Source organism: Lysinibacillus sp. fls2-241-R2A-57 (assembly GCF_030209535.1).
GTDB lineage: Bacteria > Bacillota > Bacilli > Bacillales_A > Planococcaceae > Lysinibacillus.
This window is the reverse complement of record NZ_JARVRU010000032.1, coordinates 57,672-108,160: the sequence shown is the minus strand read 5'-3', so window position 1 is coordinate 108,160 and position 50,489 is coordinate 57,672. Positions and strand designations below refer to the sequence as shown.

At 38.0% G+C, this 50,489-nt stretch carries 53 protein-coding genes, 1 tRNA gene, 1 pseudogene, 2 riboswitches and 1 other annotated feature; of the genes and pseudogenes, 48 read left to right on the top strand and 7 right to left on the bottom strand.

The genetic code is table 11. From position 1 onward, the window contains the following. The 12 genes from QRN68_RS06905 to QRN68_RS06850 form a co-directional block, all read left to right on the top strand. Window positions 1-833: IS3 family transposase (locus QRN68_RS06905; RefSeq protein WP_285396025.1), on the top strand; the 833-nt coding region annotated here is incomplete at its 5' end. Window positions 834-1,553: 720 nt separating this feature from the next. Continuing rightward, entirely contained in the window at window positions 1,554-2,504 is a 951-nt protein-coding gene (locus QRN68_RS06900) for a nuclease-related domain-containing protein (RefSeq protein ID WP_285396024.1), read from the top strand. Between the two features lie 695 nt (window positions 2,505-3,199). Beyond that, window positions 3,200-4,891, top strand: coding sequence for an AMP-binding protein (locus QRN68_RS06895; protein ID WP_285396023.1), 1,692 nt, complete (start codon window positions 3,200-3,202; stop codon window positions 4,889-4,891). Window positions 4,892-5,125: 234 nt separating this feature from the next. After that, window positions 5,126-5,707: a TetR/AcrR family transcriptional regulator gene (locus QRN68_RS06890; protein WP_285396022.1), complete on the top strand. Its 582-nt coding sequence runs from the start codon at window positions 5,126-5,128 to the stop codon at window positions 5,705-5,707. Window positions 5,708-5,721: 14 nt separating this feature from the next. Further along, a complete protein-coding gene (locus QRN68_RS06885; RefSeq protein WP_285396021.1) occupies window positions 5,722-6,495 on the top strand; it encodes an enoyl-CoA hydratase in 774 nt (257 codons plus the stop codon). Window positions 6,496-6,614: 119 nt separating this feature from the next. Beyond that, window positions 6,615-7,388, top strand: coding sequence for an electron transfer flavoprotein subunit beta/FixA family protein (locus QRN68_RS06880; protein WP_285396020.1), 774 nt, complete (start codon window positions 6,615-6,617; stop codon window positions 7,386-7,388). 51 nt (window positions 7,389-7,439) lie between these two features. Next, complete coding sequence (locus QRN68_RS06875) at window positions 7,440-8,417, top strand: electron transfer flavoprotein subunit alpha/FixB family protein (protein WP_285396019.1); 978 nt, start codon at window positions 7,440-7,442, stop codon at window positions 8,415-8,417. Window positions 8,418-8,728: 311 nt separating this feature from the next. Next, window positions 8,729-8,962: a binding site (T-box leader), on the top strand. A gap of 132 nt (window positions 8,963-9,094) precedes the next feature. Next, entirely contained in the window at window positions 9,095-10,444 is a 1,350-nt protein-coding gene (locus QRN68_RS06870) for an amino acid permease (protein WP_285396018.1), read from the top strand. 132 nt (window positions 10,445-10,576) lie between these two features. Further along, the gene (trxA, locus tag QRN68_RS06865; protein ID WP_134026666.1) at window positions 10,577-10,888 is read left to right on the top strand and encodes a thioredoxin; all 312 of its coding nucleotides are present in this window, start codon (window positions 10,577-10,579) and stop codon (window positions 10,886-10,888) included. A 112-nt stretch (window positions 10,889-11,000) separates the two neighbouring features. Then, window positions 11,001-12,791: an excinuclease ABC subunit UvrC gene (gene uvrC, locus QRN68_RS06860; RefSeq protein WP_285396017.1), complete on the top strand. Its 1,791-nt coding sequence runs from the start codon at window positions 11,001-11,003 to the stop codon at window positions 12,789-12,791. Between the two features lie 215 nt (window positions 12,792-13,006). After that, a riboswitch (Lysine riboswitch) is annotated at window positions 13,007-13,185 on the top strand. Between the two features lie 298 nt (window positions 13,186-13,483). Further along, window positions 13,484-14,710: an aspartate kinase gene (locus QRN68_RS06855; protein WP_285396016.1), complete on the top strand. Its 1,227-nt coding sequence runs from the start codon at window positions 13,484-13,486 to the stop codon at window positions 14,708-14,710. A gap of 131 nt (window positions 14,711-14,841) precedes the next feature. After that, a complete protein-coding gene (locus QRN68_RS06850; protein ID WP_285396015.1) occupies window positions 14,842-16,101 on the top strand; it encodes a methyl-accepting chemotaxis protein in 1,260 nt (419 codons plus the stop codon). A 51-nt stretch (window positions 16,102-16,152) separates the two neighbouring features. Here QRN68_RS06850 and QRN68_RS06845 read toward each other — a convergent pair whose 3' ends face one another. Further along, window positions 16,153-16,587, bottom strand: coding sequence for a YslB family protein (locus tag QRN68_RS06845; protein ID WP_285396014.1), 435 nt, complete (start codon window positions 16,585-16,587; stop codon window positions 16,153-16,155). A gap of 272 nt (window positions 16,588-16,859) precedes the next feature. On the opposite strand from QRN68_RS06845, the gene QRN68_RS06840 reads away from it, so the two are divergent. The 14 genes from QRN68_RS06840 (at window position 16,860) to QRN68_RS06775 (ending at window position 27,671) form a co-directional block, all read left to right on the top strand. Further along, window positions 16,860-17,474 carry a succinate dehydrogenase cytochrome b558 subunit gene (locus tag QRN68_RS06840; RefSeq protein WP_285396013.1) on the top strand — a complete coding sequence of 205 codons (615 nt, stop codon included), beginning with the start codon at window positions 16,860-16,862 and terminating at the stop codon, window positions 17,472-17,474. Between the two features lie 67 nt (window positions 17,475-17,541). Further along, window positions 17,542-19,296 carry a succinate dehydrogenase flavoprotein subunit gene (gene sdhA / locus QRN68_RS06835; protein ID WP_285396012.1) on the top strand — a complete coding sequence of 585 codons (1,755 nt, stop codon included), beginning with the start codon at window positions 17,542-17,544 and terminating at the stop codon, window positions 19,294-19,296. 5 nt (window positions 19,297-19,301) lie between these two features. Next, the gene (gene sdhB, locus QRN68_RS06830; protein WP_285396011.1) at window positions 19,302-20,081 is read left to right on the top strand and encodes a succinate dehydrogenase iron-sulfur subunit; all 780 of its coding nucleotides are present in this window, start codon (window positions 19,302-19,304) and stop codon (window positions 20,079-20,081) included. 449 nt (window positions 20,082-20,530) lie between these two features. Continuing rightward, on the top strand, window positions 20,531-20,989 hold the full coding sequence (locus QRN68_RS06825; protein ID WP_285396010.1) for an acyl-CoA thioesterase: 459 nt from the start codon (window positions 20,531-20,533) through the stop codon (window positions 20,987-20,989). Between the two features lie 145 nt (window positions 20,990-21,134). Continuing rightward, on the top strand, window positions 21,135-21,296 hold the full coding sequence (locus QRN68_RS06820; RefSeq protein WP_285396009.1) for a hypothetical protein: 162 nt from the start codon (window positions 21,135-21,137) through the stop codon (window positions 21,294-21,296). A gap of 196 nt (window positions 21,297-21,492) precedes the next feature. Beyond that, complete coding sequence (locus tag QRN68_RS06815; protein WP_004226437.1) at window positions 21,493-21,714, top strand: helix-turn-helix domain-containing protein; 222 nt, start codon at window positions 21,493-21,495, stop codon at window positions 21,712-21,714. Window positions 21,715-21,789: 75 nt separating this feature from the next. After that, window positions 21,790-22,242: a MarR family winged helix-turn-helix transcriptional regulator gene (locus QRN68_RS06810; protein ID WP_285396007.1), complete on the top strand. Its 453-nt coding sequence runs from the start codon at window positions 21,790-21,792 to the stop codon at window positions 22,240-22,242. A 10-nt stretch (window positions 22,243-22,252) separates the two neighbouring features. Beyond that, window positions 22,253-23,050: a glutamate racemase gene (gene racE / locus QRN68_RS06805; protein ID WP_285396006.1), complete on the top strand. Its 798-nt coding sequence runs from the start codon at window positions 22,253-22,255 to the stop codon at window positions 23,048-23,050. 131 nt (window positions 23,051-23,181) lie between these two features. Further along, window positions 23,182-23,931: a ribonuclease PH gene (gene rph, locus QRN68_RS06800; RefSeq protein ID WP_285396005.1), complete on the top strand. Its 750-nt coding sequence runs from the start codon at window positions 23,182-23,184 to the stop codon at window positions 23,929-23,931. 1 nt (window position 23,932) lies between these two features. Then, window positions 23,933-24,526: an XTP/dITP diphosphatase gene (locus QRN68_RS06795; protein WP_285396004.1), complete on the top strand. Its 594-nt coding sequence runs from the start codon at window positions 23,933-23,935 to the stop codon at window positions 24,524-24,526. 12 nt (window positions 24,527-24,538) lie between these two features. Continuing rightward, window positions 24,539-25,042, top strand: coding sequence for a metallophosphoesterase (locus QRN68_RS06790; RefSeq protein ID WP_285396003.1), 504 nt, complete (start codon window positions 24,539-24,541; stop codon window positions 25,040-25,042). A gap of 130 nt (window positions 25,043-25,172) precedes the next feature. After that, window positions 25,173-26,633 carry a protein adenylyltransferase SelO gene (locus QRN68_RS06785; RefSeq protein ID WP_285396002.1) on the top strand — a complete coding sequence of 487 codons (1,461 nt, stop codon included), beginning with the start codon at window positions 25,173-25,175 and terminating at the stop codon, window positions 26,631-26,633. 101 nt (window positions 26,634-26,734) lie between these two features. Next, entirely contained in the window at window positions 26,735-26,908 is a 174-nt protein-coding gene (locus QRN68_RS06780; RefSeq protein WP_285396001.1) for a DUF2639 domain-containing protein, read from the top strand. An 82-nt stretch (window positions 26,909-26,990) separates the two neighbouring features. Next, on the top strand, window positions 26,991-27,671 hold the full coding sequence (locus QRN68_RS06775) for a YqjF family protein (RefSeq protein WP_285396000.1): 681 nt from the start codon (window positions 26,991-26,993) through the stop codon (window positions 27,669-27,671). Window positions 27,672-27,711: 40 nt separating this feature from the next. On the opposite strand, the gene QRN68_RS06770 is transcribed toward QRN68_RS06775, so the two are convergent. Both QRN68_RS06770 and QRN68_RS06765 read right to left on the bottom strand, forming a co-directional pair. Beyond that, a complete protein-coding gene (locus QRN68_RS06770) occupies window positions 27,712-28,377 on the bottom strand; it encodes a hypothetical protein (RefSeq protein WP_285395999.1) in 666 nt (221 codons plus the stop codon). Between the two features lie 78 nt (window positions 28,378-28,455). Further along, window positions 28,456-29,092 (bottom strand): annotated as a pseudogene (locus QRN68_RS06765) (SDR family NAD(P)-dependent oxidoreductase). Between the two features lie 221 nt (window positions 29,093-29,313). On the opposite strand from QRN68_RS06765, the gene QRN68_RS06755 reads away from it, so the two are divergent. Together QRN68_RS06755 and QRN68_RS06750 are read left to right on the top strand one after the other, a co-directional pair. Further along, window positions 29,314-29,387 (top strand) — tRNA-Arg (locus QRN68_RS06755). Window positions 29,388-29,510: 123 nt separating this feature from the next. Continuing rightward, window positions 29,511-30,503, top strand: a complete 993-nt coding sequence (locus QRN68_RS06750; RefSeq protein WP_285395997.1) for a tyrosine-type recombinase/integrase — start codon at window positions 29,511-29,513, stop codon at window positions 30,501-30,503. 633 nt (window positions 30,504-31,136) lie between these two features. Here QRN68_RS06750 and QRN68_RS06745 read toward each other — a convergent pair. After that, window positions 31,137-31,367, bottom strand: a complete 231-nt coding sequence (locus QRN68_RS06745) for a hypothetical protein (RefSeq protein WP_285395996.1) — start codon at window positions 31,365-31,367, stop codon at window positions 31,137-31,139. A gap of 76 nt (window positions 31,368-31,443) precedes the next feature. Between QRN68_RS06745 and QRN68_RS06740 the strand changes: the two genes are divergently transcribed. Beyond that, window positions 31,444-31,917 (top strand): hypothetical protein, encoded by a 474-nt coding sequence (locus QRN68_RS06740; protein WP_285395995.1) that lies wholly within the window; start codon window positions 31,444-31,446, stop codon window positions 31,915-31,917. Between the two features lie 354 nt (window positions 31,918-32,271). Continuing rightward, a riboswitch (cobalamin riboswitch) is annotated at window positions 32,272-32,450 on the top strand. Window positions 32,451-32,755: 305 nt separating this feature from the next. On the opposite strand, the gene QRN68_RS06735 is transcribed toward QRN68_RS06740, so the two are convergent. Then, complete coding sequence (locus QRN68_RS06735; protein ID WP_285395994.1) at window positions 32,756-32,986, bottom strand: DUF6471 domain-containing protein; 231 nt, start codon at window positions 32,984-32,986, stop codon at window positions 32,756-32,758. 132 nt (window positions 32,987-33,118) lie between these two features. Between QRN68_RS06735 and QRN68_RS06730 the strand changes: the two genes are divergently transcribed. Beyond that, window positions 33,119-33,367, top strand: coding sequence for a hypothetical protein (locus QRN68_RS06730; RefSeq protein WP_285395993.1), 249 nt, complete (start codon window positions 33,119-33,121; stop codon window positions 33,365-33,367). 112 nt (window positions 33,368-33,479) lie between these two features. Here QRN68_RS06730 and QRN68_RS06725 read toward each other — a convergent pair whose 3' ends face one another. Next, window positions 33,480-33,662 carry a hypothetical protein gene (locus QRN68_RS06725; protein WP_285395992.1) on the bottom strand — a complete coding sequence of 61 codons (183 nt, stop codon included), beginning with the start codon at window positions 33,660-33,662 and terminating at the stop codon, window positions 33,480-33,482. A gap of 881 nt (window positions 33,663-34,543) precedes the next feature. Between QRN68_RS06725 and QRN68_RS06720 the strand changes: the two genes are divergently transcribed. The 17 genes from QRN68_RS06720 (at window position 34,544) to QRN68_RS06640 (ending at window position 47,658) form a co-directional block, all read left to right on the top strand. Further along, window positions 34,544-35,284 carry a hypothetical protein gene (locus QRN68_RS06720; RefSeq protein WP_285395991.1) on the top strand — a complete coding sequence of 247 codons (741 nt, stop codon included), beginning with the start codon at window positions 34,544-34,546 and terminating at the stop codon, window positions 35,282-35,284. Between the two features lie 59 nt (window positions 35,285-35,343). Continuing rightward, complete coding sequence (locus QRN68_RS06715) at window positions 35,344-35,517, top strand: hypothetical protein (RefSeq protein ID WP_285395990.1); 174 nt, start codon at window positions 35,344-35,346, stop codon at window positions 35,515-35,517. Window positions 35,518-35,571: 54 nt separating this feature from the next. After that, the gene (locus tag QRN68_RS06710) at window positions 35,572-36,057 is read left to right on the top strand and encodes a helix-turn-helix domain-containing protein (RefSeq protein WP_285395989.1); all 486 of its coding nucleotides are present in this window, start codon (window positions 35,572-35,574) and stop codon (window positions 36,055-36,057) included. Between the two features lie 219 nt (window positions 36,058-36,276). After that, window positions 36,277-37,191 (top strand): hypothetical protein, encoded by a 915-nt coding sequence (locus QRN68_RS06705; protein ID WP_285395988.1) that lies wholly within the window; start codon window positions 36,277-36,279, stop codon window positions 37,189-37,191. Window positions 37,192-37,269: 78 nt separating this feature from the next. Continuing rightward, window positions 37,270-37,506: a helix-turn-helix domain-containing protein gene (locus QRN68_RS06700; protein WP_285395987.1), complete on the top strand. Its 237-nt coding sequence runs from the start codon at window positions 37,270-37,272 to the stop codon at window positions 37,504-37,506. A 42-nt stretch (window positions 37,507-37,548) separates the two neighbouring features. After that, window positions 37,549-37,803, top strand: a complete 255-nt coding sequence (locus tag QRN68_RS06695; RefSeq protein WP_285395986.1) for a hypothetical protein — start codon at window positions 37,549-37,551, stop codon at window positions 37,801-37,803. A 125-nt stretch (window positions 37,804-37,928) separates the two neighbouring features. Further along, on the top strand, window positions 37,929-38,093 hold the full coding sequence (locus QRN68_RS06690) for a hypothetical protein (RefSeq protein WP_285395985.1): 165 nt from the start codon (window positions 37,929-37,931) through the stop codon (window positions 38,091-38,093). Continuing rightward, entirely contained in the window at window positions 38,094-38,552 is a 459-nt protein-coding gene (locus QRN68_RS06685) for a hypothetical protein (protein WP_285395984.1), read from the top strand. Beyond that, a complete protein-coding gene (locus tag QRN68_RS06680; RefSeq protein WP_285395983.1) occupies window positions 38,552-39,649 on the top strand; it encodes an SU10 major capsid protein in 1,098 nt (365 codons plus the stop codon). Before QRN68_RS06685 ends, QRN68_RS06680 begins: the two co-directional genes overlap by 1 nt. A gap of 235 nt (window positions 39,650-39,884) precedes the next feature. After that, complete coding sequence (locus QRN68_RS06675; RefSeq protein WP_285395982.1) at window positions 39,885-40,172, top strand: hypothetical protein; 288 nt, start codon at window positions 39,885-39,887, stop codon at window positions 40,170-40,172. Next, entirely contained in the window at window positions 40,172-40,576 is a 405-nt protein-coding gene (locus QRN68_RS06670; protein WP_285395980.1) for a hypothetical protein, read from the top strand. Before QRN68_RS06675 ends, QRN68_RS06670 begins: the two co-directional genes overlap by 1 nt. Before the next feature lie 229 nt (window positions 40,577-40,805). Beyond that, the gene (locus QRN68_RS06665; RefSeq protein WP_285395979.1) at window positions 40,806-42,824 is read left to right on the top strand and encodes a phage tail protein; all 2,019 of its coding nucleotides are present in this window, start codon (window positions 40,806-40,808) and stop codon (window positions 42,822-42,824) included. A 656-nt stretch (window positions 42,825-43,480) separates the two neighbouring features. Beyond that, a complete protein-coding gene (locus QRN68_RS06660) occupies window positions 43,481-44,134 on the top strand; it encodes a recombinase family protein (protein WP_481817435.1) in 654 nt (217 codons plus the stop codon). Between the two features lie 194 nt (window positions 44,135-44,328). Then, complete coding sequence (locus tag QRN68_RS06655) at window positions 44,329-44,925, top strand: hypothetical protein (RefSeq protein WP_285395977.1); 597 nt, start codon at window positions 44,329-44,331, stop codon at window positions 44,923-44,925. Between the two features lie 344 nt (window positions 44,926-45,269). Beyond that, the gene (locus QRN68_RS06650; RefSeq protein ID WP_285395976.1) at window positions 45,270-45,584 is read left to right on the top strand and encodes a hypothetical protein; all 315 of its coding nucleotides are present in this window, start codon (window positions 45,270-45,272) and stop codon (window positions 45,582-45,584) included. A 510-nt stretch (window positions 45,585-46,094) separates the two neighbouring features. Then, window positions 46,095-46,718, top strand: coding sequence for a hypothetical protein (locus QRN68_RS06645; RefSeq protein WP_285395975.1), 624 nt, complete (start codon window positions 46,095-46,097; stop codon window positions 46,716-46,718). Window positions 46,719-46,902: 184 nt separating this feature from the next. Beyond that, window positions 46,903-47,658 carry a hypothetical protein gene (locus QRN68_RS06640; protein ID WP_285395974.1) on the top strand — a complete coding sequence of 252 codons (756 nt, stop codon included), beginning with the start codon at window positions 46,903-46,905 and terminating at the stop codon, window positions 47,656-47,658. A gap of 591 nt (window positions 47,659-48,249) precedes the next feature. Here the strand turns inward: QRN68_RS06640 and QRN68_RS26925 are convergent. Continuing rightward, the gene (locus tag QRN68_RS26925; RefSeq protein ID WP_230875005.1) at window positions 48,250-48,345 is read right to left on the bottom strand and encodes a putative holin-like toxin; all 96 of its coding nucleotides are present in this window, start codon (window positions 48,343-48,345) and stop codon (window positions 48,250-48,252) included. 716 nt (window positions 48,346-49,061) lie between these two features. Here QRN68_RS26925 and QRN68_RS06635 point away from each other — a divergent pair. Next, window positions 49,062-50,114, top strand: coding sequence for a zinc-dependent alcohol dehydrogenase family protein (locus QRN68_RS06635; RefSeq protein WP_285395973.1), 1,053 nt, complete (start codon window positions 49,062-49,064; stop codon window positions 50,112-50,114). The last annotated feature ends 375 nt before the right edge of the window (window positions 50,115-50,489 follow it).

Genomic DNA, 50,489 nt, shown 5'->3' with positions numbered 1-50,489 from the left:
AGATGTGCCGTGTTCTAAAAGTGTCGACGAGTGGCTATTATAAATGGTTGGCCAAACAGGCAGCACCGATAACTGAAAAAGAAGAATATAAAATGAAAGTCACACAAAAAATTAAACAATCGTTTCATGAAAGCTATGGTACGTATGGCAGCCCGCGAGTCCATAAAGATCTGTTGGAATGGGGTTATCCACTTTCACAAAAAACAGTGGCAAACATCATGCGAGTACTGGAATTGTGCGCAACACAGCCGAGAAGCTATGTGACGACAACAGATTCAAATCATGACGCACTAGTATATCCTAATATACTGAACCGCATGTTTTATGTGGAAGAACCAGATCAAGTATGGGTCGCTGATATTACTTATATCCGAACGTTGGAGGGATGGGTGTATTTAGCAAGTATTATGGATCTGTATTCTCGTAAAATTGTAGCGTGGGAAATGGCGGATCATATGAAAGTAGATTTAGTGTTAATAGCTTTGAAAAAAGCGTTCTTAATACGTCGACCAAAAAAGGGACTCATTCATCATTCAGACCGAGGGGCGCAATACTGTTCAACGGAATATATCGAACTTTTAAAAAAGCATGGTTGCAAAATTAGTATGAGTAAAAAAGGTGATCCGTATGACAATGCCTGCATCGAATCGTTTCATGCGACCATAAAAAAAGAAATGATTTATCGCCAAAAATTCCAAACAAAGAAAGCAGCCTTCAAAGCAATAAATAGCTATATTTCAAATTTTTATAATGAACGTAGAAGACATTCGACCCTTGGCTATCGTTCACCGAGCCAATTTGAACGCTTGACGTTACAGAAACACTCAAGTTAATCTCAAAACCGTTTCAAGCGATGGAAGTCAATTGTTCGAGCTCTTTGAACAATTGACTTCCATTGCCCACCAAACGCAGTGCGGTAGCTTTAAAGCTCTCACTTTTTTATGTCCACTTTCTTGACAGAAGACCAAAAGTGATCGGGTAGACGGAAGAACCGCTCGGGTAGGGTGGAAAAGTGATCGGGTAGGCGGAAGAACCGCTCGGGTAGGGTGAAAAAGTGATCGGGTAAGGCTCAGAACCGCTCGGGTTGAATGAAAAAGTGATCGGGTAAGCGAAAGAACCGCTCGGGTTGGATGTAAAAGTGATCGGGTAGGCGGAAGAACCGCTCGGGTAGGGTGAAAAAGTGATCGGGTAAGGCTCAGAACCGCTCGGGTTGAATGAAAAAGTGATCGGGTAAGCGAAAGAACCGCTCGGGTTGGATGTAAAAGTGATCGGGTAGGCGGAAGAACCGCTCAGTTTGGATGTAAAAGTGATCGGGTAGGATGAAGAACCGCTCGGGTTGAATGAAAAAGTGGTCGGGTAAGGTGAAAAACTGCTCGGGGAGAGAAGATGATTGTCCGAGAGTAACATCAATGCGAAAAAATAAAGATATCCACAAATTTTCTTAAATACAAAATATCGCTTAAATTTAATTGGTTAAAATTTTATTTTAATAAAAGCTATTTGCAAAAGTAAAAATACTTGCTATATTCAAGGCAAAAAGAAGGGGGGATACCATGATTTTAAAACCATTTGAGCAAGCAACGATGATAGAAGGATTACGTGCGTTGGTTCAACGACTAGATCCAAGTCATCCACTCTCTTTAAAAATTTCTAAAGAGTTACAACAGTTAGAAGCAGGTGATTTTGGTGAGCAAAGCATTATAAGAGCATTACAAAAGCTATCGCAGAGTCTGGAAATCTCTATTTTGCATAATATTACTTTATTTGAGCCTGTTCCTATTCAACTTGATGTCGTAGTTATAACGCCTAATTCTGTTGTTGTAATTGAAAGCAAAAATATACGGGGTAATATCGAATTGAAGCGTAGTCCGAGGCAAATGGTCCGTGTTTTAGAGAATGGAGATAAACATATTTTTAATCACCCAGAAATTCAACTCGAAGAATTTATTTTTGGTCTAAGTACATTTTTCAAGCAACATAAGGTTCAAGTAGAAGTGATTGGCATAATAGTTTTTCCTTTTAACAATGCAGAAGTTTACTATGAAGAAGGAAAGTATCCAGTTATAATGAGGCGTGAATTGACACATTTTCTTAGACAACATATAAATAATAGTAAATCACAAAAAATGTTCCCCACTGCAAAAATAGCCAACCTTTTACTTAAGTATCATCGTGTTTTTCAGACTCCCCCACTATGCATTCATTATAAAATTGATCCCCAAGATATAAAAAAGGGTATATTCTGTAGACATTGTCATCAATCAAAATTAATCCGACAAAAACAAAGTTGGTTTTGCCCAAAGTGTGAAATTTATGATAAAACCGCGTCAAATCAAGCATTGCGAGATTACTGTTTATTAATTGACGAGAAAATTAATACGGAAACGGCACGTTGTTTTTTAGAAGTATCAAATCGACATCTTGCGAAAAGAATAATACAAAAATATACCAATAAAAAGGAAGGGGATAATAATCAAACGATTTATTATTTGAAGAATATGTAATAAACAAAGGTATTGCTTAGTAGCAGAAGAAATCAGGTAGTTTTAAAAGCGGCTCTGGTTATGTGAAAAATCGCTCTGGTAGTTTCGGATTGCTCGGGTTATGTGAAGAACTGCTCGGGTTGAATGAAAAAGTGATCGGCTAGGCGGAAGAATCGCTCGGGTTGTGTGAAAAAGTGATCGGCTAGGCTGAAGAATCGCTCGGGTTGTGTGTAAAAGTGATCGGGTAGGCGAAAGAACCGCTCGGGTTGGATGTAAAAGTGATCGGGTAGGCGGAAGAATCGCTCGGGTTGTGTGTAAAAGTGATCGGGTAGACAGAAAAAACGCTCAGGTAGTTTCAAAAACTACTCTACCCTCGAAATTATCATAAGTTACATCATCCAAAATCAAAACCATCACAAAATACTACCGAAATCTATTAATATACCTCCATATATCTAAAAAGTTATCATTAAAAATTAATTTTGTAATATAGAAATATAAACTCATTCTTGTCCATAAAAAAAGAAGGGATGAATGAGTATTCATAAGGAGTGTTAATCTAAGAACCTAAGAAATACAGTTATATAAATGTTGTTAAACGCATAATAATTAATCGAAAATGCAATTATTTTCTATTTTCTGTTTGAAACTATATTTCTTTTTCATTATAATTAAAATACGGATTTATAAAGTTTGGGACAAAGGGGAGAGGACGTATGACAACAAAACCATGGCTAAAAAATTATCCTGAAGAAATACCATCGTCTTTAACGTTTGAGGAAATTCCTGTGCAAGAGTTTTTGACACGTGCTTATAAAAAGAATCCATCCAAAATTGCGATTCATTTTATGGGGAAGGATTTGACGTACACAGAGCTATATGAGTCAGCGCTAAGGTTCGCAAACTATTTACAAGCCCTTGGTATAGAAAAGGGAGATCGTGTGGCTATTATGCTACCAAATTCACCGCAAAGTGTAATCGCTTACTACGGGGCAATGTATGCTGGAGCGGTTGTTGTACAAACAAATCCACTTTATACTGAGCGTGAACTTCAATATCAAATGGCCGATTCAGGTGCGAAAGTTATTTTATTGATGGATATTTTATATCCGCGTGTCATGAAAATCATAAAGGAAACTTCACTTGAAAATGTAATTGTTACAGCCATTAAAGATTATTTACCATTTCCCAAAAATTTAGTTTATCCCTATATTCAAAAAAAGCAGTATGGTTTTAGTGTAAAGGTTGAACATAGTGGTCAAAATCATCTATTTACAGAAATTATGCGCTCGTCGCCAATTAAAATGATGGATATCCCATTTGATTTTGAAGAGGATGTTGCGTTGCTGCAATATACGGGGGGGACTACTGGCTTTCCTAAGGGTGTTATGCTAACTCATAAAAATTTAATTGCCAATACAACAATGTGTGATGCATGGTTGTATAAATGCGTGCATGGTGAGGAAACCATTATGGGCGTATTACCGTTCTTCCATGTCTATGGTATGACGACCGTTATGTTATTATCTGTTGTTACGCAAAATAAAATGGTGCTTTTACCAAAGTTTGATGTAGAAACAGCGTTGAAAACGATTGAAAAGCTAAAACCAACACTTTTCCCAGGTGCACCGACTTTATATATTGGTTTGTTAAATCATCCGGATATTACAAAGTACGATTTATCGTCTATTAAAGCATGCATAAGTGGTTCCGCTTCATTGCCAGTGGAAGTGCAGGAGAAATTTGAAGCGGTAACAGGAGGAAAACTTGTAGAAGGTTATGGTTTAACAGAAACTTCTCCTGTAACACATGGTTCGCCTATTTGGGGTAAGCGTGTTATCGGATCAATTGGTGTACCTTGGCCTAATACGGATGCGGTAATTTTACGCTCTGGTGATACAGAGGTGCTTCCAGTCGGTGAGGTTGGGGAAATAGCTGTTAAAGGGCCACAGGTTATGAAAGGCTATTGGAATCGACCAGAAGATACGGCAGCAGCGTTCGTAGATGGATGGTTTTTAACTGGAGATCTGGGCTATATGGATGAAGAAGGATTTTTCTATGTAGTAGATCGTAAAAAAGATTTGATTATCGCAGGTGGTTTTAATATTTACCCTCGTGAGGTAGAGGAAGTACTATATGAACGAGAGGAAATCCAAGAATGTATAGTTGCGGGCATACCGGATCCGTATCGAGGAGAAACCGTAAAAGCTTATATTGTTTTAAAAGAAGGATTTTCGATTACAGAAGACGAATTAAATAAATATTGCCGTCAACACTTAGCTGCTTTTAAAGTTCCTCGTTATTATGAGTTTAGGGATGAACTACCGAAAACAGCAGTTGGAAAAATTTTGCGTCGTGCGTTAGTGGACGAAGAAAAGACGAAATTGGCGAATAAAGAAGCGAAATAAATACGTGGGAAAGTATTGACAAGCAAAGATGTAAAATATAATATGAAAATATGAATGAATGACCATTCATATTTTCATATTTTTTTTAGGTTAACACGTCACATTCTTGAAAACAATTAGTGGGAAAATTTTGAGATTACTGGTCATAGAAGGATGACATCATGTATGTAAAATTAAGACATTGATTGAGCATGGATGTTTACGTGTGTAAGTTTTTTAGGTGGTGATATAAAAGTGAAACGTGATAAGCCAAAATATAAGCAAATTATTGATGCAGCTGTCATCGTTATTGCAGAAAATGGGTATCACCAAGCCCAAGTATCGAAGATTGCTAAACAGGCAGGGGTGGCCGACGGAACAATCTATTTATATTTTAAAAATAAAGAAGATATATTAATTTCTGTCTTTAATGAAAAAATGGCTGTTTTTGTAGAGTCATTACAAGATATAATAGAAAATGGAAGTACGTCAAAAGACAAACTTTCACGAATGATAGAAAATCATTTTAATGTTCTAGCAACAGATCGATACCTAGCAACCGTCACACAATTGGAACTACGACAATCGAACAAGGATTTACGATTAAAGATCAATTCGGTGTTAAGAGAGTATTTACAATTACTTGATCAAATTTTAATCGAAGGTATGCTTTCAGGTGAGTTCAATCAAACGATGGATGTACGCTTGGCACGACAAATGGTATTTGGAACAATTGACGAAACTATTACGTCGTGGGTCATGAGTGACTATCGATATGATTTGATAGAACAGGTTCCAAAGGTTCAGGCATTAATCCTGAACGGCATTAAAGCTTAAAAGGATGTGGAGAAATGGAATTTCTAAGTTGGAAAGTAGAGGATGGAGTAGCAATTATTACGATTGCACGTCCGCCAGCAAACGCATTATCCCGCGGAATCATTACCGAAGTAAATGCTGTGCTAGATGCCGTAGAAAATGATGACACTGTACGTGTCCTTGTACTACATGGCGATGGCCGTTTCTTCTCAGCAGGTGCAGACATTAAGGAATTTACAGAGGTTGAATCTGGGGATGAATTTACAAAGCTAGCGAGCAATGGTCAACAAGTTTTTGAGCGAGTTGAATCGTTCTCTAAACCTATTATTGCTGCAATTCATGGTGCCGCACTAGGTGGGGGGCTTGAACTAGCGATGAGCTGTCATCTGCGCTTTGTGACAGAATCTGCGAAATTAGGGTTACCTGAATTACAATTAGGTCTTATTCCAGGTTTTGGGGGTACACAACGTCTACCACGATATGTAGGAGTTGCGAAAGCTGCAGAAATGATGTTTACAAGTGAGCCGATTTCTGGTGCAGAAGCTGTGCAATGGGGTCTAGCGAATCGTGCATTTACAGATGAAGCATTACTTGAAGAAACGCTAAAGGTAGCGAAGAAAATTGCGAAAAAGAGCCCGGTTGCTTTAAAAGCAGCTATTCAAACATTGCAATATGCTAAGCATGCTTCATTCTATGAAGGTATTGAGGCAGAAGCAAAATCCTTTGGCACGGTATTCGTATCGGAAGATGCTAAAGAGGGAATTCAAGCATTTATTGAAAAACGCGAGCCTGTGTTTACTGGCAAATAAATATTCCATCAGTGTCGATAGCGACTTGAAAGAGTGTTATCCGACGTTATCGACACTGAAAATATATAATATTTATAAGTTTACTTAGAAATAAAAAACGTTTCAGGAGGTATGGATATATGAATATTTTTGCATTAATTAAACGTACGTTTGATACAGAAGAAAAAATCGTTGTGTCGGGTGGTAAAATCCAAGAGGATGGCGCAGAATTCATCATCAACCCTTACGATGAATATGCAATTGAAGAGGCAATTCAAGTTCGTGACGCTGCTGGTGGTAAAGTAACAGTTGTTACGATTGGTGGCGAAGATGCAGAGAAGCAACTACGTACAGCTCTTGCTATGGGAGCAGACGAGGCGGTTCTTATTAATACTGAAGATGATTTAGATGAATTAGATCAAAATGCAGCTGCCTATATTTTAGCTGAATATTTAAAAGATAAAGACCCTGATTTAATTTTAACAGGAAACGTTGCCATTGACGGAGGTTCAGGTCAAGTAGGTCCTCGTGTTGCAGATTTACTAGGCATTAACTATGTAACGACAATTACTAAGCTTGAAATTGACGGAACATCTGCGAAAATTGTACGCGACATCGAAGGTGATTCGGAAGTGATCGAAACATCTTTACCACTTTTAGTAACAGCTCAACAAGGTTTAAACGAGCCACGTTACCCATCTTTACCAGGTATCATGAAAGCGAAGAAGAAGCCGCTTGCAGAGCTTGAGTTAGATGATTTAGATATCGATGAAGATGATGTAGAAGTTAAGGTAGAAACAGTTGATATTTTCTTACCAGCTCAAAAGGCAGCAGGTCGTGTTCTTGATGGAGAACTTACTGCTCAAGTAAAAGAGCTAGTAAACCTACTTCATACAGAGGCGAAAGTAGTTTAAGTCATCTGATAACGCAAATCGAATCTTAAAGGGTAACGGAGGGAATATACTATGTCAAAAAAAGTATTAGTATTAGGTGAAGTTCGTGAAGGAAGCTTACGTAATGTTTCTTTCGAAGCAATTGCAGCTGCAAAGCAAATCGCAGATGGTGGTGAGGTTGTTGGTGTTCTTTTAGGAGATGCCGTGGCAAATTTAACAGGTTCATTATTTGAATATGGTGCTGATCGTGTTGTAACGGTGGAACATCCACATTTAAAACAATATACATCTGATGGCTATGGTCAAGCTTTATTAGCAGTAATTGAGCAAGAAAATCCAACTGGTATCGTATTTGGTCATACTGCAAACGGTAAAGATTTATCGCCAAAAATTGCAAGTAAATTACAAGCTGGACTTGTATCTGATGTAACGTCTATCGAAGGTGCTGGCGATGATGTTGTATTCATCCGTCCAATTTACTCCGGTAAAGCTTTTGAAAAAGTTAAAGTAAAAGACGGTTTGGTTTTAGCTTCAATTCGTCCAAATAATATTGCACCATTAGAAAAAGTAGGCGGTAAATCAGGTGATGTAACTTCTATTTCTGTAGATATTACAAACCTTCGTACAATCATTAAAGAGGTTGTACGCAAATCTTCAGAGGGTGTAGATCTTTCAGAGGCGAAAGTAGTTGTAGCAGGTGGTCGTGGCGTAAAATCAGAGGAAGGTTTTGAGCCATTAAAAGAGCTAGCAGATTTACTTGGTGGTGCAGTTGGTGCTTCACGTGGTGCATGTGATGCTGAATATTGTGACTACTCACTTCAAATTGGTCAAACGGGTAAGGTTGTAACACCAGACCTTTACATTGCAGCGGGTATTTCTGGAGCAATTCAGCACTTAGCTGGTATGTCAAACTCAAAAGTAATCGTTGCGATTAATAAAGATCCAGAGGCAAATATTTTCAAAGTTGCGGACTACGGTATCGTAGGTGATTTATTTGAGGTAGTACCTCTTCTAATCGAAGAATTTAAAGCGTTAAAAGTGAATGCATAATTAATTTAACTTCTTTCAGCAGAAGTCTCCCACCTCTATAGGTGCTGAGATGAATGCGGTTTTAAGTAACTCTTCAGCGGGTCACTAAACATCCGCTGAAAGACGCAATGATGCCGAGGCATAATTGATATTAGTGCGGGGAGGATGTATCTTCTCCGCTTTTTTTGTTCAAATTTTTTGAGTTTTTAAAGTTATTGCAAAATAAAATATTGACAGAGTTAATATTAGAACGTATAGTGATGAATAATAATTTAATTTCTTTCGGACGTAACTATGCCGAGGCGTAATTGAATTTTTCGAAAATAATGTTTTGAAACGCAAAGATTAGGAGTAGTAAAAGCTCATTATTTGGTGCAGAGAGCTGCGGGATGGTGCAACGCAGTCCAATAAGACTTTGAACTTGCCTAGGAGTGGTAAGATAAGTGGAATTTACAGATTATTCTATTTACTTGACGATTAACCTACGTTACAAGGTTTTTGAGTAGGGTTTTTATAGAACCAATTAGAGTGGTACCGCGGTTTGCTTATGGCATATCGTCTCTTCTTTCATTTGATAATGAAGGAACAGATGATATGCCTTTTTGTTTTCGTCTAATCTAAAGCGCTACATCCTCGAGGTAGCTTTTCTTTTTGCTTCGGGCTCTCTAGCGCATTTGTTCATTTTAGGAGGTAAGGAAATGGAAAAAGATAATCAAAAATTACAAAGAACAATGACCTCACGACATATTACGATGATGGCTTTAGGTGGAGCCATTGGTGCAGGATTATTTAAAGGGAGCAGTGCAGCCATTGATTTGGCAGGGCCATCTGTACTTTTGGCGTACTTAATAGGTGGTATTATTCTGTTATTTGTTATGCAAGGTCTAGCAGAAATGGCAGTCCGTAATAGCGAAGCCAGAACATTTAGAGATTTAGTTCAAAGCATTTTAGGAAAGTATCCAGCTTATTTCCTAGATTGGATCTATTGGAAAATGTGGGTTTTAAATATTGCGGCAGAATCCATAGTTGCGGGCATTTTTATTCAATATTGGTTGCCGGATTACCCAATCTGGATACTTGCATTATCTGTTTCGGTGTTAGTTACAGCTATTAACTTGTTATCAGTGAAAGTTTTTGCTGAAACTGAATATTGGCTGGCGTTAATTAAAATTACCGTTATTGTGGTGTTCATCATAGCAGGACTAATATTATTACTTGTAAATTTTGGTGATCATACGGCTGTTGGTTTTTCTAATTTAACGGAGCATGGTGGTTTCTTCCCGAATGGATCGATGGGGTTAATTGCTGCAATGCTTGTAGTTATTTATTCTTACGGTGGTACTGAAATTATTGGTATTACATTAGCTGAAACGAAAAATCCTGAAAAAGTAGTGCCAAAAGCTGTTCGCAGTACATTAGTACGTATTGTGACTTTCTATATACTGCCTTTCTTTATTATCGTTAGCTTGATTCCTTGGAATGAAGTGAATGGGGTGCCGGAAAGTCCGTTTGTGATGGTGTTTAAAATGATGGGGATTCCTGGTGCTGACCATATTATGAATGCTGTTGTTTTACTTGCCATTATTTCATCAATGAACTCAGGACTTTATGGTTCATCACGCATTTTGTATACACAAGCTGTGGACGGGCGTGTTCCTAAAATCTTTGCACGTTTATCAAAAAGAAAAGTTCCAGTATATGCTATACTGATGTGTACTTTAGCTTTATATATGGGCGTAATCATTTCTTTATTTGTGGGAAGCAAAGCCTTTGATTACCTAATGGGTTCACTTGGATACACCGTGTTATTTATTTGGTTAATTATTGCGATTGCGCATTTGAAATCGCGTAAAAAACAGCAGGAAAAAACAAGTGCCTATGCAGTAAAATGGTTCCCTTATACAACTTGGATAGCGATTATTGCGTTAAGTGCAATCCTGATTGGTATTATTTTTACAACATCTATTATCGTTACAGGTATTACATTAGCTATTTATCTCTTTATTACGTTAACTTATGTGTATAAAGGTCGTTTTCAAGAAAATTAGTTAAATAGCGAATTAACATAATACCTTTTTTGACCTAGTTTTTCATTAATTATGCATACTAGGCAGATTGTTCGCTCTAGCGAATTTATCCATGCTATACTACAAGCATAGTAAGTTTAAGGAGGATTTCAAATGGCAATTGTACATGCAACAGATGCAACTTTCCAAGATGATATTAAAGAAGGGTTAGTACTAGTAGACTTCTGGGCTGCTTGGTGCGGACCTTGTAAAATGATTGGGCCAGTTCTTGAGGAAATGGACGCTGCAGGTAGTGCGGCTAAAATCGTAAAAGTAGATGTAGATAACAACCAAGGTACTGCAGCAGAGTACCAAATTATGTCTATCCCATCATTGCTATTATTCAAAGATGGTGAATTAGTAGACAAAACTGTTGGTTTCCAACCTAAAGAAGCGTTAGAAGCATTTATCGCAAAACATGCTTAATTTATAAGAAAAGAAAAGTCGAGCCATCTATAGATGTGCTCGGCTTTTTTTCGTTATATAATAAAGAGAAAAAGCGAACGCTAGTTTTAACAAGAGGGAGGGCTGGTAGGCGATGAATGATTTAATTAAACGAAAGCTTGAAATTTTACCAGATCAGCCTGGCTGCTATTTGATGAAGGATCGGCAAGGAACAATTATTTATGTTGGGAAAGCAAAAGTGCTGAAAAATCGAGTGCGCTCGTATTTTACTGGTACGCATGAAGGGAAAACACAGAGACTTGTAAGCGAAATAGAAGATTTTGAGTACATTGTGACATCCTCTAATATAGAAGCTTTAATATTAGAGCTTAATCTTATTAAACTACACGATCCGAAATATAATATTATGCTGACGGATGATAAAACGTATCCGTATCTTAAAATTACAAATGAAAAACATCCACGACTTATTACGACGCGAAAAGTGAAAAAAGATAAGGCGAAATATTTTGGTCCATATCCGAATGCATATGCAGCTAGTGAAACGAAAAAGCTGCTTGATCGTTTATATCCGCTTCGAAAATGTGTGCAACTACCTTCCAAGGTTTGTTTGTATTATCACATGGGACAATGCCTAGCACCTTGCGTAAAAGATATTGATGCTCAAATTTACCATGAAATGATTGAGGATATGACGAAATTTTTGAATGGTGGTGTTGAGGCGGTCAAAAAGGAGCTCGAGGGAAAGATGCTTGCAGCTGCAGAAAATTTAGAGTTTGAGCGTGCAAAAGAGTTTCGCGATCAAATTGCTCATATTGACACTGTCATGCAAAAGCAAAAAATCGTATCAAGTGATACTACGAACCGCGATGTATTTGGCTATGCAGTCGAGAAGGGCTGGATGTGTGTGCAAGTTTTCTTTGTTCGTCAAGGAAAGCTCATTGAACGAGATGTTTCGATTTTCCCAATTTATCAAGAGGCAGAAGAGGAATTTTTAACGTTCGTTGGCCGATTTTACGAGAAGTTAGAGCACATTAAGCCTAAGGAGATTTTTATCCCACAATCTATTGATGCGGATATTCTAACGGAATTACTTGATGTTCGGGTGTTGACACCAAAACGTGGGCAAAAAAAAGAACTTGTCGAATTAGCGATTAAAAATGCTGAAATTGCTGTAGCAGCAAAGTTCCAGCTTATTGAACGTCAGGAAGAACGAACGATAGGAGCGTGTGAGGCACTAGGTGAAGCTATGGGTATTTCTACACCTTTACGGATAGAAGCTTTCGATAATAGTCATATGCATGGAACAGATGCTGTATCTGCAATGGTTGTATTTATCGATGGGAAGCCATCAAAGAAGGAGTATCGAAAATACAAAACACGCACAGCTGCCAAGCACGATGATTATGGGGCAATGCAAGAAGTAATACGTCGTCGGTATACACGAGTATTAAAGGAAGGTCTACCTTTGCCAGATTTAGTACTAATCGATGGTGGGAAGGGGCAGATGGAAGTTGCGCGCGAAGTATTAGAAGATGAACTCGGCCTAGTCATTCCAATTGCTGGATTAGCAAAAGATGACAAGCATAATACGTCACAGCTTTTATTTGGTGACCCACCTGAAGTAATTGAGTTAAAGCGCACAAGTGATGGATTTTATTTACTGCAACGAATTCAAGACGAAGTACACCGCTTCGCCATTACCTTCTTACGACAACAGCACGAGAAGCATGCCATTCAATCTGTTCTCGATCATATAGAGGGCATTGGTCCAAAGCGAAAACAGCAATTACTTAAGCATTTTGGCTCTGTCAAAAAAATTCGTGAGGCAAGTGAGTTGGCGTTACAGGAAGCCGGTATGCCTGCTAATCTAGCTAGCAATATTTACGCCTATTTTCATTCTGCAGAAAACACCCACCTCTGAAGGAATGAATTGCGCGGGCACAATTCAAAATCCGGACGCAATTACGCCAAGGCGAGTTGATTTTCAATAAGAGACATTGTCAAAGGATTAGACGTATGCTAAGGTTGTATATAACATTGCTCCTTAATATAGCAATGTTATGTACGGAGCCTTAGTTTTTTGTAGTTTCTATTTATCCATAAACTATAAGGTTCAATTAAATACATTCACTATTTAGTGATGATAGAGGTGCAAGGTTCAAGAGTAGTACATTCGAGGACGAACAAGTCCAGTGAAAATGTACAAAAGGGGAGCTTGCCGAAGTGGAGCATCGTTGTTTCCGATGCTGTGCTGGTTTTACATTTAAGAGATGTAAGACTGTCGATTCTAATCGTTTCGGAGAGCTATCACACATGCGCAAGTTACTTTTATTGTACATGTTATAGGCAGCTTTCACGTTATGTGAGAGCTGCCTTTTTAGCTTTCTGAAGATAACAAGTTATTCCGATAAAGGGATGATGTCAAAAGATTTTTCTGTATGATTGTGGGCCATAAACCATGCTCAACGGAGTAGCCCCCGAGAGCAAAGATACATGCGGAGAGCGTTCTCCGTGAGTGGAATGTACAGTCAAGTACATATTTGGGTGAGGAGCCGCAAAAGTAAGCTACTTTATAATCAGCGAAATGATTAAAAACGAAGGAGAATGGTAAAGATGGCGAGAATTGTGATGAAATTTGGTAGTGCTGCATTAGCATCGACAGAGCACATTCAAAATGTTGCGAAAAGGGCGCTAGCTGAAAGAGAAAGAGGGTATGATGTTGTCGTTGTAACAGCGGCGATGGCGAATATGACGAAAGAATTAGCAAAGATGGCTCGTGATCTATCAGATAATGCGTCTAAGCGTGAACTAGATGTATTACTTTCGACAAGCTCACAACTATCAAGTGCGTTAGTGGCAATTGCTTTGCAGGAAGAAGGATACAGTGCAGTGTCATTAACAGGATGGCAAGCGGGTATTCAAACGGATGATATGCATGGTAATGCACGTATAGATTATCTTGATGTAAGTCGTATTGAGGAACACTTTGCACAAGGACAAATTGTTGTAATTACTGGGGTACAAGGCATCAATTATTCACAGAATATTACGACGCTTGGTAAAGGTGGAGCGGAAACGACGGCTGTAGCTATTGCGGCAGCGTTGGAGGCAGAGCGCGTAGATATTTACACAAATGTGGATGGTGTCTATACAGCTGATCCAAGTCATGTAGCTAGAGCACAAAAGCTAAAAGAAATTTCCTATGACGAGATGCTAGAGCTATCAAATTTAGGATCACGAATTTTACATCCGCGAGCTGTAGAGTTAGCAAAGAAGTTTCAAATGCCAGTTATTATTCGGTCGAGTGTAATCGATACAGTAGGAACTTTATTGAAGGAGGAAGTTGAGATGGAGAAAAATTTAATTGTACGTGGTGTTGCCTATGAGTCAGATGTTATTCGTTTAACAGTTGGTTATGATGCTTATTCTGATGCTTCGTTAGCAGATATGTTCACAATACTTGCAGAAAATCGCATAAACGTCGATATAATCGTGCAAGCAATAATAGATGGATTAAAGCCGACTGTATCATTTACCATTTCAAAAGAGGAGTTTGCAGAAGCATTACGGGTCTTAGAAGATAGTAAACTATCACTAGGATTTAGTTTTGCTGATTTCGAAATCGGCTTAGCGAAAGTTTCTATTATTGGATCAGGTATGGCATCTAATCCAGGCGTTGCTGCCCGTATGTTTGATCGTTTACGTCGTGAAAGTATCCCGGTAAAAATGGTAAGTACATCTGAAATAAAAGTGTCTGTTGTTGTACCTCAAGACGAAATGATTCGTGCAGCAAATGCATTACACGATGAATTCAATTTAGAACATGCGCTTTACATATAATAATGAATAGGATGTGTCGGTAAAAGGTACATCCTATTTTTTCTTTATATAAATTTAATATTTTATATATTACTATTGTTGTATAATAAAGTGTAATTACATGTTTTACCAAGGAAAAGGTGGGAATTTGTATGGCATTATTAGGTTTATTTCAAAAGCCAATTAATGAAGGCGTTGAGAAACACAACGATTTTGAAATACAAATATTAAAAAAACGAATTCTACAATTGGAACTTGAGCAGGAAAGCGTTGATGTGAAAAATGCGATTTTAGATTTTGTACTAGCGCATATGGAGTTAATTAATTTTCAAACGATTTTAAAGGTTCAAAGTGTCTCAGCAAGTGTAGGAGATATTTCAGCAATGACTGAAGAAATGTCGTCAAATACAGAAGAGATGCTGGCTGTTGAGCAAAATGTTAATGCAAATATTCAAGAAATAAAACAGCATTCGTTACTACTTGTAGACGAAATGGAATCATCCATTACGAAAGGTGAAATGGTTCAGGAGCTGTTAGCTAAAGGAGCTCATTCAACAAAACAGCTGAATAATGAAATGAGTAAAATGAATGATATTAGTAAAAGTGTAACCGGGATTGCCGATCAAACACAACTACTAGCCTTAAATGCCTCAATTGAAGCTGCACGTGCTGGTGAACATGGGAAGGGCTTTAATGTTGTCGCGTTGGAGGTAGGAAAGTTAGCTAATAGCTCGAAAGATTCATTGCAAGAAATGACGAAGATTCGATCAGTCATCGATAGGCAATTACATAACACATTAGAAAATATTGAACAAGTTGAACATTACTTTACTGATTTTTTAAGTATCATGAAAGGCAATATTACTAATCTGACAGTAACAAGTAAAAATTTTGAAGAAGTTGCACACGGAATTCATCAAATGACAGCTGCATCAGAGGAAAACGTAGTAGCTGTAGACAGTTTAGCGGTGACGCTGACTGAATTATCACATACAAGTGACTTTTCAGAAATTGTACAGAATCAAGTATCTGAAATGCTAAAAGCTATCGTACCGACAATTCGAAAGCCATCAGAGCAAACGGTAATTAGCCAATTGGCAGCGAGGTTAATGGATCATGCTAGTTTTTTACGAATTGCTATTCAAAAAGCTGGACATAAAGAAATATTAAAAACGCATCATCAATGTGCGTTTGGGAAATGGTATTATGGGCATTTTGAGCAATATCAGAATTTACCAGAGTATCGTCATATAGAACAACCTCATGAATTAGTACATACGGCTGCTCAGAAATTAGTTAATGAACTGTCAAATAGTAACTTAGAAGAAATGGTTCAACACTCACTTAATATTTTGGAAGCATTTATTTCGTTAATAGATGTGCTTTTAAAAGAAAGACATGCTCAGTTATGAATAGAGAAAAGGATTGTCATCCAGCAATTTGGAATGACAATCCTTTTTGTTTTATTCGGTAGGTAGGGTGTGCATGATTCGTTCTTTGACGTCCCATTTTACTGTGAACATAACGTTTTGATGCTTTTCACGTTTTTCATCATAGCATTCTGTTAAATAACCTTTTGCTTGCTGGATTTGCTCAGCTATAAATCCTGCTTCAAGTCTAAAGCTACGCAAACCGATTTGTAAAATTGTTGGATCATTTGTCAATAGGAATATACGTCCATCCTTTGATTCTTTCATAAGCTCTAAATTACCCCAACAGGCATCTGCGAAAAATGCGATAATTTCATCTTGACTTCTACAAGGGAACTTTCTAGCAAGCTCTTTTCCTGCCCAATAAAGGACATCATCTTCATGTTTGCCAAGAATAGTAGATAGAATATGATCGCGAATTATCTCATAGCCAAATGATGAGATTGTAGGAGATGAAGTGTTTAACATTGAAATCCTTCTTTCTTAGAATTTTCTTAAAATTTAACCTCGATAAAGTAAAGGTAGATTTTTCGAGAAAAAATGATGCATCACGTACTAGATTGTTTCTTTAATAAGGGCTATGAAAAACTCCAAGTTACCTTGACGCTCGTAGCTCTTGAGAGTACAATAAACATGTCATAATATTGTACCATGATGAAATACACAGTCAATGAGGTATCATTTACAAAATGATGACTTCTTTTGTTGTGTTATTTTAAGTACTAAGGGGGGTAACAGTCTTGTCGAAAGATCGAGAGTTTTTATGGCGTCGTTTACATTCTCTACTTGGTGTCATTCCAGTAGGTCTGTTTCTGATGTTCCACTTGTCAATGAACTTCACTGCTGTTGGTGGTGAACAAGCTTACAATGATGCAGTAAGTAAGATGGATTTAATTCCACACAATCTTCTGTTAGTAATTGAGTGGGTAGTTATTTATATCCCATTACTGTTCCACGCATTCTATGGTGTCTTCATTGCATTCACTGCTTCACCAAACACAGGGCGTTTCAGTACATACCGTAACTGGATGTTCTCATTACAACGTTTCACTGGTGTATTCTTAGTGATTTTCATTGCATGGCATATTTTCCAAACGCGTATCCAAAAAGCGTTAGGTGCAGATGTTGAATTCAATATGATCGCAGATATCGTATCGAATCCACTAATGCTTGGATTCTATATTGTTGGTATTTTATCAGCAACTTTCCACTTATCAAACGGTTTATGGGCATTCCTAGTAAGCTGGGGTATTACACAATCTCCTCAGTCTCAAAAGGTTGCTACTTATGTAACAAACATTATTTTCGTAATTCTAAGTGTAGTTGGTGTGGCTGCTATTTTATCTTTCGTATAATTTAATAGAAGTTACTATTAGAGTCCATTCAATCATTGCAATTTTTTAAGAGGAGTGAGAAATAATCATGGCGAAAAGCAAAATAATTGTTGTCGGCGGTGGTCTAGCTGGTCTGATGGCAACGATTAAAGCAGCTGAAGTTGGTACTGAAGTTGATTTATTCTCATTAGTTCCTGTAAAACGCTCACACTCTGTATGTGCGCAAGGCGGAATTAATGGTGCGGTAAATACAAAAGGTGAAGGGGATTCTCCTTGGATTCACTTCGATGATACAGTATACGGTGGGGACTTCTTAGCGAACCAACCACCAGTTAAGGGTATGTGTGATGCAGCACCTGGTATTATTCACTTAATGGACCGTATGGGTGTTATGTTCAACCGTACTCCAGAAGGTCTTCTTGATTTCCGTCGTTTTGGTGGTACACTACACCACCGTACAGCATTCTCTGGTGCGACAACTGGTCAACAATTACTATACGCGCTAGACGAGCAAGTTCGTTCTCACGAAGTAGCTGGTTTAGTTAACAAATATGAGCACTGGGAATTCCTTGGTGCAATAGTTGATCCTGACGGCGTTTGTCGTGGTATCGTAGCGCAAGATATGCGTACAGAAGAAATTAAATCATTCCGTGCAGACGCTGTTATTATGGCAACTGGTGGCCCTGGTATTATCTTCGGTAAAACAACAAACTCTGTAATTAATACAGGTTCTGCTGCTTCTATCGTTTACCAACAAGGTGCTACTTACGCGAATGGTGAGTTCATTCAAATTCACCCAACAGCTATTCCTGGAGACGACAAAAACCGTCTAATGTCAGAATCAGCTCGTGGTGAAGGTGGCCGTATTTGGACTTACAAAGACGGTAAACCTTGGTACTTCTTAGAAGAAAAATACCCTGCGTATGGTAACTTAGTACCACGTGATATTGCAACACGTGAAATTTTCGACGTTTGTGTAAACCAAAAACTTGGAATCAACGGCGAAAACATGGTATACCTAGATCTTTCTCATAAAGATCCACATGAATTAGATATAAAACTTGGTGGTATCATTGAAATCTACGAAAAATTCGTAGGTGATGACCCACGTAAATTACCAATGAAAATTTTCCCAGCAGTTCACTACTCAATGGGTGGATTATGGGTTGACTACAACCAAATGACTGAGATTCCTGGTTTATTTGCAGCAGGTGAATGTGATTACTCTCAACATGGTGCAAACCGTCTTGGAGCGAACTCATTATTATCTGCTATCTATGGTGGTATGGTTGCTGGTCCAAACGCAGTTGATTATGTTAAACATCTTAAAAAGCATGCTGAAGATCTTCCACAGGAAATTTTCGATGCTCGCGTAAAAGAAGAACAAGCGAAATGGGATGCTATCATGAAAATGGATGGCACAGAAAACGCTTACTTACTTCATAAAGAACTTGGTGAAATGATGACTGCTACTATGACAGTAGTACGTTACAACGATCAACTTCAAGATACATTGAAAAAACTTGATGAATTCCAAAAACGTTGGGAAAACATTAACATCAACGATACACAAAAATGGAGTAACCAAGGTGGTCACTTTACGCGTCAGTTGAAAAATATGATTTACCTAGCGAAAGTAATGACAAAAGGTGCATTATTACGTGACGAATCTCGTGGTGCACACTATAAGCCTGACTTCCCGAATCGTGATGATGAGAAGTTCTTAAAAACTACAATGGCGAAATTTGACCCAACTACTGGTGATCCAATCATCACGTACCAAGAAGTCGACGTTTCATTAATTCCACCACGTAAACGTGATTACTCTGCGAAAGGAGACTAAGAATTATGGATATCGCAGCTAATACTGGAAGAATGGTAAAAGTTGAAATTTTACGTCAAGATACACAAGGTGGCAATGGCTACTGGCAGAAATTCGAAGTTCCTTACCGCCATGGTATGAACGTCATTTCTGTTTTAATGGAAATTCAAAAGCATCCAGTTATGTCAAATGGTGAAAAAACAACACCAGTTGCATGGGACATGAACTGTCTTGAAGAAGTTTGTGGTGCATGTTCAATGGTTATCAATGGCCGTCCACGTCAGTCTTGTTCAACACTGATTGATCAATTGACTGAACCAGTTCGCCTTGAGCCTATGAAAACATTCCCAGTTATTCGTGACTTACAAGTTGACCGTGAACGTATGTTCAACGCACTTAAAAAAGTTAAAGCATGGGTTCCAATCGATGGTACTTATGATTTAGGTGAAGGTCCACGTATGCCAGAAGGTAAACGTCAATGGGCTTATGAATTATCTAAATGTATGACTTGTGGTGTATGTATGGAAGCGTGTCCAAACGTGTCTGAAAAAGCTTCATTCATCGGACCAGCACCGTTATCACAAGTACGTCTATTTAACACTCACCCAACTGGTGCAATGATTAAAGACGAACGTTTAAATGCAATTATGGGCGATGGTGGCCTTGCAAACTGCGGTAACTCACAAAACTGTGTAGCTGCTTGTCCAAAAGGTATTCCTTTAACAACATCTATCGCATCGTTAAACCGTGCAACTACAGTGCAAATGTTCCGTAACTTCTTCGGTTCTGACCACTTCGTAGACTAATAGTACAAGCTAAACTCCCTTACATTCATTGTGTGAGGGAGTTTTTTTATGTTTTATAGGCAGTTCTATCTTAAGGGGCATTATTCGATAAAGATTAATAAACTACAAGAGTTCATTAACTAGGAGATCAAGATCAAGATGCTAACTGTGTTTGTGACAACGAAACGAGGAGACCTGGCAGTCAGTCAGCAGAGCATTTGAAGAAGCTTCCCATTGTCAGTAAAACTAGTTGGTTTCTGCAAATACAGCTTAGGCATTGGGCTAATGATTGAATAAAGATAGTCGATTGGCACCGAAGATAAGGAAGTTTGTTGATAAATTGAGAAAAAGTCTGAATTTTCTATGATAATATAGTATTTTCCTTTATAATGAATATGTATTCATTTTGATTCGCTAACTCCATTTGTACTTTTAGGAGGAAGCAAATGAAAATTAGGGGGATGGCTAAGATGAAAGCAAATTATATCGAAGATTTTCAGGAATGGGCAAAGGATTTTTCATTTTATACTGAGGTGCGTGTACGTTTTTCAGAAACGGATATGTTCGGTCATATGAACAATACAGTTAGCTTTACATATTTTGAACAGGCACGAATCGATTATTTTCGCCATTTAGGCATTCTAATGCCATCAGCAATTGATGAAAATGTGGGCGGTATTCCGATAGTAGCAGACTTACAGTGTGACTACGTGAAGCAAGTTTTCTTTGATGATGTACTAAAAATTTATACGAAGATAGCGAAAGTAGGAAATGCATCAATGGATATTCATTACTTAGCAAAAAATCAACATGATGAGGTTTGCTTTACGGGCCGTGGTACAGTTGTACAAATGGATCCTCGAACTGGGAAAAGTGTACCTTTATCTGAAGAAGCAAAGACTCACTTAGCAAGTTTAGTGTTTATTTAATATTGAAGCAAATTGCGAAAGTTAATTGTCTGTAGCAATTTAGTGACAGTGATATGTTCCATTTAATTGAGGAAGTTCACTCGGTGAAATGAATAAAAGTGGTGATTTCGCAGTTGAAATTGCAATTTTACAGGCTCACCATAACGTGGGGGTGATTTCCGACTGGGGGTCCGATGAGCGGCTTAGCCAAAAGGATGTTGATCACGAAGGCGTTATCACAGGACGTGATGCTTTGAGCCTTCGTCAGGGTCTCATCTGTGACGTTGATCACCAAGAAGTAGCCCAGTCGGAACGGAAATCAGCTTAGATAAATGGCATACGATTTAACAAATGCCATCCCTAACTTTTGGTGATAAGCCGTTTTTACATAAAATCCACAAATTTAAGGAAGCAATTTCCGAATTTTTTAAGGAAACACGTGATATTCATGAAAATAGCCGTCACCGCTCCTCATTCCTTAACATAAGTTACAATACGTGCGGGGGAGGAGGGTGTAACTGAAAATGAATGGCTCTCATCATCGTTCTCTTTTAACGAACCGAGAACGTGAAATATTTGCGCTTTTATTAGCTGAAAAAACAACGAGGGATATTGCAGAGCAACTTGGTATTAGTGAAAAAACAGTGCGAAATCACATTTCCAATACAATTCAAAAGTTAGGTGTAACAAATCGATCTCAAGCGTTAATTGAGCTGTTACGCTTAGAAGAATTCAAATTAGACTAAATGGACACTTGCTATTTTAGAAAAAAAACGACAAAATAGAACTATTCAACGTATTTTTAGGAGTGAAATAGTTATATGTCGGATGAAGTAACAAAGCACTCACCTGAAACCGTTGCAACGGTTGAAAAGGAATTACGCTATATAGCGGCGATTGTGAAACAAAAAGGAAGAGAAATTGTTTCACAATATATGATTACGCCGCCACAGTTTGTTGCATTACAGTGGTTAGAAGAGCTTGGAGATATAACAATTGGCGACTTGTCAAACCGATTATACTTAGCTTTTAGTACAACAACAGATTTAGTGGACCGAATGGAGAAAAATGAATTAGTCAAGCGTGTGCGTGACGAAAATGATCGTCGTGTCGTTGTTGTTCATCTTCTCGAAAAAGGCGAACGTATTATTCAAGAAGTAATTGAAAAAAGACAGCAATATTTGCAAGAGAAGCTTGTTGGTTTTAACGAACAAGAAGTCGCTCAATTATCAAGCTATTTAGAAAAACTACATGTACACATGAAACAGGATTGAGGCGGAAAGTATGAATGCCCCGATAGGCGTTATTGACTCAGGAGTAGGCGGTTTAACCGTAGCAAAAGAAATAATGAAGCGATTACCAAACGAAACGATCTATTATATTGGTGATACAGCAAGATGTCCGTATGGTCCGAGAACTCGTCAGGAAGTACGAAATTTCACTTGGCAAATGGCAAAAGCACTAGAGAAAATGAATATCAAAATGCTCGTCATTGCTTGTAATACAGCGACTGCAGTAGCACTCGAAAGTTTACAAAGAAATATGCCTTTTCCGGTACTAGGCGTTATTAATGCTGGCGCACGTGCAGCTGTAAAGAAAACGAAGCGACATGAAGTCGTTGTGCTTGCAACAGAAGGAACAATTAAAAGTGGGGCGTATGAGGAAGCATTACTGTCATTGAATACGTCAACACATATTATTCCACTAGCATGTCCAACATTCGTACCACTTGTAGAAAGTGGCGAATATAAAGGTGAATTTGCAAATAAATTAATTGAAGAAGGCTTAAAGCCGTTGAAAAATGAACAATTTGATACAGTCATATTAGGATGTACGCATTATCCAATATTACAAAAACAAATTGAAACTGTTGTCGGAGAAGAAGTTTTTGTACTATCTTCCGCAGAGGAAACAGCGAAGGATGTTCAAGAAATGCTTGCGTATAATGGCACTTTGGCTGACCCAGATGCAGTACCTGCTCATAAATTTTATCCAACTGGTTCTGTTCCAATTTTCCGTTCGATTGCTGAAAATTGGCTTGAGCAAGGTACTCTTAATATAAAACGTATTACATTAAAATAAAAAATCAGCTTAGCAATGGTGCTAGGCTGATTTTTGCCGTTTTTAGCATTTTACATAACGGACCATGCACTTTTTTGAAGGTTAAAATTATGGTAAGATGAGGGCGCGAAAGTTTTTAGGAGGAAAAAATGATGACAAGATTTGATGGAAGAAATGTAGATGCACTGCGTCCTGTGAAAATAGATAGTGAGTATCTATTACACCCAGAAGGCTCAGTTTTAATTCAAGTAGGCAATACAAAAGTAATTTGTACAGCAACGATTGAGGATAAGGTTCCTGGGTTTTTACGTGGACAAGGCAAAGGTTGGATTACTGCAGAGTACTCGATGCTACCTCGTGCAACAGCACAGCGTACAGCGCGCGAATCATCTCGTGGCAAAGTCAATGGCCGTACAATGGAAATCCAACGTTTAATTGGGCGTGCATTACGTGCTGTCGTTGACCTAGAAGCACTTGGTGAGCGTACTGTATGGATTGATTGTGATGTGATTCAAGCAGATGGAGGCACACGTACAGCCTCAATTACAGGAGCATTTGTTGCGATGACACAAGCAATTGCCAAACTTGCAGAAGAAAAACAACTAGTAAAATTCCCAGTGACAGATTATTTAGCTGCAACAAGTGTTGGAATTGTAGAGGATCAAGGGGCAGTTTTAGACTTAAACTACGTTGAAGATGTCGCTGCTGCCGTAGATATGAATATCGTTATGACAGGAGCAGGTCAATTTGTTGAACTACAAGGGACAGGCGAAGAAGCAACGTTTTCTCGTGAAGAATTAAATGAACTGCTGGCGTTAGGTGAAAAGGGCATTCAACAATTGATTGCACTTCAAAAAGAGACATTAGGTGAATTGGCTAACAAAGTGGGAGGAAATGAATAACATGAATCAAGTAGTGATTGCCACTAAAAATAAAGGAAAAGCAAAAGATTTCGAAGCATTATTTGGTCCACTTGGCTATGAAGTAGTAACGATGTTTGATGTTGCATCAGAAATGGAAATAGAAGAAACAGGCACTACCTTTGAGGAAAATGCAATCATAAAGGCAGAAACTTTGGCAAAAGAGCTACGCACAATTGTTATTGCTGATGATAGTGGCTTAGCTGTTGACGCATTAAATGGTGAGCCTGGTGTTTATTCTGCACGTTATGCTGGTGACCATGATGATGAAGCAAACATGGTTAAGCTATTAGAAAACCTAAAAAATGTCGAAGATGAAAAGCGTACAGCACGCTTCTGCTGTTGCATTGCTATTGCTGGCCCTGATTTTGAAACGACAACAGTTTTTGGTACTTGTGAAGGTGTCATTGCACACGAAAAACGTGGTACAAATGGATTTGGTTATGATCCTGTCTTCTTCGTACCAAGCTTAAATCGTATGATGGCTGAACTAACAGCCGAAGAAAAGGGAGCAGTTTCCCATCGTGGGAATGCGATTCGTAAGTTGAAGGAACAATTGCCGAATCTTATAAAATAAGAGGTGATATCCATGCAAATACTGGTCATGAGTGATACACATGGCGATAGTAATGTGATTGAAAAAGTTCGTGACTTTTACCCAAATGTCGATACTTTCATTCATTGTGGAGATAGTGAGCTTCCATTCTCACATAAAGCACTAGATGGCATGAAGAAAGTACGAGGAAATTGTGATATCGATCAAGCCTTTCCGGATGAAGCAGTATTCGATATAGGGAACGTAACAGTCTTTCTAACACATGGTCATTTATTCAATGTTAAAACTTCAATCTTGTCATTATCATATCGTGCCAAAGAGGTAGACGCACAAATTGCATGTTTTGGTCACTCTCATATTCTTGGTGCTGAAATGATTGAGGATGTGTTATTTTTAAATCCGGGGAGCTTATTAAAACCACGTGGTCGTAAAGAAAAAAGCTTTGCCCTTGTCGAGATTGAAGATACGTATTTTGAAGTAAAGTTCATTACGGATGATAATAATTGTATTTCCACTCACAAGTTTATACGAAAATGATGGAACAAAAACGCTTAAGTTTTAATAAACTCAAAGCGTTTTTGTTTTATAAGGGCTAAATGGAAAAAATGGCTATGAATTGTTTATGATGAAGAAGAAAAAATAACTGTAAACGAACAAAGGAGAAAACATGGACAATACAAAAGGATGGAATTTTGATAATAGCTATACTCGCCTACCAAGCATTTTTTATACATCACTCACTTTAAATCCAGTTCGCTCACCAAAATTAATAATGGTAAATGAGCCGGTCGCGCAGTCACTTGGATTGAACATCGATGCTTTGCAAAACGAAGAAGCGGTCGCGATTTTTGCAGGTAACAATTGCCCAACTGGTGGCACACCCATTGCACAAGCTTATGCTGGGCATCAATTTGGTCATTTTAATATGCTTGGAGATGGAAGAGCATTGTTATTAGGTGAACAAATAACACCAAATCATGAACGATTTGATATTGCACTTAAAGGCTCAGGGAGAACGCCTTATTCCCGAGGTGGAGATGGCAGAGCAGCACTTGGCCCAATGCTGCGAGAATATATTATAAGTGAAGCTATGTATGCACTCGGCATTCCGACCACTCGAAGTCTAGCTGTCGTGACTACAGGCGAAACGATCCTCCGTGAAACCGAGCTTCCTGGTGCAGTTTTAACTCGTATTGCTAGCAGTCATTTGAGAGTCGGAACTTTCCAATATGCTGCAAACTGGGGAACTGAGGAGGAGCTCAAAGCTTTGGCAGATTATGCTTTGGCACGTCATTTTTCCAATGCTGATGAAGCCCAAAATCGTTATCTTTACCTACTTCAGGAAGTCATGAAAAAGCAAGCATCTCTCATTGCAAAATGGCAGCTAGTTGGTTTTATTCATGGTGTCATGAACACAGATAATATGGCCATTAGTGGTGAGACAATTGATTACGGTCCATGCGCTTTTATGGATATCTATGATCCAGCGACAGTATTTAGCTCTATTGATCGACAAGGTCGTTATGCTTATGGTAACCAGCCTAATATTGGAGCGTGGAATTTGACACGATTTGCTGAATCATTATTACCGTTAATCCATGAAAATCAAGAAGATGCCATAAACTTAGCTCAAGACGCATTACAACACTATTCTCAGTTGTATTATGCCAATTGGTTAGCAGGTATGCGGGCAAAACTTGGACTATTTAACGAAGAAGATCAGGACGAAGTATTAATTGAAGAGCTTCTAAAATTAATGCAGCAGTATCAGGCAGACTATACGAATACATTTATCGCATTAACCTTCGATAAATTAGATGAATCAAAGTTATTTAGTACAAAAGAATTTAAAGAATGGCATCAGAACTGGCTTGCAAGACGTGAAAGACAACAGGAAACAACAGATATGTCTCAACAACTAATGCGTGATCATAATCCAGCAGTAGTTCCACGAAATCACCGTGTAGAAGAAGCATTAGAGGCTGCTGTTGAACAGGGAGACTACAGTGTAATGGAACGATTACTGAATGCCCTTGCGCATCCTTTTGCACATACGAAGGAGCAACAGGAGTATGCAACATTGCCAACTCTGTCTAATCAACCATATCGTACTTTTTGTGGCACATAAGTTAAAAACGAGGGATAAATTCCTTCGTTTTTTTTATGCAATAAGCCGTAACCACACAAAACTCCTGAGCATACGCTATGTATGAATATAAGTGAAGGAGAATGTGTAAAGTGCATAAGTATTCAAAAGGTTGGTTTGTTAAGCAACTTCGAGATCATGGAATTTTAGTTCATCCTCAATTTAAAAGTCATTTAGGCAATTATAAAGAATCCGAATTACGCAATTTATATTACCGATATGTTGAAAAAGAAACGTTCGATTCAGAACAAAAATAGTCATTATAGTTTGAATAACTCCTTTGTAGGAAAGAATTTTACTACAGAAGGGAGTTATTTTATGTGGAGCAAACCGTGGATTATGACGCAAATATGGCAAGATGTGTTGTTTTTACATTGGCCAATATCACCTAGTGAGATAGAGCCGTACATCCCTCAAGAATTGCAACTGGATCTCTATAATAATAAAGCTTGGCTTAGTGTTGTCCTTTTTAAAGTAAAAGGACAACGCCTGAGATTTCTACCACCATTTCCTGGGATGGATTCCTATTTACAGCTTAATGTCCGCACATATGTTACATATAACGGCATGAAAGGTATCTATTTTTTTAACTTAGATGTTACGAATCGTTTTATTGTACAAATAGCTACAAAGGGCAGTCTATCATATCGACATTCAAAAATATCTTTAAAACAAAGAGGTAACAATTTTTCTTTTACAAGTTTATATCATGGAGCACTGGATGAAAGATTGCAGATTTCCTATCAACCGATTTCTAGTGCAATAATTAGTTCTACCTTAGAAAAATGGTTAGTGGAACGTTATCATTCTTGGTCAACATGGAAAAATTCCTTATTACGCATAGATATAAGCCATACGCCATGGCAGTTGCAACGTGTTAGCATTAACATTACAAGCAATACACTAGCTCCTTTTGTGAAAGAAACGATACAAGGAATTCATCCAATAGCTCATTATTCTAAGAATAAAAAGGCTAGAATTTTTTCACCAATATTGGAAATGAAAAACCAGCTCCGTTAACAAAATAACTTTGTCAAAAGAGCTGGTTTTATTAATAGCATTAATAAAAAAGATAACAAAATTGCATCACAATGGCACTAGCAATCATATCCGACATAGCAAGTGCCTCTGCCTCAATGACATCAAAAATTTGTACATCTGCTTGATAGTTTTTCTGAATCATTGTCTCGGCTTCCTTTTTTGTTAAAGCTAAATGAGTATAGAACATTTTTTGCACTGCCTCTACACTCAAGTATGGATTTATTTGATTCAAAAATATTGCAATTTCGTCAGCATTACGATACCATTCCTTTTCTTTTGCCTCTGCTGTTGCTGCATCCCCTTTAGCAGCTGCAGTCACTAACTGGGCTGCAAGAATAAGATGTTCTTTAATCAGTTCAGCATAACGATCAGCAATTTGGTCACCGTAAAATGGACGTAGACAATTGCCTAAGTCCGTCGCATTTCGTAGCAATCGTTCCTGCACAAACGGTAAGTCAGGTAAGCCAAAAACAATACTTATAATCGTCATCCTCGTCCAATTGACGTGCTCCATCCATAATAAACGATTCATTGCCATAAAATCAGCTTCAGCTTTACTAATACAGCGCCGATTATCGTTCGAAGGTTTCAAAAAATGGCGAATCGGTGCAGTATATTGAGTGTTAGGGGCATTATAGAACGCACTTAAAGGATTTCCATAATTTCCGTATTGATAGGGGAACAATGTAAACCACTCCTTCTAATATTCTTTCTAATGTAGAATACTCTGAGGTGCTTCCAGATATGAAAGAAGTGAATCTAATTATTCTTCATACATTATTTTCTTCGTCATCCTACCATCGACAGTTAGATTAATGCCAGTGACAAAATAATTCGTTGGGCTTGCTAAGTATAAATAAGCTTGTGCAATGTCTTCAGGCACGCCTATATGCCCCAATAAATGCTTCTCGTGATCAATGTGACGAAGCTGTTCATAATCACCTGTTTCAATCCAACCAGGTGAAATACAATTAACGGTAATATTATCTGGACCTACGATCGTACTAAAGCATGTATTAATGCGACAATCCCACCTTTTGTTGCTGCATAGGCTTCGGAATGGGGCTCTGACATCTCAGTGCGTGTACATTCATTAAATTTGTTTGAGTCAAATCATTTCATTCATCCAAAGTTACGTCGTAAAGAGATTTATGTTGAAATTTCCCTGCATTATTTATTAAAATATGGATAGTACCAAAATGATCAACTGCTTTTTGCATTAATGAGACAATGTCTTGTTCTTTCGTAATAACTGTTTGAACAAAAAAACAGAATAACCTTGCTCCAATAATTCTTTATTTATACCGGCAATTATAACATTGGCACGCATATGCAAGTACAATGCCTTTGCCAATCCCTAGAGTACCAACAGTTACGGCTACTACTTCATCTTTAAACATTTTAGGATCTTCCAGTGTTTTGTTTTTGATTATTTTAGCAAAAAATCTGTTATGATTAGCAAAAATAGTTTTGAGAAATGGCATAAAGGGATATGTGAAATCATATAATTTTAATGATGAGGCAAACCTTGCCTTCATAGTAAAATTAATGTTGACATTATGCTTTAAAGCACATATAATAAATATTGTCCTTAATATAGTTTATATAGAGATGACATCATGTCTCAGTAGCTCAGCAGGATAGAGCAACGGCCTTCTAAGCCGTCGGTCGGGGGTTCGAATCCCTCCTGGGACGTCAATATTGCGGTATAAACCGCGTCAAATCAACCTTCTAGCGTAGTTTTATAGCGGTCAATGAAGCGGTCTAACTGCGGAAATTGAAACGCCTTCTAACTAAACGTTAGGAGGTTTTTTTACGTTGTCTAAAAAAAGAAACGGGTTAAATGTAAGTGCGGATTTAAACGGAATATTCAGCGTGGAGGATAGTAGGAACCCGATCGTTGTTAATCCGAGGTCTGCGCTATCTATCGAAAAAGCGTTAGAAATTATCGTAAGACAGATGCGAGCGAGCGGATTGCGTGAGCGTACTGTTCACGATTATGAAACCTACGTAAACGATTTTGTTCGTAAGACAGATGTTGAATACTTGCTTGCTATAGATGCCGATGCCATTTACGAATGGTTAGGGCAAATGAAAGTAAAGGATACAACAAAGCGCGTTCGTTTGAAGTGTTTTTGCGCGTTTCTGGGCAAGTGTTTTAATAATGGTTGGCTAAACGATATGTTTTGGAGGAATATCAATATTCGCGTAGACGAGCCTATTAAAGTTGGAGCAACGGAAGATGATGTATTTAATGTTCTGCGCCAGCTCGACCTATCTAATTTTATTGAGTTGAGGGATGCTGCTGCGATATTAACGATGTATCAAACAGGTATCCGACTTGCGACATTATCTGCATTGGAGGAACGTCATGTGGATTTAGAGAATCGTTTACTCCGTATTGACGGCGCACTATTAAAGAATCGGAAAGTTATTTTATTGCCGTTTGATATGCGGTTACAGAAAATATTCGAAGTTTTGTTCAATCAGAATTTGATTATTCGTGAAGAAAAGGGATTGGAGAATAAATTCGTATTTCTAACGCATCAGGGTAAAGGCATCGTTAATGACGAGTCACCTAAGTCTAATGCGATTGCTAAACGATTGAATTATTATAAGCGGAAATATGGTATCGAGAATATCAATCCGCACGCACTTCGCAGAGGTTTTGCCAAAGATATCTATAAACGCAGTAACGGAGATTTAGCGCTTGTTTCAAAGGCGTTAGGTCATAGTGACTTTGCTGTAACTGCCCGTTATTTGCATCTTGATCCGGAAGAAGTAGCGGACAAGCTACGTGAATTTAGATAAAAGAAAAAGCCTAGCGCTTGCAACGCTAGACCTTTCTTATTCCGATTTAACACAAATATGCCCGCCAGCATAAGTGTTTCACTCACAACTGAATATGAGCGATGATATGCCTTCATTTTACTCGAAAAAAACGTAAAATGCAAAGGTCTGCTTTCCTATTGTCTTTTTTAGGAACGCTCACTGACGAGAAGCCGTTAAGCGTCGTTAAAAAACACGTCAGGTTACGCCGGGCCAACGCAATAAATTCGGCTATATCGCAGGTCAAGCCGTTTCCTGTTACGGTTGCGACGAATTGGTGAGCGCCACCATCAAGGGCGCGGGCATGGTTTATCGGCTAGTTACGGCTAGGGTAAGCATGTACAAGCGGACAATCAGCGTACAAATACGCTCAATTAAGGACTACCGCACGTCTAGGACGATAATTAGACGAGTACATACGGATAGGAATATCCCAATCTAACAGGAGCATACGAGAAAACCTCGGACGTCACCATGACGCTGAAATATGCGGTTGTTACTTATTGTTGCTATTTACGTATTTCTACGTATCTAGCGATAATAGGTAACGCCTCTGCGCCGATTTCCTGGAGCGAGCAGCCATTCTGCTGAAATTGGGTGCTGTTGTCAAGAAGATTACTTAAATATATCATTTAGTTTGTCTGAATCTGAATCTAAGTTCTTTTCGATTTTATTAAACAATATATTAAGTTTTTGTTTAAGGTCAGTTATATTATGTTCAATGGATCCGTTAGAACGATCGCTTGTATAAACACCAGGTAAATATATATGACCTTTTTCCAATTTGTTGAAAATATCCTTAATTTCTTGGATTTCTAATGCATATTTTTCTTTAATATCAATCATTTTTTCACCTCCCACCAACATTATAACGCTACTATGTACTATAATTAACATTATTAATAATTTATGGGTGGTATTTATGAACAGTACTTTTAGTAAAGTTTGGGCTGCGGTTGCATCATTGTGGGTTTTGTATTTGTCTGTCTTATACTTTAGAGAAGTTGATTCTATTGAAAATATTAATAATTTACTAATAGTATTATCGGGAATATTAGTTACTGCATCTGTAGGAATAGGAGCAATAGCATATATTTTTTTAGGCGATACTGGTAAATCTAAAGTGTTAGATATGGTCATTGTTCTAATTTTCTTATCATTTTCTTCGGCTGTTGTGGGACATTTAGAAGGGAATTTTAAATTAAAGAAGGTACAATTTTTAGTAGATCTATTCTTTTTAACAACCACATGCTCATTTATATTGGGATATTATAAAGGGAAGTTGATTGAGGATAAAGATGCAAAAGTTAGCGATGATGAAGTACGAAAAAAGAATCCCGATTATTTAAAAAATAGAAACACAAATATAAAAAATAAAAACAAGAAAAGACGGTAGGCTCCGCTCTATTTAACCTATAATACTTTTTGTTTTGTCGCAGATACATATATAAGAAATCATCTACATATCAGTAAGAAAAGTGATAAAGGACGGTGTATGTGTTTGATGTATAACCAAGAAAAGTTAAAGGAATTTGCGGAGAAAGTCCGTGAGCAAACGGAGAAATATAACTTGCCGACGACGCCTAAACGAAAGAAGAATAAGAAAGTAAAAAACATAATAGAGGAAAACAAGAGCGCAGCCAATTAGTCGGCATGCGCTTTTTCTAGGAAGCTTTAAATTTAATCAATAAAAAGTCTATTAATAATTGACTTATTTTTCATAAAGAATTATTCTATATATAGAATAAAATAACATATTTGATGTTTTGGTACTACTATATATAGTTTAAAAGGGAAGTTCGGTACTATTCCGACGCTGTCCAACAACTGTGAAGCTGACAATGATTAATATCCACTGTACTTTGAGTACGGGAAGGTAATCAGCGGAAGAAGCTAAGCCAGGAGACCTGCCTGAACACTAATTTTCTCTAATAAAGACTTTTAGTGTTTGGCTAGTGTCGAGGCTTGCTTTTTTTGCTTTTTTTTCGTACTCGAAATCTAGCTTGTTGATTTTATTAGAGGTTTTATTCTTAAACTTTTATAATTGGCAGGTGATAAAACAGTGGAAATAGCTACATTAATTGTCAGTGTTGTAACTTGTGTTTGTATGATTATTTTTGAGATACTAAAGATTTGTTTAAAAAATAATAACTAATAAAAACTTGAAGCAAAACAATCAGAGCGAGAAATGCATAGTTTTATCACGTTAGTGAAAATATGAAAGACGATAGCCGTTATTGGTCGTCGTCTTTTTTGTTGTCTACCCACTCTATACGCTTACCAACTGCAATAGCGATTTGTTGTGCCTCATCATAGCGTAAGGATCCACGACTCAATTTGTTCGATAAGTTTTGTACTGACGTCTTTTTATCCGCAGGTAAATCCTCATTTAATCTTTCAACAAGTTCAGTCATAGTAATACCAGTAGCTGCCAAATAGCTCTTAATTTCATTTTTAATATTCATATTAAACACCCCTTTTTACTCTACAATAACACGTTTGTAAATATTTTTAAACTTTTTCGTGTAAAGTTGTTGACTTATTAAACGAATTCGTTTAAATTTAAACCATAAAGAATAAAGAGGGGGCATTTACAGATGGATCAAACAATTGAACACGTAGCAGTAGACGAAAATAAGGTAGTTTCGATAGTCACAACGCATTTAGCGGAGGATATTCAACTTGTTACTTGCGACCAGGAGCGAGAAGCAACGCTATTTATCGACGATGAAGATTATTGCTTAGATTACGAAGATGCTGCTGACATTTTAAAATGTGCCGGTGATGATATAAGACGGAAGATGCTAAGAGGATACTTACGATTACTAACAGCTAAAATTGCTTAATACGTAATATCAAGCTGAAAACTACGGTATCGGACGCTGATACAGGAATTTGATACGGTAAATTATACGTAGTTTGCTCAGGATGACCATTTAGCGGACGTATAGGCGCGTCTTACTTCCCACCGATTAACGTGATTGGCGCACGTCTAACATTAAAGGTGAAGGCGACTTGAAACGTGATTAGACGGATTTCTGACACGTTTACATACATTCGAGAATATACAGCACAGTTGCGGATTGGCGACGGACGATCGATAGAGAAGGAAAGCTGAACGTTTTGGCGGACGTTCATCACAAAACTTGGAGCGTTTTATATAGATGGGAAACGGTCTTTGCTGCAACATCGACCAACGAGGCTAGAGGCGGCTGCAAACGTTTCTCTAGCCTTTTGTTTTACCTTGCTAAACCCGTTGATTTAGGTGTCCTAGCAACGTAGTAGATGTATTTATCATCCGGAGACTAGAATGCCTTAAAACGAACAATCACAAAGGGAGAGCATCGATTCACTGTCGATAGCAAACTATATTTTACGATATAGTTCGTAGGTATTTCGACTTATTTTGAATTAATTTTGCGAATTTGTTGCAGATAGGAGTATGTTGCTGTGGGTTGTAAGTAAGGAGGTAACGAAATGCAAGTAATTGACTATCGCATTTTGAAATTTATTTTCGTAAAAGTGTACGGTTTTTAATTTTTATGTATATAAGTTTAGTAGAGAGGTTAATTATCTGATTGTCACAAAATAGACACAAAAAGACTATCTGAAAGTGTGCGAAACCCATTTTTTATCTATATTAGTTTAGTAGGGACGGAATTTAATTTTAAAAAAAGTGCGACAAACGGAAATTTTATGGATATAAGTCAGTAGGAAAAGGTTTTTCTTTAAAGGTGATATCAAATATAGCTTTTTACTCGGTACTTAATAGTAGAAGAATGTTTTCTGCAAATTGTCCCAAAAACAGAGGTTTGAGTCTGCTATGTATAGTAAGAGGTGATTTTTTGAAAAGTGTTAACGAAATAAAATTTTACTCGGGAATATATAGTAGGAATTATTTTTTAAAACTTGTCCCAAAAAACAAAGTTTTACCGAGCTATATATAGTAGGAGGCAATTCCGTCGATCAATCGGCGTTCACATATAACAAAACAAAACCAAACAATAGGGAGAGATTTTATTATGGTAAATCAAACAACAATTTTAGAGAAGTTAGAAAGTTTCACGGAGATGCTTGCGGAGTCAGCTATGCTTTTAACACCTATGTTTCCAGGCAGTGAAGATAAATTTTATGGAATTGGAGTAAGTAAGGCAAGTCCTATTTTGGATACTCCTGCCGAAGAATTTTATGTTGTTAATGTTTGGAGTGTTAACGGTGAAATTGTATTTACAGCGCTATTCTTCGACGAAAATCACATCGTAGTTAATGGTATTGAAGTTTCGCATGATGAAGCGTTAGCAATTGCGAATGAAAAAATGGGCGGTACAGTAGGCAGTATTGTGGGTGGTCCTGTTTCGAATGTTCCGGTTGCAGCATTAGCTTCTATTACAGAGATGCCAACATTCCAATCGAAGGTAGCCTTAGCGCTTGAGGGCGATGATGGTCTGTTTCATGTTATTTTCAGCAAAAATCACCGCATTGACACAGACTGCTACGGACATACAAGTGAAGATACAGCATATGAAATTACCCTTTACGAAACATTAGGTGGAAACCGTTTATTAGAGGTGTCTGTTGAAGATGACATATGTTACATCAACGGAAAGGAAGTGGAGTTTGAGGGAATTGCTGTCGAAGCAGTCTTTGCGATGCTAAATTTCCGAGATGGGGAAAGTGAATGGAATTATGATGCCGCAGTAGAAGAAGTGGCATTTAGTCCTTTAGTCGAGGCGATGGCAATTGCTGAGTTCCAAACAAAATAAACCAAATTACGCCGAGTGTCAAACGGTGCTCGGTACTATCTTTTAGGAGGTGCACCAATATGACGAACCGCATTAAAGTAATACGTTCATTACGTGTGGTAAACGATTTAACATCGAAGGGACATCGCATTATAGGCGTTGAGCCTTGCCGTAAGTCACCGAGGTATACTTGTTTTATTTTCGAAGATACTCCGGCTTTGCAAAAGGCATTAGCGCAAACCTTTCAACGATAGAAACGATAATTATCCGCAGCCAAACAATTAAGCAGCTAAAGGAGACACGATTTTATGACGGATGCTAAAAAAGATGTACAAAAGGCTTTGCCTTACGATTATGAGGGCGGTTGGGTAGCTGTTCAAAATGCTGTTTTAACCGTTTACACATTACACCCGGATTTTAAAGCAACGACTTTGTTAGTTTACGCGTATTTGTTAAAGAACTATAACATCGGTCGACGATACAGTTGGCCTTCATTTGACGCGATGGAAATCGATTTAAATATAAGTCGGGGTACTATATCGGCAGCCACTCAAACGTTATGTGATTTAGGTATGATTAATATTTTTAAGCGTGGTTCGCGTGGTAGTCATGCTTATACATTCAATGTGTTGATTGATGACGAGGTAGAGTTTATCACACGATTCCCGGATGCGATTCCGAATTACGAGAAGAAGTTGGCTAAGGTCGAGCGTATAGATGCGAAAAAAGCTGCTTTTGATAAGTTGATTCCGGTACGTGGTCAAGATATTGAATTGTCACAGTCTGATTTTTAGACCTCGACTATCTCGTTTATTAGTATATATAAAGACTTAACGATAAAGACCTAGTGTATAAAGATTTAAAGATATTCCGCTATTTGCAAAAAGACGCAAATAGACGGGCTAGTAATATCGCTAAATATATTATTGATTGTAGATATAAGAGAGATAGAGCAAAAGAAGGCTCGCAGTCTAAATTTTAGACTATGAGAATAACCGAGGAGGAATCAGCCAATGACGAAAGCAGTCGCAGCTAAATTAAGAAAAGTGGGTCGTGCATTAATAGAAATCGCAGAAGCAGAAGGTATCCCAATAACGTATGAAAATGTATATCCTGGTTCTGTTTTCGTAGAAAAGATTCTAAAAGCCCGACATAAACCGTTGTATAGTAAAGATTTTCCGAAGCCAAAAAAGCCGTCGATCCTAGAACGATTTGCGAATGTTGACGAGGTGTATTTAAAGCGTGCGCCAATAGGTTCGTTAGAATATGATGCGTTGCAGTTGATAAAGGAATCGGAGAGTGCTGAGCAAGAAAAAGCCCGCATATGTCCACCTGTTACTGATCGCTCCTATATCGAACGTTCAGACTTCACGTTGCAAGACTTATATAACGATATAGTTTCGTTAATGGAGTGGTATTCAATTGCCACGTACTTGATGCGCTTGCTGATCTTCGGAAGTGATGCATTATCTACGTATACTGACCGTTTGGATTGGGATTATTACCGAGCAGAGCGCAAGAAATTCAGAAGTTGCCGTTACAAATACTGCTTAAATATGTTTCCGATAGAAGGTGATAATATCCGCCAGGGAGATTCTAAACGAACGGATAGTCGAAATTGTTGTGAACAATGCCGTAAAGCTGATTATGAAGCCACGGAGCGATATAAAAAGCATGGCTCATATTTACCTGTCTATTTCTACGTAGAGCAGACCGCTGAACATATCGGAGACACAGCTAGGATGCGTGAGGTAGCCAAACCTATAGAAGCAATTGAGCGTAGGAATGTTAAAGGAATCGCCACGTCACCGATGAAAGGTAAGCAACGAAAACGTGCTGAAAAGCCCGAGTTTAAGCCGTTTTTAACTGTAAATATTACCACTGGAGAAGTGAAATATACGTCGGAAAATCCCCTATATAAGTATTAAGGGCGGATTAAGCCCACATTTATTTTTGGGGTAGTAGCGTCTAAATGAAACACGATAAATCAAATGAGGAGGGAGACAATGGATTTACTGTGGGAAATTTATGGAATGCGTAAACATAAGAAATTAACGCAAAGAGAGTTTGCAGAAATGCTTGGTTTTTCTCGTAGTGCTGTGAATGATATTGAAAATATGCGAAGAAATCCAAGCGAAAGCTTTTTAGTTTCATTTAATCAAATATTTCATTCTGAAAAAACGGATGAATTCTATTCTTTTTTAGATATTTTAAAGGAAAATTCATATAAATATCCAATTTAACATTAACACAAAATGGTGACTTTGTAAAGGAGGTTTATTATTTTGTCCGCTGATTTGTGGCGTTTAGATAACGCAAGTTTCGCACTCTACATCGATACCTCGCATGATCGTGAAATTCGCAACATTAAAAGGTCGCGAGATTGGAGCATCATAGCAACATATCAAAAGAATGGACGAGTTGTCGGCTTGCAATGGCGAGTTCCCGAGTCGGACTATCGAGCAGCGAAGCGTATTGAAAAATGCATTAACAAAAGTGTACATGAAATCGTGGAAACACCGTCGTTAAACACGGGCTAGCATTCGGAGGAACAAATACCTTACCTAGTGTTCTATCGTCGCTTAAATCAAGCGAAACGACAGATTCATGTCAATATACGTAGCAAAATTTCAAGGGTGTCCAAAACAAAAGGGAGGAAATATTTATGACAAACGAAAAACACGAAGTAGCCGTAGAACCAAAGTTATTTACTCAAGAGGAAGTTAATTCGCTCATTAAAAAACGTTTAGGTCGCGAGCGAAAAAAGAGTGCAGAATTAATTCGACAATTATCTGATTACATTCAAGTGATTTCCGAAGGGGGTGAGTAAATGACAGAAGAACAAATCGAGGTTACTGAGCAAGTCGACGAGCAGCCAGCACAAGAAACACCGGATATAGACGAGTTGCTTGAAAAGGCAAGAGAATTAGACGAGCTTAGAGCAAAAATTGCCGAACAAGAAGCAAGTTCGATGGAACAAGAAATCCAATCAAAATTTGAACAAGCGGGCGTGACTAACTTTGATAAGTTGCGTCCGTTTTTAAATCCGAAAAAACTCAATGGTGATTCATTAGATGAACTAGTCGCAGTTTTATCGGGGGTAAAGCCTAAGCCAAAGCCAAAGCCAGTCGGCTCTCCAACAAATGGCGGACCAACAAATGAGCGAGCAGTCTATGAGGCGCAATTACAAGACGCAGCTACAGTTGCTAAACGTAGCGGACGTGCCGAAGATGTTGCTTATTATACAAAACTAAAACAAACACTACAAAAATTCGGAGGTAATCGATAATGACAAACAATACAATTAAATCAACAAATTTAGTGGGTAAAAAAGAATCGGTAGTAGATGAGATCTTATTATTAAATCCTAATCAGACACCTTTAATTAACCTTTTAGGGTTTAGCGCACCAACAACAAATACAGCGCATATTTGGTATGAGGATGAGATGTTCGCAACAACTGCGACAGCTACCTCGCCAGCAGCGGAGAGCGAGACAACTATTGCGGTTGATAGCGTGGAGCCGTTCGTGGTTGATGCTATCGTAGATGTTAACGAAGAACGTTTACTTGTAACAGGTGTAAACGCATTTGACAAAACAATTACAGTTGAGCGTGGCTACTCGGTTACAGATGCAGCTCCAATTGCGGTAGGCGATAAGCTTGCATTCCAATTCGTTAAGAAAGCGGAAGGTGCTGACGCAACACAGGCTCGAAGTAAGCAACGCACTCGCGTCGATAACTATACACAAATCTTTACTGACACTGTTTCAGTAACGGGATCTGCGGAAGAAGTATCGCAATATGGTATTGACGACTTATACAACTACGAAAAAGCTAAAAAGCAATTAGAACTTGCGTTGCAACTTGAAAAGGCGTTAATCGGTGGTATTAAGTACGATGATGGTTCTGTACGACAAATGAGTGGGATTCGTCAATTCATTAAAACCAATGTAACTAATGCTAGTAATAAAGCGATTAATTTAACTATGCTACGTGATATTGCGCATGTAGTGTTTAAAAACGGCGGATTAGCTGGCGGTGGTCAATACGCTTACATCGTTTCACCGGTGCAAAAGGTTGCTATTAGCGATTTGCAAAGCGATAAAGTCCGCATTGTTCAATCAGAGACGTCACGTGGACAGACAGTTGATAAGTTAGTGACCGACTTTGGTGAATTCCCAATCATTATGAATAACAACGTAAAAGACGATGAAATCTTCTTCGTCGATATTAACCGTATGGCAATTAAGCCTTTAGGTGGTCGATCATTCTTCCATAAGGAATTACCGGAGAATGGTGACCGAAAGTCTGGTATGGTTATCGGGGAATATACGTTAGAGTTTAAGCAAGAAAAAGCGCACGCTCGCATTAAAAACTTAGGTTAATAGTTTCCAAGAGGTTAGCGATTAAATTTCGCAGCCTCTTTTTTATTACGGCGGATTATTCCGTCACCAAGCCTTTGATACGGCGTAAGTCGTGTCTAACCTACGAGGCTGTAAATTGTCATAGGGCACTAGGCGTGGAAAACCTGGTGTCCAATCTCCGAACATTTGGGCGTCGTGGCTTCTACCGGCTACGGCGCTTATTTTTTTGTATAAAAACGCAAGGAGGATACAAGGAATGAATGGAAAACAAATAGTAGCAAAAGCAGGCGGTGCCGTTAATTATATCGACAAGCACAATTTTAAAGTTGACGTTGATTACATTCGCTATGCTAACGACATCAAGACTGGATTGTTACAGGCTGTAGTAACCGATGCTCAATGGTCATTAGCAGCAGGAAAAATACTAGAGGCACTCACACTAGCTATTAAACAAGTAGAGGGACAAGATGTGCTCGATGATTTTAAACGTGTATGCAAAGAGTTTGATTACGTTATTAGCGGCATGAATGGTGGTGGCTCGTAATGTCTACGGAATTTAATTTTGACTTATCACAATTAGATCGAGCGTTAAGGAGATCGCCAGAGGCTGTCGGTACGGCATTGCTAAACGGTTTAACAGACGTTAAGAACGATTGGAAAGCTGAGTCGGTTGATGCTGCACCGTTGGATACGAGTAACTTGCGTAGGCAGATAAAGGCGGAGGTATTTGCGGAAAATGACGGTTCAGGCGTTGAGATTAGTGCAAACGCAACTCGCGGAGCAAGGCGATTCAATTACGCCTACTATATTCATGAAGAAAATGCGGGCGGTAAAAACGTCAACGGTGAGAAAAAGTTCCTCGATAAGCCTGCACAGCAGAATCAACAGAAGTGGATGGAGTGGATCGAGGATGAAATCGAATCGGAGCTCAGAAGGGTAGGGTGGTGATTTTTTGGAACTTTCAGCCGTATTCCGTGTTCGTGACAGAGGAACCGCTCAGTTACGACGTATTACGAAAATGCTGGAGCAGATGGATCGGGCAAGCCGTTCAACTAGCACAAGCATAAACGATATGGGGTCATCCATCGCTAACGTTGCAAAGAAAACATCGCTATTGACTAATGGAATCGCGGGATTAGTGGGGGTTACTGGACCGGCTGTTGCCGGAGTTGGTGCGTTGTCAGCCTCGTTCGCCGCCGCAGGAATCGGTGCTGCATCCTTTGGAGCCGTTGCCGTATCGTCACTCGGCGATATATTCGAAGCGTCTAAAGAAGTGGAGAAAATCGAAGAAAAACTCGCGAAGGCAGACAGTGCCAAGGAGAAAATCGCTGCGCAGAAAGAGTTGGCCGCACTATACGCCGACATGAGCACAGCGCAACAAGGCGCGTTAAAGGATTTGCAGAAGTTTAAAGATTTCTGGAGTGGATTTACAAAGAAATTTGAAGAGCCAGTGTTTAAATCTTTTAGCGCCGGACTACAGATTACACAGAAGATATTAAACGGGTTAGAGCCGACGATCAAAAAGGTATCTGGAGTAGTTGTTGAACTGATGCAAGGTTTTAATAAATCCATTGATGGCGGCGGTTTGAAGGATTTCTTCACTTGGCTAGAAACGTACGCAGCAAAAAGTCTCAAGAACTTGTTAACTATTACCGGTAACACATTTGCTGCAGTCTTTAATTTGTTTAGGGCATTCGCGCCACTAGGATCCAGTATTGAAAACGGACTGGTCGGCATGACACAGAGATTTAAGCAGTGGTCAGCGAGTTTAAGTGGATCAAAAGGATTCCAAAGTTTTATAGAGTATGCGAAAACGAACGGACCCGTACTATTAGACATTCTAGGGAACGTATGGTCAGTAGTTGTGGATGTTGTGAAGGCACTTGCACCGCTCGGCTCGACCTTGCTTAATGTATTTAATAAGCTTACTAGCGTATTAGCTGAGCTGACACCTTGGTTTGGAGTACTAACGGACAAGGTTGCTGAGTTTGCCTCTAACATCCTAGGTAAGTTAGGTCCGGCACAAGAAGTCATAAATGGTATTAGTAGTGCGTTCAAAGCCATATCGGAAATATTTAAAAATGGGCTTAAAGGATACGGAGGAGCAAGAAATCTTCTCGAAGAAGCCGGCTTTAGCGAAAATCAGATACAACAGGTTATAAGATTCTCGTATGCTTTAAAAGGTGCATTCGACAAAGTAAAAAGTGTATTTAGCGGAATAGGGACGTTAGTGACAGGCGGAGGTTCCTTAAATCTAATGACTGCGCTAGGGTTCTCGCCTGAAATGGCCGCAAAAGTAGACGAACAAATTAACGGTATTGTAACGAAAATATCTGAATTTATAACTAACGTTAAAACTAAATTCGGAGAAGTAGGAGCGTATATTTCCGAAAAAATAACGCAACTTGCTCCGACTTTTGAGACTCTGAAAGAAGCGTTTTCTACGGCTTGGAACACGGTTGTCAGCATTTTAACAAATGCGTGGATAATTATCGAATCGATTCTGAGCACATTATGGAACTGGATACAGATCATTGGCGATGTCGCTGTAATCGTATTCAACAATATTATCTCCCCAGCTATTTCGTTCCTAGTTCAACTATTCTCAACTTTATGGGCGATAGCTCAGCCTATTCTAGCTGGACTAGCGATTGCCTTTGAGACGTTATCAGCCGTGATTAAGTGGTTATGGGACAACATTTTAGCGCCTCTAGTCGACTTCATTACAACGGCAGTTAAGAATGCGTTTGATATCTTCTCCGGCGCTTTAGAGACTGTACAAGGTTGGTTTGAAACGCTGAGTGGATGGATTAGCACAGCATATGGATACGTAAAGGACTTTATTGACTATATCGGTAAAGTTAAATTGCCGGATTGGCTGACTGGCGGAATTAGCACAGGAGTCAAATTCGTTGGAAACCTAATCGGTGTAGGCGGTGACAAAGGCGGTAACCCGAAATCGCACTATAGTGGCTTAGATTCTGTACCCTACGATGGGTATACAGCTCGATTGCATAAATCAGAAAAAGTTCTTACTGCACGAGAAGCTAAGGAATATGACGAAGGACTCTCGGGCGGTGGAATTACTATCGCAAAATTAGCTGACCAAATTATAGTACGCGAAGATGCTGACATCGAAGATATTGCATACAAATTAGCGAGGATGATAGAGAGAGAGAGATCACAAGTAAGTTAGGACAAACAGGCGGGCATCGGCTTTTACAGCGTTGCTTGCCGTCTTTTTTGTGCCTAATTGCGTTAGAACTCCGATTTCAAATATTAGTAATCGGACATAACGCAAAATCGACGCATTATATAGAAGAAACTCCAAATACATAGTTCCGATTCTGTCCGATTTTAACGCATTTTCGACGCTAGTTTATCGGAGTCTATCGGGCAGATGACGGATATGAACGTAACCTTAAAACACTTTGACCGCCGATAACGCAAAACTGACGCATTATATAGAAGGAACTCATACGATACAGTGATGATAATCGGCGGTATAGCAGCATTTTCGACTAGGCATAATCCGTCATTTATCGGGTAGAGGCTCCGGATGGACGCGTGCCTGAAACACTTTACATTACCTTACATAATGCGAAGGTTCCAGCGGTACATATAATAGAAGGAAACGTAATTATTACGATTTACATAAGTAAGATAACGTAATGTTAACGCAGATTACAGGGGGCAGGCAGTCGGACTGGACGAGGCGGTCTGAAACTCGAGGGGTAACGTTATTACCGATAGAGTACACTTATGTGGTAACGAAAATGAATGCTATCAAACGTTGATATAGCGCTATTCTTAAATTACCGTTTGACTGTTACCGTAATTATTGGTACGATAATGGTAACAATAACGAGTAAAGGCGGTAATACGATGACAACTTACGGTTATGTACGTGTATCAACGGTTGAGCAGAACGAGGCTCGTCAGCTTGCGACAATGAAAGAGCTAGGCGTTGAGCGTAAGAATGTATTCGTCGATAAAGCGTCGGGGAAGGATACGAACCGTCCGCAGTATCAAGAGTTACGCAGCATTATACAAAGTGGCGACTTAATCTATATGGACGACTTGGATCGACTAGGGCGCTCATATGACGATGTAATTGACGAGTGGAAGTATATCACGCGGAAGGTAGGCGCGGACATCGTTATAACGTCTAATGCGGAGCTATTCGATAGTAGACGGTTTAAGTCTATGGGTGACATCGGTAAGCTATTAGAGGATCAATTCCTATCAATGTTAGCGTATGTTGCGGAGCAAGAACGCAAGAAAAATAAGCGTCGTCAACGTGAAGGAATTGAAATCGCTAAAGCCAAAGGAAAGTTTAAAGGACGCAAAACAAAGTTAGTCGAAGGCGGAGAGGAAGAAGTCAGACGCAACGCTATCATTAAGGATTATCAAGACGGCGTTTCAATCGCTGACATTCGCACGACTTATAAAGTTGGAACGGGAACAATTTACCGATTGCTTGAACGTGAAGGAATAAAACGATAACAAAACGATCAATGAACGAATTAAACCTCGTTTGTTGGTCGTTCTTTTTTTGCGTTGAAAGTGCGTGACCCCAAAGCCCTCTATTCTGAATGGCGCTTTCTGCTGTTCTGACCTTACATACAACTTTTTTTCATTTGGGGGTTATAAAAGGGAAAATTATTAAAAAGTAGAATAAATAGGTAGGAGGTGTGTAAATGTTATCCATTTTTAAGAAGAAACCAGGCGGAATTATCCGTCATTTAGCGTTAGAGGATTTTTATAGTACGTTATCCGAGTCGGAAATTGAAGAAATTAAAGATGCTTTAGGACATCCGTATCAATTAACGACAGGCAAACCGTACAGACGTGACGATCTTGATAAAGGAGACCGAACTTATGTCGGAGATAGATGGAAATTCCTCTGGTCAATGTCTCAAGGAAGTAACAGCGATTTAAAACGAAAGTTACTTTTAGAGTCGATCAAATATACCAATAATGATGTTGATCGATACTTTTCACTTCGTGACTTAGCTGAACTTGCTTATAAAGAAGGGGATTACGTAGCATGTGAGCGTTACGCACTCGTAGTATTGCCGATGATTAAAACGATTAAAGAAGATCGCATCTTTAATGGGGCACAGGATTTATTCCCGTTTAAACGATTGGCAATTCTATATGAGAAGCAAGGACGCGTACAAGATGCAATATCCGTAGCAGAAGAAGCATTAATTTATAATCTAAATGATGGTACAAAAGGCGGCTACGAAGGTCGTATCGAGAAATTAAAACGTAAAGCAAATAATATGAAATGAACTAAAAGCGATTGAGCTTCGGCTTGATCGTTTTTGCGCTGTCAGACGCATCGACATTCGCAAAGTAGGGTAGTTGTACGTGTGAGTTCGTCTGAGGGACAATCATTGTTTTCCTCCCAATAAATGTTATTCAAGTGAATATATGTTAATTTGTTGCTTCGATTTAACTTACGTCAGTTTTGCGTCATCGCGATTTCTCCGTAATATAACAATATCGCAAAGTGCTACCGAATAATATCGGACGACTTTCCTTATTTTTGTCGTATCTATTTCGGTTCCTTTAGTGGATTTTTAGACCGCTCTATTTTCGTTAGAATGACGAATAGAAAGCGAGGTTATTAATAATGTGGGAAAAAGATTCGTTTACGTTGGGAGAAGCGGCAAAGGAGTTGAGTCTAACAGATGCGCAAGTTCGTATTGTTCTTAGCAAGATGCAAGACCGAATAGATAACTTTAGTGAGAAGTTACGGAATGGAGAACGTCGATTGAATAATCTAGAGGTAACAGTAATTGAATTTGTACATGCGCGTACTAATAAAGAAAGAATACAGGATGATGCGTGTGATTTAGCGGTATCTATTTTTTACCGAGATAATAAACCTCAAATAATAAAGGAATATCTAACGTCGGAAATTGATCGATTGGAAAAATCCGAATAAGTTTAACTTGCTATTGCGTAGAAATGTCGGTAAAATATTCCGTAACATGAGTAGTTACGAAGGCGGTCGGTTATATGTAATCAATGACCGTTCTAACTACGCAAATTGAACGGTGATTATTGACGAAATGATATTGCGTCGGGGGTTCGAATCCCTCCTGGGACGTCAATGTAAGCCTTACAGCCATAACGGTTGTAAGGCTTTTTGTTTTTATGCATGAATGTATAATTCACTAATTGGTGCCCGAGAGGTGCCCAAATTAAAATTTTTGATAAATAGTGTGATTGGATCTATCTTCAATTCACTGGAACTAGTAGATGTGTATAGGAATATTTATAAACGAAATTTAGGTGTAATATTTTCTTTTGTTTATAGTTATTTGGCTTTATTTCGATTACATTTTTTTGAATTTGATTTGTACTATATGACACTGAAAATGATTATTTTGCATTGAGTGAAATTTCCTAATTATGATACCATATAGATTAATACATATTTGGAGGAATTATTATGGAAAAGAGTAATATAAAGTTATTATTATTACTAAGTTTATTTTATGTTTTAATTTTATCAGCATGTAATCAGAAAGAAGAAAGTGTTGATAAATCAGGTGAGAATGAACAAGTAAAAGTAGAAACTTTAAATCAAGAGGAAAAAGAAAAAGTAGATACATCAAATCAAGAAGAAAAAGCAGAAACATCAAATCAAGATGATTTAGTTGAAAGTGTCGAGAAAATTTCCAATAATGAAGAGATTGCTGAAGACAATCATTTAAATACATCTTTGACATTAGTTTTAGAAGATGTTATTCCTAGAGACCCAAGTATTGATAATAATGTATATGGATATGAATTAAATTTTATTTTGAAATATATTAACCATACAGATAAAGACATTAAAGGATTTTTAGCAGAAACATATTTTTATGATATGTTTGGTGAATTAGTATACACATTAGATTTCAAATATGAGTGGGATGTTATTCCTGCAAATGGTTCTACAAACTTCAATACTGCTGTTGATTTAAATCAATCCAAAGATGCAGATATGCGTTTTTATAATTTGCCATTTGAGAATATGACATTTAAATACAAAATTAAATCAATAATCTTTACGGATGGAACAAGTATATAAACTGGTCAAAACTTTAAAAAGCGCGAGATATCAATTTTAGAAACGTTGATTACTCGCGCTTTTCCATTGTGTTTAAATTTGAAATAGTAATATAAATGGAGTGGTAATCTTTTGTAAAAAAACGCAGCTTTTTAGTTGGTGAACCATTTATTGTTTTTCTGAAAAGCTGAGTAGGGGGAGAATAATGAAAAAGTTTTTTATTATGTTACTAGCAGCATTTGTATTAGCAGTAGTTAATCCAACAATATCAGATGCGAAAGTGATGTATGATGGAGCAGAAGTTGTAAAAGAGCAAACAGGAAAAATGACCTTTAAAAAAGACATTAAGGTATACAAGAGAAATCCAAATGGTACGTTTGATTCATTAGTGGTCAAGCGAAATAACTTCTTTAAAACGTATGATATTGAAAAATATGATGGTAAAACATTTTACCAGATGGGGCAATATCGTGTACAAGCAACGGATTTGGTAGTTTTCAAAGAAGTACCCATAAAAATTCGTGCATCTTTCTATAACGACCCAACTTACCTTGTTATTAATCGTGATCATGTTAGTGACAACGGATATTACGGACAATACTTCAGCAAACTAGGTGTTTCTTTCTTGGATACAAATAATGGACAACTAATTTCATATTGCCAAAGTGATGGAGATGAGGGGCAATGGTGTGCTGAGTATCGAGGTACAGATATTAAGATCGCTGAGAAGATAAGAAGAGAAGAAGGCGTGCGTTATGAGCTAACTAAAGATATACAAGAGCAACTATCTCCAGTAGAATTTGCTGTTCGTACTGGAACAGTGCATTTAAAGGGAAGTACTTTTTTATCACTAGGCTATGAAATTAATGGTCATCTATATGTAGAAAATGGCTTGGAAGGAAATAACGCACGAGGTATTTGGGTTCCGGTGAAGTTTTTAAAGCCAATTGGAGATAAGTAAGACTTTAAAGATGTTGGAATAAAACTTCTCACCATTACGACTCAAGCAGGTAACTTCTTAAGTACGAAAAAACCAAGCACCCGGTTTATTTTTGTGAAAAAGCGAAGAAAGAAACTAACTTTGGTGATATACAAAGATGTTATCGTTTTGCTATCGTCAGTTTTGCATCATCTTTTGAGGCCTTCATTAACGCTCAAATAAAGTCGAAGCTAGAAGAAGATACGACTATTGTTAATAATGGAGCAAATATTTTGGATTTCCTTATTAATGGTTTTCAAAATATTAACGGAACCTAAGATATTTATTTTAATCCATTAAATAATCTTACACGTGTTCAAATGGCCGAAGTATTAATGCGATCTCTACGAATAATCGATTGGTATTAGATCAATTGGATGAACATATAGTAATGTACATCATTTGAAATTTGTAAATAATATGGTATACTTGACGTAAATAAAACAGATAATTAAAAGGACTGTACAGCGATGCAACGCTTGTACAGTCCTCTAACAAAATAAATCGCTTCAAAGGCGATTGGCACCGAGAGAGTAAATCATCCCTAACCGGCCAAGGTATTAGTGGGGTGATTTACTTTTTTTTAGTAAAAGTAAATGACAATGAAAGAATCAACACAACTAATGAAGAAAAACTAATCATTATGGTCAATGTTTCGAATGTTGTCATCGACATCACCTCCTTTCCCTTTGCAAAAGCAAAGTAAGAGGATGTGCCGACCACCCTTGAAACCTTTATTTTGTATCCCTAATTATAACATTTTTATTTATTTTAAACAAAAACATAAGCCAATATCGTAATAAATAATATTTAGTAAGGTGATGTATATGAGTAAAAGTAAAGGGAAGTATTGTTTTTGCCCAAGGTCTTGAAATTAATGGGTTTCTATATGTATACAATGGCTTAGAAGGAAATGATGCTCAATATACTTGGCTTCCGGTGAATTTATTAAAGCCAGTTGGAGATAAGTGATAGATTAGGAATTATATAAAGCCCTCTTATTTTTTTGATAAGGGGGCTATTTTATATGGTTGGTTGACATTGTAAGTGTAAACGTTAGACAGACCTTATAATAGCGACAAAAATAACTAATTGATAAAAGAAGCTACACATCGTTTAAGATTGTAGCTTCATTTCCAATCAATGCGTAAATCAATCTATTGAAAAAATAATAATAATAAAAAACATACTGATATAAACCCCGAGTTGCTGCATCAGTAAGTCTATGAATAAATGAAAGTAACATAAAACTTGGTAAACTATTCTCTTTGATTTCTCAATGGACATAATGTAAAAAAAAATACTCTCTTATTTTAACTATATGAAAGATGCCAGAAATTTCTGATTCCTGTTAAAGTAAAGAAAACATAAAAGGCGGGGATTTTATGAGAGCACTTGTCTTAGAAGAAATCGGTAAGCCGTTAGTTGTTAGAAATATGCCAGATCCAACCAACACAGCAGATGGTGTAATTGTTCGTGTTGAAGCTAACGGAGTTTGCAGGAGTGATTGGCACAGCTGGTTAGGGCATTGGAATTGGCTAGGAGTTGAGACTCCTCTTCCTCATATAATGGGACACGAATTTTGTGGTGTCATAGAGGATGTTGGGAAAGATGTGACAAGATTCAAGAAAGGCGACAGAGTAATTGTTCCTTTTACTCAAGGTGATGGCACATGTCCTATGTGTCAAGCTGGACACCATAATGTTTGCGATAACATTACGTTACCTGGTATCACCATGTGGGGTGGATACGGAAAATTTGTTCATATCCCTAATGCTGATACTAATCTAGTAATTTTACCAGAAAATATTGACTTTGTTGAGGCAGCTGGTATTGGATGTCGATTTATGACGGCATTTCACGGGGTTACTGATCAAGCACAGGTAAGACCGGGTGAATGGGTTGCTGTCCATGGTTGTGGGGGAGTTGGCCTTTCTGCAATTCAAATCATTACAGCCCTAGGAGCACACGCTATAGCAGTTGATATTGATGATGAAAAATTAGCTTTTGCAAAGAAATTAGGTGCTGTAGCCACAGTTAATTCCAAAAAAGAAAATGCTGCTGAGTTGATTAAAGAATTAACAAAAGGCGGGGCACACGTGTCAGTGGATGCTCTTGGAATAACTGAAACTTGTCAGTCAGCTATCAATAGTTTAGCTAAAAGAGGACGCCATTTACAAATAGGATTAACGACCAGTAATGAAAAAGGAATGATCCCCGTTCCTATTGATCTTATGGTCATTAATGAAATACAGATTGTTGGCTCTTATGGTATGCAAGCACCAAAATTTCCTCAAATGTTACGAATGATTGAAAATGGAATTTTAAGTCCTAAAGATTTAGTAACTCAAACAATATCTATAGAAGAAGCGGGAAGTGTAATTGAATCTATGGGGACTTATGCAAATATGGGTGTTACGGTTGTTAATAAGTGGTGAATGTAAAAGGGATTTACCTTAACTAGCTCAGACTGTAGACATTCTCGATTAAATAATGGATTTGACAACAGACTTTTGAAGTGTTTGGCAATCAAGGTTTGAGTAATCCATAGTTTATTTCTACTGTTATAATTAGTACTAATGGTTTTTATATTCTTCCGGGTGGCTTCATGGTCATTCTATCTGCAAAAAATGAAAAAAGTCTTCGTAAAAATGCAATTACTCTACCTTTCTATACAATTCATCTTGTGTTTGTATTCTTCATTGTTTTTCCAGCGTTCTATTATTACACCTGGTTTAGAAAATAGAGTTTTATCTCTATTAAATTTAGCAATAAAATTATTGTCCGATATATAAGGGTTTTTTAGTGGCTAT

Coding starts and splice junctions, on each gene's coding strand:
- QRN68_RS06900 (WP_285396024.1), top strand. CDS start 1,554: ATGATTTTAAAACCATTTGAGCAAGCAACGATGATAGAAGGATTACGT.
- QRN68_RS06895 (WP_285396023.1), top strand. CDS start 3,200: ATGACAACAAAACCATGGCTAAAAAATTATCCTGAAGAAATACCATCG.
- QRN68_RS06885 (WP_285396021.1), top strand. CDS start 5,722: ATGGAATTTCTAAGTTGGAAAGTAGAGGATGGAGTAGCAATTATTACG.
- QRN68_RS06880 (WP_285396020.1), top strand. CDS start 6,615: ATGAATATTTTTGCATTAATTAAACGTACGTTTGATACAGAAGAAAAA.
- QRN68_RS06875 (WP_285396019.1), top strand. CDS start 7,440: ATGTCAAAAAAAGTATTAGTATTAGGTGAAGTTCGTGAAGGAAGCTTA.
- QRN68_RS06870 (WP_285396018.1), top strand. CDS start 9,095: ATGGAAAAAGATAATCAAAAATTACAAAGAACAATGACCTCACGACAT.
- trxA (WP_134026666.1), top strand. CDS start 10,577: ATGGCAATTGTACATGCAACAGATGCAACTTTCCAAGATGATATTAAA.
- uvrC (WP_285396017.1), top strand. CDS start 11,001: ATGAATGATTTAATTAAACGAAAGCTTGAAATTTTACCAGATCAGCCT.
- QRN68_RS06855 (WP_285396016.1), top strand. CDS start 13,484: ATGGCGAGAATTGTGATGAAATTTGGTAGTGCTGCATTAGCATCGACA.
- QRN68_RS06850 (WP_285396015.1), top strand. CDS start 14,842: ATGGCATTATTAGGTTTATTTCAAAAGCCAATTAATGAAGGCGTTGAG.
- QRN68_RS06845 (WP_285396014.1), bottom strand. CDS start 16,587: ATGTTAAACACTTCATCTCCTACAATCTCATCATTTGGCTATGAGATA.
- sdhA (WP_285396012.1), top strand. CDS start 17,542: ATGGCGAAAAGCAAAATAATTGTTGTCGGCGGTGGTCTAGCTGGTCTG.
- sdhB (WP_285396011.1), top strand. CDS start 19,302: ATGGATATCGCAGCTAATACTGGAAGAATGGTAAAAGTTGAAATTTTA.
- QRN68_RS06825 (WP_285396010.1), top strand. CDS start 20,531: ATGAAAGCAAATTATATCGAAGATTTTCAGGAATGGGCAAAGGATTTT.
- QRN68_RS06815 (WP_004226437.1), top strand. CDS start 21,493: ATGAATGGCTCTCATCATCGTTCTCTTTTAACGAACCGAGAACGTGAA.
- QRN68_RS06810 (WP_285396007.1), top strand. CDS start 21,790: ATGTCGGATGAAGTAACAAAGCACTCACCTGAAACCGTTGCAACGGTT.
- racE (WP_285396006.1), top strand. CDS start 22,253: ATGAATGCCCCGATAGGCGTTATTGACTCAGGAGTAGGCGGTTTAACC.
- rph (WP_285396005.1), top strand. CDS start 23,182: ATGACAAGATTTGATGGAAGAAATGTAGATGCACTGCGTCCTGTGAAA.
- QRN68_RS06795 (WP_285396004.1), top strand. CDS start 23,933: ATGAATCAAGTAGTGATTGCCACTAAAAATAAAGGAAAAGCAAAAGAT.
- QRN68_RS06790 (WP_285396003.1), top strand. CDS start 24,539: ATGCAAATACTGGTCATGAGTGATACACATGGCGATAGTAATGTGATT.
- QRN68_RS06785 (WP_285396002.1), top strand. CDS start 25,173: ATGGACAATACAAAAGGATGGAATTTTGATAATAGCTATACTCGCCTA.
- QRN68_RS06780 (WP_285396001.1), top strand. CDS start 26,735: ATGTGTAAAGTGCATAAGTATTCAAAAGGTTGGTTTGTTAAGCAACTT.
- QRN68_RS06775 (WP_285396000.1), top strand. CDS start 26,991: ATGACGCAAATATGGCAAGATGTGTTGTTTTTACATTGGCCAATATCA.
- QRN68_RS06745 (WP_285395996.1), bottom strand. CDS start 31,367: ATGATTGATATTAAAGAAAAATATGCATTAGAAATCCAAGAAATTAAG.
- QRN68_RS06740 (WP_285395995.1), top strand. CDS start 31,444: ATGAACAGTACTTTTAGTAAAGTTTGGGCTGCGGTTGCATCATTGTGG.
- QRN68_RS06735 (WP_285395994.1), bottom strand. CDS start 32,986: ATGAATATTAAAAATGAAATTAAGAGCTATTTGGCAGCTACTGGTATT.
- QRN68_RS06730 (WP_285395993.1), top strand. CDS start 33,119: ATGGATCAAACAATTGAACACGTAGCAGTAGACGAAAATAAGGTAGTT.
- QRN68_RS06720 (WP_285395991.1), top strand. CDS start 34,544: ATGGTAAATCAAACAACAATTTTAGAGAAGTTAGAAAGTTTCACGGAG.
- QRN68_RS06715 (WP_285395990.1), top strand. CDS start 35,344: ATGACGAACCGCATTAAAGTAATACGTTCATTACGTGTGGTAAACGAT.
- QRN68_RS06710 (WP_285395989.1), top strand. CDS start 35,572: ATGACGGATGCTAAAAAAGATGTACAAAAGGCTTTGCCTTACGATTAT.
- QRN68_RS06705 (WP_285395988.1), top strand. CDS start 36,277: ATGACGAAAGCAGTCGCAGCTAAATTAAGAAAAGTGGGTCGTGCATTA.
- QRN68_RS06700 (WP_285395987.1), top strand. CDS start 37,270: ATGGATTTACTGTGGGAAATTTATGGAATGCGTAAACATAAGAAATTA.
- QRN68_RS06690 (WP_285395985.1), top strand. CDS start 37,929: ATGACAAACGAAAAACACGAAGTAGCCGTAGAACCAAAGTTATTTACT.
- QRN68_RS06685 (WP_285395984.1), top strand. CDS start 38,094: ATGACAGAAGAACAAATCGAGGTTACTGAGCAAGTCGACGAGCAGCCA.
- QRN68_RS06680 (WP_285395983.1), top strand. CDS start 38,552: ATGACAAACAATACAATTAAATCAACAAATTTAGTGGGTAAAAAAGAA.
- QRN68_RS06675 (WP_285395982.1), top strand. CDS start 39,885: ATGAATGGAAAACAAATAGTAGCAAAAGCAGGCGGTGCCGTTAATTAT.
- QRN68_RS06670 (WP_285395980.1), top strand. CDS start 40,172: ATGTCTACGGAATTTAATTTTGACTTATCACAATTAGATCGAGCGTTA.
- QRN68_RS06660 (WP_481817435.1), top strand. CDS start 43,481: ATGGTAACAATAACGAGTAAAGGCGGTAATACGATGACAACTTACGGT.
- QRN68_RS06655 (WP_285395977.1), top strand. CDS start 44,329: ATGTTATCCATTTTTAAGAAGAAACCAGGCGGAATTATCCGTCATTTA.
- QRN68_RS06650 (WP_285395976.1), top strand. CDS start 45,270: ATGTGGGAAAAAGATTCGTTTACGTTGGGAGAAGCGGCAAAGGAGTTG.
- QRN68_RS06645 (WP_285395975.1), top strand. CDS start 46,095: ATGGAAAAGAGTAATATAAAGTTATTATTATTACTAAGTTTATTTTAT.
- QRN68_RS06640 (WP_285395974.1), top strand. CDS start 46,903: ATGAAAAAGTTTTTTATTATGTTACTAGCAGCATTTGTATTAGCAGTA.
- QRN68_RS26925 (WP_230875005.1), bottom strand. CDS start 48,345: ATGACAACATTCGAAACATTGACCATAATGATTAGTTTTTCTTCATTA.
- QRN68_RS06635 (WP_285395973.1), top strand. CDS start 49,062: ATGAGAGCACTTGTCTTAGAAGAAATCGGTAAGCCGTTAGTTGTTAGA.